Source organism: Streptomyces sp. NPDC059037, from assembly GCF_042740015.1.
GTDB lineage: Bacteria > Actinomycetota > Actinomycetes > Streptomycetales > Streptomycetaceae > Streptomyces.
Window position 1 is genome coordinate 1 of the sequence record NZ_JBHYIG010000040.1, and the last position, 42996, is coordinate 42996.

33 protein-coding genes and 1 pseudogene are annotated in these 42996 nt (G+C 71.2%); 9 read left to right on the forward strand and 25 right to left on the reverse strand.

Annotated elements, in window-relative coordinates; all coding sequences use genetic code 11:
- Window positions 1-157 precede the first annotated feature (157 nt).
- Window positions 158-1306: a DUF2690 domain-containing protein gene (locus tag ACFWY6_RS11570; protein WP_384687984.1), complete on the reverse strand. Its 1149-nt coding sequence runs from the start codon at window positions 1304-1306 to the stop codon at window positions 158-160.
- Between the two features lie 353 nt (window positions 1307-1659).
- On the opposite strand from ACFWY6_RS11570, the gene ACFWY6_RS11575 reads away from it, so the two are divergent.
- Window positions 1660-2205, forward strand: a complete 546-nt coding sequence (locus ACFWY6_RS11575) for a peptidoglycan-binding protein (protein ID WP_384687985.1) — start codon at window positions 1660-1662, stop codon at window positions 2203-2205.
- Window positions 2206-2255: 50 nt separating this feature from the next.
- Here the strand turns inward: ACFWY6_RS11575 and ACFWY6_RS11580 are convergent, their stop codons facing one another.
- From ACFWY6_RS11580 to ACFWY6_RS11590, 3 genes are all read right to left on the reverse strand, one after another.
- Window positions 2256-2696: a helix-turn-helix domain-containing protein gene (locus tag ACFWY6_RS11580; RefSeq protein WP_384687986.1), complete on the reverse strand. Its 441-nt coding sequence runs from the start codon at window positions 2694-2696 to the stop codon at window positions 2256-2258.
- A 272-nt stretch (window positions 2697-2968) separates the two neighbouring features.
- Window positions 2969-3859 carry a helix-turn-helix domain-containing protein gene (locus tag ACFWY6_RS11585; RefSeq protein WP_384687987.1) on the reverse strand — a complete coding sequence of 297 codons (891 nt, stop codon included), beginning with the start codon at window positions 3857-3859 and terminating at the stop codon, window positions 2969-2971.
- On the reverse strand, window positions 3856-4626 hold the full coding sequence (locus ACFWY6_RS11590; RefSeq protein ID WP_384687989.1) for a helix-turn-helix domain-containing protein: 771 nt from the start codon (window positions 4624-4626) through the stop codon (window positions 3856-3858). The genes ACFWY6_RS11585 and ACFWY6_RS11590 overlap by 4 nt, the downstream gene beginning before the upstream one ends.
- A gap of 282 nt (window positions 4627-4908) precedes the next feature.
- Between ACFWY6_RS11590 and ACFWY6_RS11595 the strand changes: the two genes are divergently transcribed.
- Window positions 4909-5319 (forward strand): peptidase inhibitor family I36 protein, encoded by a 411-nt coding sequence (locus ACFWY6_RS11595; protein ID WP_266870137.1) that lies wholly within the window; start codon window positions 4909-4911, stop codon window positions 5317-5319.
- A 98-nt stretch (window positions 5320-5417) separates the two neighbouring features.
- Window positions 5418-5555: pseudogene (locus tag ACFWY6_RS11600) on the forward strand (rhodanese-like domain-containing protein); the annotation flags it as partial.
- A gap of 3 nt (window positions 5556-5558) precedes the next feature.
- Here the strand turns inward: ACFWY6_RS11600 and ACFWY6_RS11605 are convergent.
- The 5 genes from ACFWY6_RS11605 to ACFWY6_RS11625 form a co-directional block, all read right to left on the reverse strand.
- Window positions 5559-8102 (reverse strand): FtsX-like permease family protein, encoded by a 2544-nt coding sequence (locus tag ACFWY6_RS11605; RefSeq protein WP_384687990.1) that lies wholly within the window; start codon window positions 8100-8102, stop codon window positions 5559-5561.
- Window positions 8099-8992: a helix-turn-helix domain-containing protein gene (locus tag ACFWY6_RS11610; protein ID WP_384687992.1), complete on the reverse strand. Its 894-nt coding sequence runs from the start codon at window positions 8990-8992 to the stop codon at window positions 8099-8101. The genes ACFWY6_RS11605 and ACFWY6_RS11610 overlap by 4 nt, the downstream gene beginning before the upstream one ends.
- A 188-nt stretch (window positions 8993-9180) precedes the next feature.
- Window positions 9181-9945, reverse strand: coding sequence for a recombination regulator RecX (gene recX, locus ACFWY6_RS11615; RefSeq protein ID WP_384687994.1), 765 nt, complete (start codon window positions 9943-9945; stop codon window positions 9181-9183).
- 3 nt (window positions 9946-9948) lie between these two features.
- On the reverse strand, window positions 9949-11073 hold the full coding sequence (gene recA, locus ACFWY6_RS11620) for a recombinase RecA (RefSeq protein WP_266871258.1): 1125 nt from the start codon (window positions 11071-11073) through the stop codon (window positions 9949-9951).
- Window positions 11074-11407: 334 nt separating this feature from the next.
- Window positions 11408-11683, reverse strand: coding sequence for a hypothetical protein (locus ACFWY6_RS11625; RefSeq protein WP_384687995.1), 276 nt, complete (start codon window positions 11681-11683; stop codon window positions 11408-11410).
- A gap of 175 nt (window positions 11684-11858) precedes the next feature.
- Here ACFWY6_RS11625 and ACFWY6_RS11630 point away from each other — a divergent pair, with 175 nt between their 5' ends.
- The gene (locus tag ACFWY6_RS11630) at window positions 11859-12662 is read left to right on the forward strand and encodes a hypothetical protein (protein WP_384688023.1); all 804 of its coding nucleotides are present in this window, start codon (window positions 11859-11861) and stop codon (window positions 12660-12662) included.
- Here ACFWY6_RS11630 and ACFWY6_RS11635 read toward each other — a convergent pair.
- A complete protein-coding gene (locus tag ACFWY6_RS11635) occupies window positions 12635-13969 on the reverse strand; it encodes an AI-2E family transporter (RefSeq protein ID WP_384687997.1) in 1335 nt (444 codons plus the stop codon). The two genes, ACFWY6_RS11630 and ACFWY6_RS11635, sit on opposite strands and share 28 nt — an antisense overlap.
- 103 nt (window positions 13970-14072) lie before the next feature.
- Window positions 14073-14267: a DUF3046 domain-containing protein gene (locus ACFWY6_RS11640; protein ID WP_361816589.1), complete on the reverse strand. Its 195-nt coding sequence runs from the start codon at window positions 14265-14267 to the stop codon at window positions 14073-14075.
- A gap of 79 nt (window positions 14268-14346) precedes the next feature.
- Between ACFWY6_RS11640 and ACFWY6_RS11645 the strand changes: the two genes are divergently transcribed.
- Window positions 14347-15297 carry a hypothetical protein gene (locus ACFWY6_RS11645; protein WP_384687999.1) on the forward strand — a complete coding sequence of 317 codons (951 nt, stop codon included), beginning with the start codon at window positions 14347-14349 and terminating at the stop codon, window positions 15295-15297.
- Here ACFWY6_RS11645 and ACFWY6_RS11650 read toward each other — a convergent pair.
- The 4 genes from ACFWY6_RS11650 to ACFWY6_RS11665 all read right to left on the reverse strand — a co-directional run bounded on the left by ACFWY6_RS11650 (window position 15268) and on the right by ACFWY6_RS11665 (window position 18542).
- Window positions 15268-16467, reverse strand: a complete 1200-nt coding sequence (locus tag ACFWY6_RS11650) for a PucR family transcriptional regulator (protein ID WP_384688001.1) — start codon at window positions 16465-16467, stop codon at window positions 15268-15270. The genes ACFWY6_RS11645 and ACFWY6_RS11650 overlap by 30 nt on opposite strands.
- A 109-nt stretch (window positions 16468-16576) precedes the next feature.
- Window positions 16577-16885 (reverse strand): AzlD domain-containing protein, encoded by a 309-nt coding sequence (locus tag ACFWY6_RS11655; protein WP_135334591.1) that lies wholly within the window; start codon window positions 16883-16885, stop codon window positions 16577-16579.
- On the reverse strand, window positions 16882-17679 hold the full coding sequence (locus tag ACFWY6_RS11660) for an AzlC family ABC transporter permease (protein WP_384688003.1): 798 nt from the start codon (window positions 17677-17679) through the stop codon (window positions 16882-16884). Before ACFWY6_RS11660 ends, ACFWY6_RS11655 begins: the two co-directional genes overlap by 4 nt.
- A complete protein-coding gene (locus tag ACFWY6_RS11665) occupies window positions 17664-18542 on the reverse strand; it encodes an AraC family transcriptional regulator (protein ID WP_384688005.1) in 879 nt (292 codons plus the stop codon). The genes ACFWY6_RS11660 and ACFWY6_RS11665 overlap by 16 nt, the downstream gene beginning before the upstream one ends.
- 92 nt (window positions 18543-18634) lie before the next feature.
- Here ACFWY6_RS11665 and ACFWY6_RS11670 point away from each other — a divergent pair, with 92 nt between their 5' ends.
- The 3 genes from ACFWY6_RS11670 (at window position 18635) to ACFWY6_RS11680 (ending at window position 25131) form a co-directional block, all read left to right on the forward strand.
- The gene (locus ACFWY6_RS11670) at window positions 18635-23323 is read left to right on the forward strand and encodes an ATP-dependent helicase (protein ID WP_384688007.1); all 4689 of its coding nucleotides are present in this window, start codon (window positions 18635-18637) and stop codon (window positions 23321-23323) included.
- A gap of 71 nt (window positions 23324-23394) precedes the next feature.
- The gene (locus ACFWY6_RS11675; protein WP_384688008.1) at window positions 23395-24195 is read left to right on the forward strand and encodes an Fpg/Nei family DNA glycosylase; all 801 of its coding nucleotides are present in this window, start codon (window positions 23395-23397) and stop codon (window positions 24193-24195) included.
- 81 nt (window positions 24196-24276) lie between these two features.
- The gene (locus ACFWY6_RS11680) at window positions 24277-25131 is read left to right on the forward strand and encodes an SDR family NAD(P)-dependent oxidoreductase (RefSeq protein ID WP_384688010.1); all 855 of its coding nucleotides are present in this window, start codon (window positions 24277-24279) and stop codon (window positions 25129-25131) included.
- Here ACFWY6_RS11680 and ACFWY6_RS11685 read toward each other — a convergent pair.
- The 10 genes from ACFWY6_RS11685 to ACFWY6_RS11730 form a co-directional block, all read right to left on the reverse strand.
- Window positions 25079-25438 carry a hypothetical protein gene (locus ACFWY6_RS11685; protein ID WP_384688024.1) on the reverse strand — a complete coding sequence of 120 codons (360 nt, stop codon included), beginning with the start codon at window positions 25436-25438 and terminating at the stop codon, window positions 25079-25081. The genes ACFWY6_RS11680 and ACFWY6_RS11685 overlap by 53 nt on opposite strands.
- 128 nt (window positions 25439-25566) lie before the next feature.
- The gene (locus ACFWY6_RS11690) at window positions 25567-26037 is read right to left on the reverse strand and encodes a Dps family protein (RefSeq protein WP_266871247.1); all 471 of its coding nucleotides are present in this window, start codon (window positions 26035-26037) and stop codon (window positions 25567-25569) included.
- A gap of 215 nt (window positions 26038-26252) precedes the next feature.
- Complete coding sequence (locus ACFWY6_RS11695) at window positions 26253-26627, reverse strand: helix-turn-helix domain-containing protein (protein ID WP_160507571.1); 375 nt, start codon at window positions 26625-26627, stop codon at window positions 26253-26255.
- A gap of 109 nt (window positions 26628-26736) precedes the next feature.
- Complete coding sequence (locus ACFWY6_RS11700; RefSeq protein WP_384688012.1) at window positions 26737-27297, reverse strand: CinA family protein; 561 nt, start codon at window positions 27295-27297, stop codon at window positions 26737-26739.
- On the reverse strand, window positions 27294-28007 hold the full coding sequence (gene pgsA / locus ACFWY6_RS11705; protein ID WP_384688013.1) for a CDP-diacylglycerol--glycerol-3-phosphate 3-phosphatidyltransferase: 714 nt from the start codon (window positions 28005-28007) through the stop codon (window positions 27294-27296). Before pgsA ends, ACFWY6_RS11700 begins: the two co-directional genes overlap by 4 nt.
- Window positions 28004-29464 carry a 30S ribosomal protein S12 methylthiotransferase RimO gene (rimO, locus tag ACFWY6_RS11710; RefSeq protein WP_384688014.1) on the reverse strand — a complete coding sequence of 487 codons (1461 nt, stop codon included), beginning with the start codon at window positions 29462-29464 and terminating at the stop codon, window positions 28004-28006. The genes pgsA and rimO overlap by 4 nt, the downstream gene beginning before the upstream one ends.
- A gap of 45 nt (window positions 29465-29509) precedes the next feature.
- Window positions 29510-30397 carry a helix-turn-helix domain-containing protein gene (locus ACFWY6_RS11715; protein WP_384688016.1) on the reverse strand — a complete coding sequence of 296 codons (888 nt, stop codon included), beginning with the start codon at window positions 30395-30397 and terminating at the stop codon, window positions 29510-29512.
- Window positions 30398-30585: 188 nt separating this feature from the next.
- Window positions 30586-33351 carry a DNA translocase FtsK gene (locus tag ACFWY6_RS11720; protein ID WP_384688018.1) on the reverse strand — a complete coding sequence of 922 codons (2766 nt, stop codon included), beginning with the start codon at window positions 33349-33351 and terminating at the stop codon, window positions 30586-30588.
- A 126-nt stretch (window positions 33352-33477) separates the two neighbouring features.
- Window positions 33478-34161 (reverse strand): two-component system response regulator, encoded by a 684-nt coding sequence (locus tag ACFWY6_RS11725; protein WP_266871241.1) that lies wholly within the window; start codon window positions 34159-34161, stop codon window positions 33478-33480.
- 244 nt (window positions 34162-34405) lie between these two features.
- On the reverse strand, window positions 34406-39916 hold the full coding sequence (locus ACFWY6_RS11730; RefSeq protein ID WP_384688020.1) for a HAMP domain-containing protein: 5511 nt from the start codon (window positions 39914-39916) through the stop codon (window positions 34406-34408).
- A gap of 274 nt (window positions 39917-40190) precedes the next feature.
- Between ACFWY6_RS11730 and ACFWY6_RS11735 the strand changes: the two genes are divergently transcribed.
- Window positions 40191-42854: a SpoIIE family protein phosphatase gene (locus ACFWY6_RS11735; protein WP_384688021.1), complete on the forward strand. Its 2664-nt coding sequence runs from the start codon at window positions 40191-40193 to the stop codon at window positions 42852-42854.
- Window positions 42855-42996: the final 142 nt, after the last annotated feature.

The following is a 42996-nucleotide window of genomic DNA, read 5'->3' on the forward strand; positions in this document are numbered from 1 at the left end:
TGGGGGGGGGGGGGTGGGGTCGCGCCGGGGGCGCGGGTGATCCGTTCGTTGGGTCTCCGCGCCGCCTCTGCTCGGCGCACTTTTCCCGCCCACCCAGCGGACTTTTCCCGCCCACCCACCCGATTACCCGGCAGCCCGTCCGCCTCGTCGTGTCCGCCTACTTCGTGCAGCCGGTGACGCCCGACTTCAACGTCGCGCACGCCTCCGCCGACGCCCCGTCCTTCACCGCCGTCATCGGCGTGTACGCGTCGAAGTCCGCGTTCACGGTCCCCGCCTGCTTGGCGCCCGAGCCGGCGGAGATCGTCACCTTGTCCCCCACCGCCGCCTGCGTGATCCGCGCCCAAGCCGCCCCGCAGGCCTTGCTGTAGCGGACCTCGATCAGCGCCTTGCCGACCGTCGCGCGCGTCGTCGTCCTGGCCAGTTCGCCGCCGCAGCCCATCGTCTCCGGGTCCTTGCCGGTGCAGCTCTTGCCGCTGCACTCGACGCCCGCGGGCAGATCCGTGTCACTCGTGGTCGGCGAGGCCGGCGGCTTCGCGCCCTCGTCGTCCTTGTCGCCCTTGCCGAAGTCCGTCAGGAAGAAGACCGCGGCTATGACCACGAGCGCGCCGACCGTCCCCGCGAGGAACATCGTCAGCTTCCTGCGCCGCCGCTGCCCGTCGGGCGAGCCACCGCCACGGCGCGGCTCCTGCGTACCGGGCGGCGCGACGACGGGCCCCCGGCCGCCGTCCCCGACGCCGTACGAGGAAGCAGCCCCGTACGCACCGGCTCCCACGCCCGCTCCCACGCCCGCGCCGGACGGCGAGGCCTGCGGAGGCGCCGTGGGCGCGACGCCCGCCGGGCCCGCGACCCCCGTCATGCTCCGGCCGCCGCGGCCACCGGCGTCGACATCGGTGCCTGTGCCGCCCGCCGAGCCGCCCCGCGCCGTGCCCGTACCGCCCTTGCCCTTGCCCTTGGGCGGGTTCGGCCCCAGCTCCCCGAGCGCGGCCCGCGCCTGGGAGATCCGGATGGCCTGCATGGTCATGTCGTGGCGCATCTCGGAGCGGCTCCAGGCGCGCTCCGCGAGCTCCCACATGGTGATGAGGTGCACGGGGTTGGTGCCCGTCACCTCGGCCAACGCGACGATCGCACCCTTCGGGGCGAGCAGCCGCCCGTTCAGATAGCGCTCCCACGACGTCTTGCTGTACCCGGTGCGGTCCGACACCGCGGCAATGCTCAGACCACTGCGGTCGACGAGCCTGCGCAGCTGATTGGCGAACTCCCTGACCTCCGGATCAAGCTCATCCGGTAGCGCCTTCCAACGAGGCATTACTCCCCCTATTCCCCCCGTACGTGCCTACTTGCCCCCGCGCGTGAAGCCCCCTGCCCTGCCAAGGAGCAGCCCCCGCCACCCCTGTCATGGACTACCCAGAGGGATGCCAGAAGTCAGGATGTCAGTTCCCAGACTGGGGGCGCACGGGAGCATTCGGGCCACTGGCGTGCACCGTCGCACTCCTCGCGGGCCGACGTCCAGTGTCCCACCGCTGTCCCGCATCACAATGCGGAACCCCAGCTAGCGGCCCGGGACGTCCCAAAGCATCCCGAATGCACCTGTTGAACCTTTTATGAACGGCGGGCCGGAGGCAGCATCGGAGGGGTCAACGCACCACCTAGGGGGATCAGATGCGCATCAGCAAGGGCAGGTCGAAGCGGCTGCTCGGCTCGGCCGTCGCCGTGACGGCGGGGGCCGCGCTCGCGCTCGGGGGCACGGCATCGCTCGCGCAGGCGAGCGGTCCGCACGTCATCGACGGCAAGGGTGCCGCGTACAACGACTGGGGCGACGAGGGCGACCTCTCCCGCCACAGCCACGCGAACAGCAACGCCACGCGGCTCTGGCAGACCGTCCTGTACGCGGACGGGGCGAAGTGGAAGGACAGCGACGGCAACCGGCACACGTTCAAGAAGTGGGACATCGACGGCAGCTTCGGCCGGAAGACCGAGTCGGCCACCAAGTGGTGGCAGCAGCGCGAGGACGTGGAGGACGTCGACGGGATCGCCGGCAAGGAGACGTTCGGCGTCGCGGACGACTATCTGGACGGCCCGGGCTACAACGGCCGCGTCACGTACAGCGGCTACAAGCATGACGTCACCTTCAAGCGCCTCGGCAGCACGTACTACGTGAAGATCGACGGCGAGTGGAAGAAGGCCGCGTACAACTGGCGTGGCTGACCCCCGGCTCTACCCGCACCCCCGACCAGGGCCGCCACCGCATGGCGGCCCTAGCTCATGAGATTCCTCAGGAGGCCTTCCAGCAGCACCATGAGGATGAGGAACGCGGTGAGACCGGCGATGGAACGCCAGGTCCACGCGGCGCGCCTGCGCGGCTTCGCGCGCTTGCCCTCCTTGCTCAGCACGACGCGCGGGGCTGGATCCGCGCCCCCCGCCGCACCCCGCGGCCACACGCGCACCGCCAACTCCCAGCGTGCGCAGACCCGTTCGCTGTCCTCCTTCGCCACCTCGCACAGCGCCGTGACCGCCCGGCGGGGCGGTGGCTGCTGTGCGTTGAGGTAGCGCTGCCAGGAGGATTTGCTGTACGCGGTCTCCTTGCCGAGCGCGACCAGGCTCAGGCCGGTGCGGTCCTTGAGCAGCCTCAGCTGTTCCACGAAGTGCCGCACTTCCGGGGGAAGTCCCTCCGGCAGCGGCCGCCAGGCAGCACTCATGCTTCACCCCCAGCATGTGCCCAGTTTGCCCACATGACGGTCGGACGGCCCGAAGTGGTTCCCTCCGCACCCGGTCGGCACCTGTTGCGGGCTTCGCACACCGTTGCGGAATGGTCACCTCCGTGCCACAGGGGCAAGGCATCCCTTGAACAGAATTGGCGCGGGCATGACGCTGGAACTCGTTGAAAGCGGCCCCCACAGACCGGCGGCGCCCGTCCTCCCACGGGGGAGAGGACGGGCGCCGTCTTGTTTCCCGGGCGTTTCCCGATGGGCTACTTCCCCGCATCCCCGGTCTTCCCGCCGGCTCCGAAGCACTGCCGCTCACCGTCCCGCACCAGGCAGCCCCGCACATCCGCCAGCTCGTCACGCCGCGCGGCGGCCATCGGCGTCGGCAGCGAACCCTCCTCGTCGAACCGGTCCCGCACCTCGGTCTGCTGGGTGCCGATGCCCGGCGCGACGATCTCGACCCGGTCGCCCACCCGCCCCCGGTCGATCCGGGCCCACACCGCCCCGCACTCCACGGAGCGCCGCACCTTGACGACCGTGCCGCCGCCGAAGCGGTGCTCGGCCAGCGTGCCGGGCGGGTTCGCCGCGCCGGAGCAGCGGGTGGCCTCCGCGTCCTTGCCGGTGCAGGAGTCGCCCGAACAGCCGGGTGCGGGGCCCGAGTTGACGCTGGTCGGCGCGCCCTCCGCGTCCGTGCCACTGCCGCCGAAGCCCCAGACGACCAGGAGCACCCCTGCCGCGACGGCGGCGAGACCGCCGAGCGTCCCGGCGAGGAATCCGGTGGAGCGCCAGCGCCCGCGCTCGGCGGGGCCCGGCTCACCGTCGGCCTCCGGCGTGGGCGCGTCGGCCACGTCACGCGGCTCCTCGCGCCGCGCTCCGGCGGGCCCCGCCGCGCCCACGCCGGCGCGGCCGCTCCACGCGGACTCCGCGAGGCCCCACAGGGCGAGCGGCCTGTCCTGCCGCTCGCCCGCGAGGACGCACAGCTCCTCGACGGCCTGCCGGGGCGGCAGCGTCTTGCCGTTGAGGTAGCGCTCCCACGACGACTTGCTGTACGGCGTCTTCGCCGCGAGTGCGGCCAGGCTCAGCCCCGCGGCCGCCCGCAGTTCGCGGAGCGCCTCGGCGAGACGTACACACTCCGACGGCCGTTCCTGGCTGGTCACTTGCGCAGCACCTTCCACGTGTCGGGGCCGATCTTGCCGTCGACCGCGATGTTCGCCTTGTCCTGGATCCGCTTCACCGCGCGCTCGGTGTTGTTGCCGAACGCGCCGTCGGCGACTCCGGGCGATGCCTCGCGGTGCTCCAGGAGGCACTGCGCCTCCACCACGGACCACCGGGTGGACAACCGCTCGATCAGTTCCGTGCGCGTGCGGCTGTAGCCCGCGTACAGCAGGCCGTTGTCGTCGCGCCGCACCTCGCACTCATAGGTCTTGCCCGGCTTGTACTCGAACTCGCCGAATTCCGGGTGGGCTTCACCCGTGAACGGCTTGTCGTCCCCCTTGGCGTCGCTCTCCTCCTCCCAGGGTGCGAGCAGCGCGAACACGGCGAGCATCACCAGCGCCGTGCACACGCTCGACAGCACGATCGCGAGCCAGGGCACCGGGCGGCGCACGGCAGCCGCGGCCGGGGTGCTCTCCCCCACCGGGGCGCCCGTCTCGACGTCCGACTCCCGGCCCTCCGCGGCCACTTCACGCAGCGCAAGGAGCGGCGCCGGTTCGGTGTCGCAGGCCCGCGCGAGCGCCTCGACCGCCTCCGCGGGAGGCAGTGACCTGCCGTTGAGATACCTGTCCCAGGACGAACGGCTGTACCCCGTCCGGGACGCCAACGCCGCCAGGCCAAGACCGCTGTGGTCCTTGAGCCTGCGCAGCCTTACGACGAACTGCCGCACCCGCGGGTCAAGCGAGTCGGGCAGCTCCTTCCATCGAGACATGTTCCACCCCATGTCCTTCAGTCCCTGAAGTAGAGGATGCCCGAACGCTCGGCGGCAGTTCCGGCGTCCTGCCGAATCCGGCCGGTCTCAGCCGTCCCGCGCAAGCCGTCCCACGCACCAGGGACCCGCAGGTCAGCGCCCGGGACGTCCCGCGCGTGCCTGATCGCACCGGCGGATCTGGCGGTCCGCACCCGCCGTCCCGCATCGTCATCAGTGCACAACGGGCGGCGCGGTCCACCCCGCGCCGCCCTCCACATCACCGTGAATTCTTCGGGGGAAGACATGAACATCACGGCAACGCGCAGGACCGTCGGCATCGGCATCGCCTCGCTCGCCCTCATGGGCGGCTCGGCGAGCGGCGTGGCGATGGCGAGCACAGGGGGCGGCGCGGCTCCGGCCGGCGTCGAGGCCAAGGGCGCGTCGGACTGCCCCAAGGGCTGGCTGTGCGTCTGGTCCGGCAAGAACTTCACCGGGCGGATGCAGAAGGTCCAGTACAACAACAAGGACCTGTCCAGGTTCGCCGTGTTCGCGGGCGGCTCCTGGTCCGGCTACAACAACGGCCGCAAGTGCGACGTGGCCCTCTACGCGGGCAAGAACTACACGAAGTACATCGGCACGCAGCCCCGCGGCGAGAAGGGCAACGCCAACCACAAGCTGAAGATCCTCTCCAACAAGTGGGTCAACTGCCGCTGACCACGGCAGCGCAGGCCCACACCACCACAGCGGCGCCCCGCCGCCTCGGGGGGGAGGTACGGGGCCGCGGCCCGCGGCCGGGGGGGCCCGGCGGGGGGCTCGTCGTGGTCTGCAACGAGGGCTACGCGTCGAGCCTGGCGGCCGTCTCCTTGCGGCAGTTGGGGCTGCGGCACGCCACCGATCTCATCGGCGGGTTCCAGGCGTGGAAGGCGGCCGGGCTTCCCGTCGAGCGGTGACGCTCATTCCTTGGCCGTGGCCACCGTCACGGGGCGCGGCCTCAGGGCGACGCGGCCGGGGAGCCCGGTCGCGGTGAGGGCGAGCAGTGCCGCGAGGGCCACCACGGAGACGTACACCAAGGGTGCGACCGAGGGCGCCGCGCTGCCCGTCATGCCGATGCTGAAGGCCGTCAGGACGGCGAGGGCGATGCCGCTGCCGAGGGCAGTGCCGATGAGCAGCACGGACAGTGCTTCGGTGCGCAGCATGCGCAGGACCTGGCGGCGGCTCGCGCCGGCGAGGCGCAGCATCGCGAACTCGCGGACGCGTTCGGAGACCGACATGGCCAGGGTGTTGACCACGGCGATCGCGGTGAAAGCCAGGATCAGGCCCATGGCGAGGTAGTTCACCTCGGCGTTCGCCTGCTGGCGTTCGGCCTGGAGGTTGTCGGCCTCGGTCGGTGCGAGGACCTGCACGCCCGGGAACTTCCGGACCCCTGCCGCGAGTTGTTCCTGTGTACGGTCGCTCTTGATCAGGACTGTGGCGGCGAGCGGGTTGTCGACGTGGCGGGCGACCAGGTCGTGCGCCATGGTCAGATCGCCGAACCCGAGCCCGCGCGCGTACACGGCACCGACCTTGAGCTCGGTCTTCGTGCCGTCGCCGAGCGTGAGCTTCAGGGTGCTTCCGGGCTTCAAGTCGAGCTGGTCCGCGGCCAGTTCACTGACGGCGACGCTGTCCTTGCCGAAACCCTTCAGGGTTCCGGCGGTGACGTCCGGGTCCCAGGTGCGGGTGAGACCGGCCGTACTGACGCCCTGCGCCGGGTACTTGTCGAGGCCTACGCGCACGGTGGTGCGGACTACTTCGGTGGCGGCCTCGACGCCTTCGGTCGTACGCAGCTTCTGCGCGGCCTGGGCCGGGACGCCGGGCCCCTGTGCCGCCAGGACCCAGTCGGCGCGGATGCCCTCGCGGGCCTGCGCGCGGGCCGCGTCGCCGAGGGTGGGCTGGACGAACAGGACGGTGCAGGTCATGCCGGTGAGGAGGGCGAGCGGGGTGACGGCGGCCGCCATCCTGGCGGCGTTGCCCCGGAGGTTGGCGTGCGCGAGGCGGCCGCCCGGACCGGAGAGCCGCAGCGGGCCGCGGATCAGGGCGGCCGCCGCCTTGACCAGGAGCGGGCCGAGGAGCGCGATGGCGCAGGAGAGGACCACAACGGCCAGGAACGTCACGGGAGTCGACGCGGGCTCGGTGCGCAGAACGCTGAGCAGGGCGACCAGTACGACGCCTCCGGCGAGGATCACGAGCCCCGCGACGACGCGGCTCCACGGCAGCCCGGAGCGCTCGACGCGTGCTTCGGCGAGTGCCTGCGCCGGGCGGATCCTGGCGATGCGGCGGGCCGAGACGCGGGCGGCTGCCCAGGCCCCGAAGAGCGTCGCGCCCATGGCTGCCATGGGCGGGAAGAAGCTCACGGAACGCTCCAGCGTGGCGGGGATCGCGCCCAGCTCCACGAACCGGCCGTGCAGCCTGCCGCCGAGCGGGATTCCGGCGAGCGAGCCGAGGATGCCTGCGGCCGCGCCGACGATCAGGGCCTCGCGGCCGAGGAGCCGCCGGATCTGCTTGGGGGTGGCGGCGATGGCGCGGAGCAGGGCGAGCTCGCGGTGGCGCTGCTGCACGGAGAGGGCGAAGGTGCCGACGACCACGAGGATGGCGACGAGGAGGGATGTGCCGCCCATCGCGCCGCCCATGCTGACCAGCTTGACGCGGGCGCTCGCCGCGTCGAGGAATTCGACGGGACCGCGGTCGTCTCCGGCGCTGACCTGCGCCTTCGTTCCGCTGAGCGCGTGGGTGACCGCCACCTTGAGGTCTCCCGTGTCGGTCCCCTTGGCGGGTACGACGCCGAAGGCGGTGACCTGTCCCGGGTGGGCGGCGAGCCGCTCGGCCTCGCCGGTGGAGAAGAAGAGCGACGTCTGGTGGGCGAGCGCGCCCTGGGCGGGGGCCGCGACTCCGGTGATCCGGTAGGTGCGCGGTGCCTGTGTCGACTGGACGGTGAGCCGGTCTCCCGGCTCGAGGCGGGCGCGGTCGGCGAGGTCGCGGTCGATGACGAGGTCGCCGGCGGCGCGTGGGGCCTTGCCCTCGACGAGACGGAAGGGAGTGAGTGCGGCCGATCGCCACGAGTGACCGTACACGGGCTTGTCGGAGTGGTCGCCGGACGTGCGCGTCAACGGCTCGGCGAGGAAGGTGAGTTCGGGAACGACCTCGTGGACACCGGGAGTGCCCCGGAGCTTGCGCTCGATGTCGTCCGGCAGCCAGGCCCGTTCGGCGATCGGCTTGGCCTTGTGCTTGACCTTGGTCTTGCCCTTCTTGTGCTTGACCGTGGTCTGGTGGACGTTCTGGTCGGCGGAGACGACCAAGGGGGCCGCGGCATAGCGCTCGGTCCGGACGGTGCCCCGCAGGCCCGTCTCCAGGAGGGTGCCGCAAGCCGTGATGAGCGCGGCGGCGCACATCAGCGCGAGGAAGGCACCGAGGAATCCGCCCTTGCGGGCTCGGACGGTCTGCAGTGCGTAGCGCAGCATCATGATGTGGCCTCGGGTTCGGTGGCGTCGGGTGTGGAGGGTGCATCAGGCGTGGAGGGTGCATCGGGTGTACCGGGTGCGTCGGGTGCGGAGGGTGCATCGGGTGCGGAGGGGTGGGCGGGCTCGTCCGGGAGTTCGGGTGCCGGGAAGGCCAGGAGCCGGGTGAGCACGGTGCGCGCGTCGGCCGGCGTTTCGGCGTCGGGGCGCTTGTAGCGGTTGAGCAGGGCGATGTACTCCTCGAAGAAGTCGCGGAGTTCGGGCAGAGTCAGCCGGATCGTGCCGCGCGAGTACGGGAACGCGTCGGCCCACTCGCCGAGTTCGGGGCCGCCGTCCCGCTGCAACTGCTCGAAGAGCTCCAGGTCGGCGGCGTACGAGAGGTGGTTCAACTCGTCCATGACGAGCCGCGTCTCGGCGTTCTGCCTGCTGCGCGGCGGAAAGCGCCGATCGCCGGGGACCGCACGCCACCAGCGCTCACGGCCGTGCCCCGCGCCCCCGGTCTCCTCGACGAAGCCGTAGCGGGCGAGTTCACGCAGGTGGTAACTGGTGGCCCCGGTGTTCAGGCCGAGGTCCCTGGCGAGGGTCGCGGAGGTGGCGGGACCGTGCACGGTGAGGTGCTGCAACATCTGCTGCCGCCGGGGCTGCGCGAGCGCCTTGAGCACACGGAGATCGCGAAGCTCTTCGGGGGCGTGGTGCGCTGCCGCGCGCTGGGGGGCTGCTTGGGGCTCGCCTTCGGGCGCTGCGTCGAGTTCGGGCTCGTCTCCGGGGACCGCGTCAGTCCCGCCCTCCGGGACGGCTTCGGTCCCGCCCTGCAGGGCCGCGCCGGTCGCGCCGTCCGATGCGGGCTCCGCCCCACCTTCCGGCGCGGAGCCGGTCGTGCCGGGTTGCTTTGCCATGCGTACACAGTTTCCTGTGCACAGGGAGCTGTGCAGTGCGGTGGACCGGCGTCTTCAGTGGGGGGTTAACCCCACCCCCCAGGAGCAGCAGGCGAGTTGAGGGCGAGTACGTGAAAGGGCCGGGCCGCGGTTCGCACCGCGCTGCCCGGCCCTGACCTGAGCCCCACCCCCGCGAGGGCCCTGGTCGCTCAACCCCCGTCGTACCCGAGGTCTTCCCCGTCCTCGCCCTCTTCCTCCAGGGCCTGCCGGACGATCCTCAGCGCGAGGCCTTCCGAGTAGCCCTTGCGGGCGAGCATGCCCGCGAGCCTGCGCAGCCGCTTGTCGCGGTCGAGGCCTCGCGTGGAGCGGAGCTTGCGGGCGACCAGCTCGCGTGCGGTCGCCTCCTCCTGCTCCGAGTCGAGCTGTCCGACGGCCTCCTCGATCAGCGTGGCGTCCACGCCCTTCGTCCGCAGCTCCTGCGCGAGCGCCCGCCGGGCCAGGCCCCGGCCGTGGTGCCGGGACTCCACCCACGCGCCCGCGAAGGCACCGTCGTTGATCAGCCCGACCTCTTCGAAACGGGTCAGCACTTCGTCCGCCACGTCCTCGGGAATCTCCCGCTTGCGCAGGGCGTCCGCGAGCTGCTTGCGCGTACGCGGGGTTCCGGTGAGCAGGCGCAGACAGATCGCCCGCGCCCGCTCAGCCGGATCCCCCGTCGGCGGCTCCCCCTTCTCGGCCCTCGACGAGGAAGGGGGGCCGCTGTCCTGTTGGCCGTCGCCCCGGCTGTCACCCCGGCCGTCACCGAAGCCGCCTCGCCGACGACGACGGCCGCCGCTCCTGCCGCCGTCGCGCGAGCCGGTACCCGCACCACCCTGGCCGGCGCCGCCCTGATCCGCACCGTCCGCGAAGCCCTGGCCCACGGGGGCGGTGTGGTGCTCGGGGACGGTGTGCTCCGCCCAGTCGGTTCGCCGTGTCACGGATCAGCTCTTGGCCGCTGCGGCCTTGGGCTTGGTGGCCTTCGCCGCCGGTGCGGGCACCGTCTTGGCGGCGTCCTCGGCCGCGCCCGCCGCGTCCTTGCCCGGCTCGGCGGCCGGCTCCTCCGGCTTCGGCTTCACGCCGACGCCCAGCTTCTCCTTGATCTTCTTCTCGATCTCGTTGGCGAGATCGGGGTTGTCCTTCAGGAAGTTACGGGCGTTCTCCTTGCCCTGGCCGAGCTGGTCGCCCTCGTACGTATACCAGGCGCCCGCCTTGCGGACGAAGCCGTGCTCCACGCCCATGTCGATCAGGCCGCCCTCGCGGCTGATGCCCTGGCCGTAGAGGATGTCGAACTCGGCCTGCTTGAAGGGCGGCGCGACCTTGTTCTTGACGACCTTGACGCGAGTGCGGTTGCCGACCGCGTCGGTGCCGTCCTTGAGAGTCTCGATGCGGCGGATGTCGAGCCGCACGGAGGCGTAGAACTTCAGCGCGCGGCCACCGGTCGTGGTCTCCGGGGAGCCGAACATCACGCCGATCTTCTCGCGGAGCTGGTTGATGAAGATCGCGGTGGTCTTGGACTGGTTGAGCGCGCTGGTGATCTTCCGGAGGGCCTGGCTCATCAGGCGGGCCTGCAGACCCACGTGCGAGTCGCCCATCTCGCCCTCGATCTCCGCGCGCGGCACCAGAGCCGCGACGGAGTCGATGACGATCAGGTCGAGGGCGCCGGAGCGCACCAGCATGTCGACGATCTCCAGAGCCTGCTCGCCGTTGTCCGGCTGGGACAGGATCAGGTTGTCGATGTCGACGCCGAGCTTCTTCGCGTACTCGGGGTCGAGGGCGTGCTCGGCGTCCACGAAGGCGACGGCGCCGCCCGCGCGCTGGGCGTTGGCCACGGCGTGCAGCGTCAGCGTCGTCTTACCGGAGGACTCCGGTCCGTACACCTCCACCACACGACCGCGCGGGATGCCGCCGACGCCGAGCGCGACGTCGAGCGCGGTCGACCCGGTGGGGATCACCTCGATGGGGTCGTTCGGCCGCTCGCCCATGCGCATGACCGCGCCCTTGCCGAACTGCCGTTCAATCTGTGCGAGCGCGGCGTCCAGCGCCTTCTCGCGGTCGGTTCCTGCCATGGGTTCCACCCGATTTGCTTGTGTCGATCGCTTCACGTCAATGACGCTAGCGCCTGCCACTGACAATCCGCCCCGACGGCCGTCCAGCCTGTGGATAACTCGGGGCGATCGCCCCGCCGAAACCGGCCGGAGCTCCGGGCATCCCCCCGCGAAATCCCCGGGAAAACGCCGCCAGACACCCTATAAGAATGGATGTTCGAATTTGGTGTCAAGCGCACCACGCGGCACCACCGAGAGTCTCCTGTGCCATCGAAGCGCCGCCGAAGTGCCGCCGAAGTGCCATCGAAGACTCAGCGGCGCACCATCGCATCTCGGGCGCACGCTCCCTGCCGCGCTACACGTGCCGGACGACCTCATAGATCGTCTGGGAGACGGGTGCCGGGTGCGGGGCGTTGTTCCAGCCGATCTCCTCGGCCCGTTTCTCGATCGCCTTTCGTGCGGCGTGGGCTGCGTCTTCGTCCTCGAAGAAGGCGACAGACAGCCCGTTGCCCGTGGCGGGGTCGACGAGGTGGTACGCGCCATGGACGCCGGGCACGGCGGCGGTGGCATCCAGCACCCAGTCCCGGTCGTCAGTCGGCATCGGCTCCCACACGGCCACCCTCGCGATCATCGCTGCCTCCTTCTCGTCGGTCTGAGCCTCCAGAATGAAACAGCTTTCGGTAATGAAGCAGCTTTCGGTGACAGTGCTCGGCCTTCGCAGGCCCCGCGGCTACTCCCCCGGGCGTACGGCCGCTGCCTTCGGCCGGACGACGACCGGCGGGCGGCTCCGCACCAGGCTTGACCTCATGGAAAGCCGTACGGGGACGTCTCCCCTGCCCGCCCTGTGGCGCTCGGCGCGCCCGGCCGAACGCGTCAGCCATCTGACCGGCGCCGCCCTGATCCTCTCGGGCCTCGCTCACCTGCTGGTCTTCGCCGTCGACGGCGGCCCCTGGGAGGGGCCCGTCTCCTGGCGCAAGCCCGTCACCTTCGGGCTCTCCTTCGGCCTGACCCTGATCGCCGTCGCCTGGGTGACGTCGTATCTGCGGATGGGGGCCCGCACCCGGACCGCGCTGCTCGTCCTCTTCGCCGCGGACTGCGTCCTGGAGGTCGGCGGGATCACGCTTCAGGCGTGGCGCAAGGTGCCGTCGCATCTCAACATGGAGACCGGATTCGACTCCGCGGTGTCCCTGTCCCTCGCGGTGGGCGGCGGCATCCTCGTCGTCCTGCTGTCGGCGTTCGCGATCGCTTCCTTCAGGCACCGCCCCACCGGGCCCACGGGCATGGATCTCGCGCTCCGGGCCGGCTTCGCCGTTCTGCTCGTCGCCCTCGCGTCGGGCGCCGCGATGATCGCGCGCGGGGTGTTCCTGACCCGGACCGGCCACCAGGAGTCGGCATATCACTCCACGGCGGCGCTCAAGCCGCTCCACGGAGTGAGTCTGCACGCCGTCCTGGTCCTGCCCGCCCTGGCCTGGCTGATGTCCCGCACCTCCTGGAGCGAGCGGACACGGAAGCGGGTGATGACGGCGGCCGTCGGCTGCTACGGGGCGGCCGTTCTCGCCTCCGGGATCTGGGCGGTCTTTGCCTACGGACGCTCGCCCTTCGCCTGCTGACGCTCGCCCTTCGCCTGCTGACGCTCGTCCGGACCCGCCTGCGGGCCCACTCCCGCCTCCTCTTCCGCCTCCGACGCCGCACCCGGCTCGTTCGGCCCGCGCAGGGCACGTCGCATGCGCGCCAGGAGAGGCGCTCCGCCCCTGCGCCGGTGTCCGTGGACGCGCGGGTCGTCCGTGACGTCGTACCGCTTCACGTACGCCCCCAGGAAGGCCTGCAGTGTCGCGACCGCCGGGATGGAGATCAGCGCGCCGACCGCGCCGAGGAGCGCGGTGCCCGCGATGACCGACCCGAAGGCGACCGCCGGGTGGATGTCCACGCTCTTGGCGGTGAGCTTGGGCTGCAGTACGTAGTTCTCGAACTGCTGGTAGACCACTACGAAGACCAGCACCCACAGCGCGTACCAGGGATCGACCGTGAAGGCGATCAGCATCGGCAGGGCGCCCGCCAGATACGTGCCGATGGTGGGGATGAACTGCGAGACAAGGCCCACCCACACCGCGAGCACGGGTGCGTACGGCACGCCCAGGGACTGCAGCAGGATGTAGTGCGCGACTCCGGAGATCAGCGCCATCAGGCCGCGCGAGTAGAGATAGCCGCCGGTCTTGTCGACCGCGATCTCCCAGGCGCGCAGCACCTCGGCCTGCTTGGCCGGCGGCAGCACCGAGCACAGCGCGCGCCGCAGCCGGGGCCCGTCGGCCGCGAAGTAGAACGAGAACAGCATGACCGTCAGGAGCTGGAAGAGGCCCCCAAGGACCTGCGCCGACACGTCCAGGACGCCGCTGGCGCTGTTCTGCACGTACTTCTGGAGCCAGTCGGAGTGGACCAGGCTGTCCTGGATCTCGACACGGGACAGGTCTGTGTGGAACGTCTGGTTGATCCAGCTGATGACCTTGTCGAGGTAGTCGGGGAAGTCCTCGACCATGTCCACGATCTGGCCCGCGAGCATCGAGCCCATCAGCGTGATGAAGCCCGCGCTCGCGACCAGGACGCCGAGGAAGACCAGGAAGGTGGCGAAGCCCCTGCGCAGCCCCCTCGCGGCCATCCAGCTCACCGCGGGCTCGACCGCGAGCGCCAGGAAGAACGCGATCAGGACGTTGATCAGCAGCCCGGTCAGCTGGTGGAAGGCCCAACTGCCCAGCTGGAAACAGGCGAAGAGCGCGAGGGCGAGCACCATGGCACGCGGCAGCCAGCGCGGCATGCTGGCACCTCGCCCGGCCCGGGCCCCGTTCGGGGGCTGTGCGGGCGGCGCCGTGCCGAGCGGAGCTACGTCCTGGGCGACCTGCGCGGTCTCGTCTGTCGATGCCACGGTGCAAGTCTCGCCCACGCCGCCGACAATCAGCCGCCGCCCCCATGTCTTCGCGCTTCCGTGCGCCTGTGACGGCTGCCGGAGGGCTGTGAAGTGTCCCGGGTCAGCGCTTTTCAGCCGGTACGTCCATCGCCCCGCACACCGCGCGCCAGACGTCCTTGGCCTCCCAGCCCGCGTCCAGCGCCTGATGGACGGTGCGCCCGCCGAGCTCCGCCATCACATGATCACGCGCGAAGGAGTCGGCGTACCCCGCCCCGAAGTGGTCGGCCATCCGCTCCCAGAACACCGTCAACCGCATGACCCCAGTATCGCGCCCTAGAGAGTGCAGCCGGACGCAGGGGGCTTCCCGAAGGCCCTTTCCGGCCTACGGTCTGTGCATGGCCGAAACCGGAGCTTCCCCGCATGCCGCGCCCTCACCGGTCGCCCGCGCCGAGCACTTCGTCTGGCTCACCGCGCGCGTACTGGAGCAGCGGCGGTTCGCCTACCACTTCCTGAGCGGCTCGGGCAGCGCCGAACCGTTCGCCGACGCGGTCGAGACCGCCCTGGCCGCCTACGGCAACGAGGACGGCGGGTACGGCCACGCGCTCGAGCCCGATCTGCGCGGCCCCGTCAGCCAGCCCCTGCACACCGGGCACGCGCTGCGCGTCCTCGACTCGATCCGGCGCTGCGGCGGACAGCGCGTGGAGCGCGTGTGCCGCTATCTGACCTCGGTGTCCACGCCGGACGGCGCCCTTCCGGCGGTCCATCCCAGCCAGCGCGGCTATCCGTGCGCCCCGTTCGTGCCGATCGTGGACGACCCGCCGAGCGAGCTCCTCGCCACCGGTCCGGTGGTGGGTCTGCTGCACCGCAACGAGGTGTGGCACGCCTGGCTGTTCCGGGCGACCGACTTCTGCTGGGCCGCCGTCGAGTCGCTCGAGAAGTCACATCCGTACGAGATCCAGGCGGCCGTCGCCTTCCTCGACGGGGCACCGGACCGCCCGCGCGCGGAGGCGGCCGCGGACCGTCTGGGCAGGCTCGCCCGGGAGCAGCTCCTCGTGGCGCTCGACCCCGGACGCCTCGACGCGTACCCGGTCGCTCCGGGCTACGCACCGGGCGAGCACCACTTCGCGTACGACTACGCGAAGGCGCCCGAGTCGCTCGCGCGCGCGTGGTTCACCGACGAGGAGATGGCGCTCTCCTTGGACCACCTGGAGCAGGAGCAACAGGACGACGGCGGCTGGCCCATCCGCTGGCGGCAGTGGGCGCCGGGCACCGGCCTGGAGGCCCGCCCCATGGTCACCATCGAGGCGCTGCGCACTCTACGGGCGTACGGACGGTCCATCGGCTGACGGGACGCTCTCGGCCTCCCGGAGCAGCAGCGCCGCGATGGCCAGGGCCGTGCCGCGCGGTGCCGACAGGTCGATGCCGGTCCGTTCGCCGATCTTCGCGAGCCGGTTGTCGACGGTGTTGGGGTGCAGGCCGAGGGCGGCGGCGGTGGCCCTGCGCTCCTGCTGATGGGCGAGGTGGACCCGCAGCGTCTCCAGGAGCTCGGGGCGGTCGGCGACCGGGTCGAGCAGTGCGGAGATCAGGTGGCTGCTCTCGTTGCGGCGGGAGAGGTGGTACTCGAGCAGGACGTCATCCATGCGGTGCAGGCCCGGGGGCATCCCGCACGCGCGCGTGATGCGCAGTATCTCCGTCGCGGTACGGGCCGCGACGGTCACGGCTTCGGGCCCCGCCGCGTCCACGGCAGCCACCCGCACCGGAAGCTCGCAGGCCCTGCTCAGGCGGCGCGGCAGATCTTCCGGGGGACGGCACTCCTTGGGGACGATGACCCGGCCGCCGTCGGCGTCGAGGAGCGCGAGCACCTCCGTCCCGAAGGCGTGGTCCAGGGCCGTCTGCACGCGCCGCAGCCGACGCCGTACCGCCACGGGACCCTCGGTGGGCGCTCCGTCGAGGCCGACCGCGAGGACCAGGACGGGCCCCGCGAGGCGCAGCTGGTCGAGGAGCACATGGCCGGGCGGGACCATCCCGTCGAGCAGGCCGCGGACCAGGGAGCTGCGCTGGGCGCGCTGCTCGGCCTCCAGGGCCGAGCGTTCGTCCAGGTAGGTCTCGGCCACGGTCCCGACGATGGCCGGGTGCGACTGCAGGAGTACGTCCACGAGTTCGACCAGGGCGGCCTCCTCACCGGGCCGCGCCACGTCGCGCAGCGCCTGCCACAGGACGTAGACGCCCAGGGCGTGCGTACGCAGCAGCAGGTGCAGCGGCATGCCCTCCTCGGCGCGCTGCGCGGCCCGCTCCCGGAAGACCCGGTGGCTGCCGGGCCGGTCATTGATGCGGCGCAGGAAAAGGCGCACTCCGTGGCGGGCGGTGGCGGCTATCTCCAGGTCCTTCACGTCGTCCGGGAGCTCGGCGTAGCCCGGCAGCTCCTCGAACGACTCGCGCGCCATCCGGCGGGCCAGTTCGTTGACCCGGGGCTCGCATCGCGCCGCGAGGGACCGGGCTTCGGAGGACAGCGCCACGGTGTCTCCTCCCCAGGGCCGCCGTTGTGACGCGTCACATTACCCACGGGATCTTTGAACCGTCCCGACGGCCTTGGAGTTCAGCGAACCGTCCCGACGGCCTTGGTGGTCAGCCGGTCAGCGCCCGCAGCCCCGCCGTGACGGCCACAGCCGCCGCGATGACGACGAGGAACGGCGCGCGCAGCAGCAGCGCCACGGCCGCCGCGGCGAGCCCTGCCGCCTTGGCGTCCAGGACCAGCACCCGGCCATCGGCGAAGGCCTGCTGGGCCGTGAGCGCCGCCAGCAGGGCCACGGGCAGCAGGGCGGCCATGCGCCTGACCAGCGGCCGCTCCAGGGCACCTGCGGGCACGAGCAGCCCCGCGAGCTTGACGAGGTAGCAGCCGACGAAGGTCACGCCGATGGCGATCCAGATGTTCAACGGTCCGCCCTCCGCTCGTCGTCACGAACCGGGCGGCTGTCACGGGCCTTGCGTCCCTCTACGTAGAGGACGGCCGGGACCGCGAGAGCGGCCACCAGAACGGGAACGCCCGCGGGCAGCACGGGCAGCAGTCCGAGCCCGAGGCCGACCGCCACAGCTGCGACGGCGCGCTCCGTCGTCGTGCGCAGCATCGGCGCGAGCAGCGCCAGGAAGACCGCGGGCCCCGCGGCGTCGAGGCCCCACGCGTCGGTGTCCCCGATGGCTTCGGCACCGAGGGCGCCGAGGAGCGTGGTGAGGTTCCAGAGCACGTAGAGGCTGAGCCCCGTCACGGTGAAGCCGATCCGGGCCGCGCGCCGCGTGGGCTGTGCCAGGGAGACGGCCGTGGTCTCGTCGATCACCCAGTGGGCGGCGAAGGGCCGCACCGCGCGCGGGAGGGCGAGCAGCTGCGAAAGGCGCAGTCCGTAGAAGGCGTTGCGTACACCCAGGAAGAAGGCCCCCGCGGCGGCCGTGAACGGGTTCCCGCCGCCCGCGAGCGCACCGACCAGCGCGAACTGCGAGGCCCCGGTGAAGACCAGCAGGCTGAGCGCGCAGGTCTGCAGCACGGTGAGGCCGCTGCCGGCCGAAGTGACGCCGAAGGCGAAGCCGGAGAGTCCGACGGCGACACCGACGCCGAGGGCGTCGCGCACGACGGCTGAATCGGGCTTCTCCGGTGCCGGTTCGCCCGCTCCCGCACCGGCTGGTTCATCTGCTGGTCCCTTGGCGCGGATGTCCGCGGGGGTTATCTGTTCTGCCACATCCCGGACGCTACGGGGAGGGTGGATTCCGGGTCTTGTACGTTCTTGCGCTCCCGCTGGTACGCCCCCGGCGGCACCCCGACGATCCGGGTGAAGTGCCGGTTGAGGTGCGGCTGGTCGGTGAATCCCACCGCGACGGCCGCTTCGGCGGGCGCCGTTCCCGAGTCCAGGAGAGTGCGGGCACGCCTGACGCGCGCGTCGGTGAGCCACGCATGCGGCGGCATGCCGTACGTGTCGCGGAAGGCCCGCAGCAGCGCGAAGGGGCTGGCCCCGAGGTCGGCCGCGAGCCGCTCCAGACTCGGCGGGTCGACCAGACACTCCTCCAGGACGGCACGCGCGCGTGCCGCCGTCCTGGCCCCCGCCGTCCGCACGGCGCGCTGCGGCAGCCGGCCGCCGTTCAGCCGCAGCAGCCGCGTCACAGCCACCCGCAGCAGGGTGTCGGCGGCGAGCGCGTTGCCCTCCTCCGCCGCGCGCAGCACGCGGTGCACGAGGGCGACGGCGTACGGATCGTCGAGCACCGGGCGGATGAAGCCGGGCGCACCCCGGATGGCCGTCGTCTCCCCGGCGATCTCGGCGACCAGCTCCGGCGAGGGATAGACCGCGCCGTACCGCCAGCCCTCGGGCACACCGGCCCGGCCCGTGTGCATGGTGTCCGGATTGATCAGGGCGAGCGTTCCCGGCCCCGCGTGCTGGTCGGCGCCGCCGTGGTGGAAGACGTCGACGCCCTCGGCGATCGCGGCGATCACGAAGTGCTCGTGGGTGTGCCGCACGAACGTCTTGCGGACATAGCGGGCCCGCAGCAGATCGACACCGGGCAGCTCCGCGTACCGCCAGTGCCGCGCCTGCTCCGCCAAAGCTGCCATGTCCCCCATTCTGCGACAGCCGCGCAAGCCCTTTTGCAGGCCCTTTTCCGCAGGTCGGCGCCGTTGTCAGTGGCGGGGTGCACGATGGGGTCATGGTCAGGTCCGCATCCGGTGCCCACAGCGCCCTCGATGAGTTCTCCCCCGCGACCCGCGGCTGGTTCACGGGGGCCTTCTCCGCGCCCACGTCCGCGCAGGCCGGGGCGTGGCGGGCCATCGGGGAGGGCTCGGACGTGCTGGTGGTCGCGCCGACCGGCTCCGGCAAGACGCTGGCCGCGTTCCTCGCCGCCCTCGACCAGCTGGCATCGACCCCGCCGCCCGCCGACCCGAAGAAGCGCTGCCGCGTGCTGTACGTGTCACCGCTGAAGGCCCTCGCGGTCGACGTGGAGCGCAATCTGCGCAGCCCGCTGACCGGCATCCGGCAGGAGTCGGTGCGCCTGGGCCTGCCCGAGCCCGAGGTGCGGGTCGGCATCCGCTCGGGCGACACCCCGCCCGCCGAGCGCCGCGCGCTGTCCACACGCCCGCCGGACATCCTGATCACCACACCCGAGTCACTCTTCCTGATGCTCACGTCCGCCGCGCGGGACGCGCTGACGGGCATCGAGACGGTGATCCTGGACGAGGTCCACGCGGTCGCGGGCACCAAGCGCGGCGCGCACCTCGCGCTCTCCCTGGAGCGGCTGGACGAGCTGCTGCCCAGGCCCGCCCGCCGTATCGGCCTGTCGGCGACGGTCCGCCCGGTGGACGAGGTGGCGCGCTATCTGTCCCCGCAGCGCAGGGTGGAGATCGTCCAGCCGCCGTCCGGCAAGGAGTTCGACCTCTCCGTGGTCGTGCCGGTCGAGGATCTCGGGGAGTTGGGCGGTTCCCCGGTCGCCGACTCGGACCAGGCGGCCGAGCGGCCCTCGATCTGGCCCCATGTCGAGGAGCGCATCACCGACCTCGTCCAGGCGCACCGCTCGACGATCGTCTTCGCCAACTCCCGCCGCCTCGCGGAGCGCCTGTGCAACCGGCTCAACGAAATCGCGTACGAACGCGCGACGGGCGAGCCGCTCCCCGAGGACCACTCCCCCGCCGAGGTGATGGCCGAGTCGGGCGCCGCCAAGGGCGCCCCGCCGGTCCTCGCCCGCGCCCACCACGGTTCGGTGTCCAAGGAGCAGCGCGCCCAGGTGGAGGAGGACCTGAAGGCGGGCCGGCTTCCGGCCGTCGTCGCCACCTCCAGCCTGGAGCTCGGCATCGACATGGGCGCGGTCGACCTGGTGGTCCAGGTCGAGTCGCCGCCCTCCGTCGCCTCCGGACTGCAGCGCGTCGGCCGTGCCGGACACCAGGTGGGCGCGGTCTCCACCGGCGTCGTCTTCCCCAAGTACCGGGGGGATCTGGTGCAGGCCGCCGTGGTCACGGAGCGGATGCGCACCGGCTCCATCGAGTCGCTGCGCATCCCGGCCAACCCCTTGGACGTCCTGGCGCAGCAGCTGGTCGCGACGGTCGCCCTGGACACCTGGCAGGTCGACGACCTGCTGGCCCTGGTCCGCCGCGCGGCCTCCTTCGCCTCGCTCCCGGAGTCGGCGTTCACGGCCGTCCTGGACATGCTCGCGGGCCGCTATCCGTCGGACGCCTTCGCGGAGCTGCGTCCGCGCGTGGTGTGGGACCGCGTCGCCGGCACGGTCACCGGACGGCCGGGCGCGCAGCGCCTCGCGGTCACCTCCGGGGGCACGATTCCCGACCGCGGCCTCTTCGGGGTCTTCCTCGCCGGCGCCGACCCGAAGAAGGGCGGCGGCCGCGTCGGCGAGCTGGACGAGGAGATGGTCTACGAATCGCGTATCGGCGACGTGTTCACGCTCGGCACGAGCTCCTGGCGCATCGAGGACATCACCCGTGACCGCGTCCTGGTCTCCCCCGCCCCGGGCGTCCCCGGCCGGCTCCCCTTCTGGAAGGGCGACCAGCTGGGCCGCCCGCTCGAACTGGGCCGTGCGGTGGGCGCGTTCCTCCGGGAGGTCGGCTCGCTGTCGCGCGAGGACGCGCGCGTACGCCTGCTGGCCGCGGGACTCGACGACTGGGCGGCCGACAACGTCCAGACGTACCTGGCCGAGCAGCGTGAGGCCTGCGGCCACATCCCGGACGACCGCACGATCGTCGTCGAGCGGTTCCGGGACGAGCTGGGCGACTGGCGGGTCGTCGTGCACTCCCCGTTCGGGGCGCAGGTGCACGCGCCCTGGGCACTCGCCCTCGGCTCCCGGCTCAGCGAGCGGTACGGCATGGACGCCCAGGTGATGCACGCGGACGACGGCATCGTCCTGCGCCTGCCGGACGCCGATCTGATGGGCCTCGACCTGCTCGACCAGGAGCCCTCCGGCGGGCATCTGGAGTACGACGCCGAGCAGGCACCCGTAGGAGCCGGTGACGTCGCCTTCGACAAGGGCGAGGTCAATCAGCTCGTCACCGACCAGGTGGGCGGTTCGGCTCTGTTCGCCTCCCGCTTCCGCGAGTGCGCCGCCCGCGCACTGCTGCTGCCCCGCCGCAGCCCCGGCAAGCGCACCCCCCTGTGGCAGCAGCGCCAGCGCGCCGCGCAACTGCTCCAGGTGGCCAGCGAGTTCGGGTCGTTCCCGATCGTCCTCGAAGCGGTCAGGGAGTGCCTCCAGGACGTCTTCGACGTACCGGGACTCACGGAACTGATGGGCGACATCGAGTCCCGCAAGGTCCGGCTCGTAGAAGTCACCACACCTGAGCCCTCGCCCTTCGCGCGCTCGCTCCTGTTCGGATATGTGGCGCAGTTCCTGTACGAGGGCGACTCACCGCTCGCCGAGCGGCGGGCGGCGGCCCTGTCCCTGGACTCGCGTCTCCTTGCCGAACTGCTCGGCCAGGCCGAGCTGCGGGAGCTGCTCGACGCGGAGGTGCTTGCCGAGCTCGAGCAGGAGCTCCAGTGGCGCACGGAGGACCGCCGCGTCAAGGACGCCGAAGGCGTCGCCGATCTGCTCCGCCTCCTGGGACCGCTCACCGCCGCCGAGTTGGCCGAGCGCGGGGCCGAGCCGGAGTGGGCCGATGAGCTGGCATCGGCCCGCCGCGCGATCCGCGTCCGGATCGCCGGAGCCGACCACTGGGCGGCGATCGAGGACGCGGGCCGGCTGCGCGACGCGCTCGGCACCGCGCTTCCGGTCGGCGTCCCCGAGGCGTTCACCGAGCCCGTCAAGGACCCCCTGGGCGACCTCACCGCCCGGTACGCACGCACGCACGGTCCCTTCACCTCGGCGACGGCCGCCGCCCGGTTCGGCCTCGGCGCGGCCGTCACGGAGGGAGCGCTGCAGCGGCTCGCCGCCAACGGACGGGTCGTACAAGGAGAGTTCCATCCGGCGGGCATCGGCCAGGAGTGGTGCGACGCGACCGTCCTGCGCCGGCTGCGCCGCCGCTCCCTGGCCGCTCTGCGGCATGAGCTGGAGCCGGTGCCGCCGTCCGCGCTCGCCCAGTTCCTGCCCCAGTGGCAGCACTTGAGCGGTCACGGATTGCGCGGCGTCGACGGCCTGGTGCGTGCCGTCGAGCAGTTGCAGGGGGCGACGGTGCCCGCATCCGCGCTCGAGAAGCTCGTCCTGCCCTCCCGGGTAGCGGGGTACGGACCGGCCATGCTCGACGAACTCACCGCCGCCGGAGAGGTGGTGTGGGCCGGGGCGGGCGCGCTGCCCGGCAAGGACGGCTGGGTCTCCCTGTATCTCGCCGACACCGCACCCCTGCTCCTGCCGCCGCCGCACCCCTTGGAGCTCACCGCGCTCCACGAGTCCATCCTGAACACCCTCTCCGGGGGCTACGGCCTGTTCTTCCGGCAGATCGCCGACCAGGTCCGCGCCACCACCCACCCCGACGTCCCCGATCCTCAACTGGCCGACACGATCTGGGACCTGGCCTGGTCCGGGCGGCTCACGAACGACACGCTCGCCCCGATGCGCGCGCTCCTCGGCTCGGGCCGCACGGCCGGTTCCACGGCCCACCGCGCCAAGCGCACGATCCCGCGCGGGCGCTACGGCACGCTGACGGCCGCCGCCCGCCCCGCGTCCCGCACGGGTCCGCCGACCGTGGCGGGCCGCTGGTCACTGCTCCCCACCCGCGAACCGGACCCCACCCTGCGCGCCCACGCCCTGGCCCGCACCCTCCTGGACCGGCACGGGGTGGTGACCCGCGGCGCGGTCGCGGCCGAAGGCGTCGAGGGCGGCTTCTCGGCGACGTACCGCGTTCTGTCGGCCTTCGAGGACAGCGGGCAGGCGCGGCGCGGCTATGTCGTCGAAGGGCTGGGCGCCGCGCAGTTCGCGATGGACGGCGCGGTGGACCGGCTGCGCGCCACGGCCAACGCCCGCGACCGCGCGGACAGTTCACCCTCCTCCATGGGGTACGCCCCGCGCGCCTCCGAATCCCAGGCCGTCGTCCTCGCCGCCGCCGACCCGGCGAACGCCTACGGGGCGGCGCTGCCCTGGCCCGAACCCCCCAGCGACGCGGGCCACAAGCCCGGCCGCAAGGCAGGCTCCCTCGTAGTCCTGATCGACGGCGAGCTGACCCTGTACATGGAGCGGGGCGGCAAGACCCTGCTGGCCTGGCCCTCTGCCCCGGACGACACGCCCCCCACCGAGGACCCCCGCCTGCACCCGGCAGCCGAGGCGCTCGCCGGCGCGGCCAAGGCGGGCTCACTGGGCACGGTCACGGTCGAGCGCATCAACGGGGCCGCCGCCCTGACCTCCCCCTTCGCCCCCCTCCTGGAAGGAGCCGGCTTCCACGCCACCCCACGCGGCCTCCGCCTGCGCGCCTAGCGGCCGTGCAGCAGCCCCGCTCAACCGCAGGGGCCCCGGCGCCACGGCACCCGCCATGCCACCCTTGACCCATGCCCGAAGGAGACTCCGTCCACCAGGCGGCCCGGCGACTGCACACCGCCCTCGCCGGACACACCGTCACGCGCTCCGACCTGCGCGTGCCGAAGCTCGCGACCGTCGACCTCACCGGGCGCACCGTCCTGGACGTGACCCCGCGCGGCAAGCACCTCCTGACCCGCTTCGAAGGCGGCCTGACCCTGCACTCGCACCTCCGCATGGACGGCTCCTGGCGGGTGTACGCACCCGGCGAACGCTGGAGCGGCGGCCCCGGCCACCAGATCCGGGCCATCATCGGCACCGCCGACCGCACAGCCGTCGGCTACCGCCTGCCCGTACTCGAACTGCTCCGCACCGCCGACGAGCACAAGGCGGTGGGCCACCTCGGCCCCGACCTCCTGGGCCCCGACTGGGACGCCGACCAGGCCCTGCGCAACCTCCTCTCCGCACCCGAGCGCGCCCTCGGCGAGGCCCTGCTCGACCAGCGCAATCTCGCGGGCATCGGCAACATCTACAAGAGCGAGCTCTGCTTCCTCATCGGCGCCACCCCCTGGCTGCCCATCGGCGAGCTCCCCGCCGACAAGGCGTCCCGCATCCCCGCCCTCGCCAAGAAACTCCTGGAAGCCAACCGCGAGCGCCCGGCCCGGACCACCACCGGCCGCACCCGCACGGACCAGCGCCTGTACGTCTACGGCCGCGCCCCGCGCCCCTGCCTCCGCTGCGGCACCCCCGTCCGCACGGCCGACCAGGGCGACGGCTCCCGCAGCCGCCCCACCTACTGGTGCCCCACCTGCCAGCCGGGCCCGACCCCCTGACGCCGAAGCACTTCCACTCCCGAAGAACCCACACCCACCATCTAGTTGACGCCCCGTCAGATCCAGTCGTACCGTCCCGTCATGCCCATCACGGCGTACGACCTCACCGGACGCACCGCATTCGTCACGGGCGCGGCCAGCGGCATCGGCCGGGCCTCGGCCGTCCTCCTCGCGGAGGCGGGCGCCACCGTCCACTGCGCCGACCGCGACGAGCAGGGGCTCCACGAGACGGCCACGCTCATCAAGACGGCGGGCGGCACGGCACACATCCACCCGCTGGACGTGGCCGACCGGGCCCAGGTCGACCAGGCCGTCGCGACCGCGGCCACGACCGCAGCCACCGGCCGCCTGGACGTGATGGCCGCCATCGCCGGGATCATGCACAGCAGCCCGGTCCTCGAGACCCGCGACGAGGACCTCGACCGGGTCCTGAACATCAACTTCAAGGGCGTCCTGTACGCGTGCCAGGCGGCAGCCCGCACCATGATCGCCACAAAGCCCAAGCCCCAACCCCCCCCCCCCCCCCCCCCCCCCCCCCCCCCCCCCCCCCCCCCCCCCCCCCCCCCCCCCCCCCCCCCCCCCCCCCGCACCATGGCCTCGGGCGCCGTGGACACCGGCGGCCCCGGACTCCTCTGCTACGGCGCGGCGAAAGCCGCCGTGGTGCAGCTCACCAAGACCCTCGCCACCGAAGTGGGCCCGCACGGCATCCGCGTCAACGCCGTCGCGCCGGGCTGGATCCGCACCCCCATGACGAATCGCCACGACACCGAGGCGCAAGCGCACACCGAGGGGATCATGGTCCGCATGTCCCCGCTGGGCCGCGTCGGCGAACCGGAGGACATCGCACACGCCGTCCTGCACCTGGCATCCGACGCGTCCGCCTTCACGACGGGCCAGATCCTCCGCCCGAACGGCGGCGTCGCCATGCCCTGGTAGCGCCGCCGCCGGCGGCTCGGGCGGCAACCTTGGCCATGCGCGCCGTACGCCCCCCGGGCCACCGCAGCGCACCATCCGGCCGCCGCCCCTGCCCCTGCCCCTGCCCCCTGGCCGCCCTGCCCCCTCCGGCCCTGGAGACGACACCCGCAGCCCGGGACTTCGGCACGCAATGCACCGGCAGCAGGCTCAACCCCCACCCACCGGCCGCGACCGCCCCCTCCAGGGTCCCCGCGTCAGGCGCGAACGCCAGCCGCAGCACGCCCCACCACCAGAGCGCCCCCAGGGCCAGGGCCGGCGCCCACCGCACGACCTTCCCTGCCACGGCCACCACCTCCGCCCGAGGCTCGAAGCCCGGTCGACGCTAGACCCCCTGCGTCACCCGCCGGGAGGGCGCACCACGGCGCACACGGGGCACGGTGCCCCCAAGTGCCCGACTCACCCGTTCTCCGCCTGGAACATCCAGTGATGCTTCTCAAGATCCGCCGTGATCCCGATGAAGATGTCCTGGCTCACCGGATCCGCATCCCCCGTCGCCTCGACCCGCTCCCGCATCCGCGTGATCACCGCACCGAGCGCGTCCACGAGCGTCCCCACCGCGTCCGCGTCCTTGACCCAGCCTTCGGCGACCGCACCGATCCCACTGCTCCGCGCCACCGTCGAGGCCCGCCCGTCGGGCGGGACACCCAGGGTGGAGGCCCGCTCGGCCACCGTGTCGGAGTGCAGCCGCGCCGTGTCCACGACCTCGTCGAGCTGCAGATGGACGGAGCGGAAGCGTGGCCCGACCACGTTCCAGTGGATCTGTTTGGCCACCAGGGAGAGGTCGACCAGGTCCACCAGCGCGCCCTGCAGGGCGTCCGAGACCGTCTTCAGGTCCGCATCGGACAGAGGGCTCTTCACGACGTACATCCGGCCTCCAGGGCTCACACCCCCCGAACTCGAAAATCCCCATCAACCATGGCACAAGTGCACCAATGGGGGCATCTCAGGAACCGGACAGCCCAGGAATCGCACCACCTCAGGACAGACGAAAGCCCGGAGGACAGACGAAAGCCCCGACCAGTAACCCGGCCGGGGCTTCGACACATCGGAGCGCTCAAGTGGCGTGCACAGTCGACGCCGCGTCACGCAGCGACGACGTCCACCGCCTCCGCAGGCGCCTTGATCGTCACCCGTTCCGGCGGCACACCGCTCACCGAGACGGAATTGAGCATGGGTCGAACCGGTGCGCGCACCGGTTCCGTAGCCGCTGCCGACGCAGCCAGTTCCGCGAGAGAGAGCTCATCGCTCACCTCGCGCATGAGCTCGGACATCCGTACGTCAAGCGCGTCGCAGATCGCGGAAAGCAGCTCGGAGGATGCCTCCTTCTGCCCCCGCTCCACCTCGGAGAGATAGCCGAGCGAGACTCGGGCGGACGAGGAGACTTCGCGCAGAGTACGGCCCTGGCGCTGGCGCTGCCGACGCAGCACGTCACCCAGCAGGCGACGGAGCAGAATCATCGGTGGCTCCCTCCTCGGACCGCGTAGCCGCATCCTTCACGCCCCACCGTACCGCCTTGCGCGGCGGCCGTGCGGGGAGCGATGTCGTGTTCACTCAGGGCTGCAAACATCAATTCCCCCCGTTCTGTTCCGTATCCTGTGCCCGCCCATTCCCGGCACGTTCGCCGGAAAGCCGCTCGACGAGCAGCGTGAGCACGCTCCGTACACTCTCCATACGGATGTCCGAACGCTCACCGTTCAACCGCAGCGCGGTCACTTTCCCCTCAGAGCGAAGCGCCCCGACCGGCCCCACGACCGCCACGAACACGGTCCCGACCGGCTTTCCGTCCTGCGGCTCAGGCCCCGCGACGCCCGTCGTGGCGATCCCCCAATCCGCCCCGAGCACCTCGCGCACACCGGCCGCCATCTGCAGCGCGACCTCGGCGTCCACGGCCCCGCGCTCGGAGAGCAGGCCGTCGTCGACCCCGAGCACTTTGTGCTTCAGTTCGGTCGCGTACGCCGTGACAGACCCCCGAAAAACCCGCGAGGCTCCCGGCACCGCCGTCACCTCGGCGGCCACCAGACCACCGGTCAGCGACTCGGCGACGGCGAGCGTCTCGCCCCGCGCGCGCAGCAGCCCCAGCGCCTCGGCGGCCAGCACCTCGGACGCCCGGACCCCGGCCGACGTCACGACGCCGACTCCCGAGCCTCCCCGGCGGCGGCCCCGTCGGCCCCTGCGGCCGCTTCCCGCGCCTCGGCCAGGCCCTGGCGCCGCAGCACGACGGCCTGCCGCACATAGTCGAGCCCGGTCACCACGGTCAGCACGACGGCGAGCGCCATCACCCAGAACCGCAGCGTCGCAAGGGGTCCGGTCAGCGCAAGGACGTACATCCCGACCGCCGTGCCCTGCGCCAGCGTCTTCATCTTGCCGCCGCGACTGGCCGGAATGACCCCGAAGCGGATCACCCAGAACCGCAGCAGCGTGATCCCGAGCTCGCGCCCGAGGATCACTCCGGTCACCCACCAGGGCAGATCGCCGAGGTAGGAGAGGCAGATCAGCGCGGCGCCCATGATCGCCTTGTCGGCGATCGGGTCGGCGATCTTCCCGAAGTCCGTGACCAGGTTGTACGTCCGCGCCAGATGGCCGTCGAACAGGTCCGTGATCATGGCAACGGCGAAGGCCGCCCAGGCCCACGCGCGCCAGGCCGGGTCGTACCCGCCGTCGGCGAGCAGCAGCATCACGAAACCCGGCACGAGCAGCAGCCGGATCACGGTCAGCAGGTTGGCGACGTTCCACACGCTGGCCTGGTTGACGGCCGCAGCGCCCAGCTTCCCGCCGCGCACCGGCTTGGCGCCCTGCGCGCCGGAGCCGCCCGCCGCGGATGCCGGGACTCCGGTCATCTGCCGGCCTCCTCGAGACACTCAGCCACCAAGTCCACGCCCTCCGTGCCGACCACCTTTGCCACGACCATACGGCCGACCTCGAGGGCATCCCCACCCATGGCGCCCGTGAAGCGGATCTGGCCGTCCGTCTCTGGCGCCTGGTGCGCGGCGCGGCCGATGGCGCCGTCCTCCTCGTCCACGGCCTCGACGAGCACCTCAAGGGTCTCTCCGAGGCGTTCGTCGGCGCGCTGCGAGGTCAGCTCCTCGGCGAGCCGCGAGATGTGCGCGAGCCGCTCGTCGACGACGTCCTGATCCAGCTTGTGCTCGTACGTCGCCGCTTCGGTGCCCTCCTCGTCGGAGTACCCGAAGACGCCGATGGCGTCGAGGCGCGCACCCGTGAGGAACCGCTCGAGCTCGGCCACGTCGGCGTCGCTCTCGCCGGGGAAGCCCACGATGAAGTTGGACCGGACGCCGGCCTGCGGCGCCTTCGTCCGAATGGTGTCCAGGAGCTCCAGGAAGCGGTCGGTGTCCCCGAAGCGCCGCATCGCGCGCAGCACACCGGGCGCCGAGTGCTGGAAGGACAGGTCGAAGTAGGGCGCGACCTTCTCCGTGGACGTCAGTACGTCGATGAGTCCGGGCCGCATCTCGGCCGGCTGCAGGTAGCTGACCCGCACGCGCTCGATGCCGTCGACGGCGGCCAGCTCCGGAAGCAGCGTCTCCAGGAGACGGATGTCACCCAGGTCCTTGCCGTACGAGGTGTTGTTCTCGGAGACGAGCATCACCTCCTTGACGCCCTGCTCGGCCAGCCAGCGGGTCTCGCCGAGCACGTCCGAGGGGCGCCGCGAGATGAAGGAGCCGCGGAAGGACGGAATGGCGCAGAAGGAGCACCGCCGGTCGCAGCCGGAGGCCAGCTTCACGGAGGCGACGGGATGGGTGCCCAGGCGGCGACGCAGCGGGGCACGCGGCCCCGAGGCGGGCGCCAGGCCGTCGGGCAGGTCCACGGGCGCGTGCCCGGGCAGCGCGACGTCCGAGCCGGCCTCCTGCCGCTCCGCGGGGCTGATCGGCAGCAGCTTGCGCCGGTCGCGCGGGGTGTGGGCCTCGACGCTGCCACCGTTCAGGATGGTCTGCAGCCGGGTGGAGATGTCGGTGTAGTCGTCGAAGCCGAGGACACCGTCGGCTTCGGGGAGGGCTTCGGCCAGCTCCTTGCCGTACCGCTCGGCCATGCAGCCGACGGCCACGACGGCCTGGGTCTTGCCGTGACCCTTGAGGTCATTGGCTTCCAGGAGGGCGTCGACGGAGTCCTTCTTGGCGGCTTCGACGAATCCACAGGTGTTGACTACGGCGACGTCCGCGTCTTCGGCGGCCTCGACGAGTTGCCAGCCGTCCGCCTCCAAGCGGCCTGCGAGCTCCTCCGAGTCCACCTCGTTACGGGCGCAGCCAAGAGTGACAAGGGCGACGGTGCGGCGTTCGGGCATGGTCTCAAGACTACTTCGTCCATGCCCGAGCCCCCGCCGCGAGGGTTAGCCGACCTCGGGATCGCCCTTGGTGTACGTGAGCCGCTCCACCTGACCGGGCTCGAACTCGTTCTCGATCGCCTTGCCGTTCACGTACAGCGCGATCGCGCCGGCGTCGCCGAGGACGAGATCGATCTTCGCCTGGTCCTGGAAGGTCTTCGAATCGCCCTGTTCGAGGACACCGTCGAAGAGCGTCCGGCCGTTGTGGTCCTTGGCCGAGATCCAGCTGCGGCCGTCGGGCGCGCTGACCTTGACCGTGACCTTGTCCTTGGGGGCGCCGGCGATGGCGCTGTCGGACGGGTCGGGCTTGGGGTCGGCGGGCTTGTCGGGCGCGGGCTTCGTGGCGGGCTTGCTGGTCGCGGGCGTGGAGCCCTCGGCGACCTGCGTCTTGGAGCCATCGCCGTCGTCACCGCCGCTGAACGCGGTGAACCCGACGAAGCCGATCACGGCGACGATGGCGGCGACCATGGCCGCCGTCCAGTTCGGCCTGCGCGGCTCCGACCGGATCCGTTCGGCCTCGAAGAGCGGCGCCGCCGGGGTGGGCGCGGGCGGCCGCCCGCCGTGCGCCTCGTCGTACTGGGCGAGCAGGAGGGCGGGATCGAGCCCCACGGCGCGCGCGAGGGTCCGGATGTGACCGCGGGCGTACACGTCGCCGCCGCACCGGGAGAAGTCGTCCTGTTCGATCGCGTGCACGATCGGGATGCGCACGCGCGTGGAGGAACTGATCTCGTCGACGGTCAGCCCCGCGTCGATGCGCGCCTGCTGCAGCGCACGCCCGATCGAGGGGCGGTCGTCCACCGGGCTCTCAGCTGCCGGGTGGTCGTCTGCGGGTCGGTCATCTGCGGGTCGGTCGTCTGAAGGGCGGTCGTCTTCAGGGGAGTTGCCGATGGACACGGGGGCGCCTTTCGAGCGTGTAGCCACCTGCCGGAGACTCAGTCTAGGGGGGGTCGGAAAGGGTGGGGCAACCGGGCGACGGACTTTGTACGCCATCGGAATGGCCGGACATCCTGATGCTGGGACATGGTGCTCCTGCTCTCCTCAACTTGACGTATGCGGAGGGGAAACGGTTGCCTGCCGTTCCCTTACGGGTGAGCCTCCCCCCGGATCACCGCGAGCACGCCGTCCAGCTCATCGGGTTTCACAAGAACGTCACGCGCTTTGGAGCCCTCGCTGGGGCCGACGATGCCGCGGGATTCCATGAGGTCCATGAGCCGTCCGGCCTTGGCGAAACCGACGCGCAGCTTGCGCTGGAGCATCGACGTGGACCCGAACTGGGTGGAAACCACCAGCTCAGCAGCCTGGCACAGCAGATCGAGGTCATCGCCGATGTCCTCGTCGATCTCCTTCTTCTGCTTGGTGCCGACGGTGACGTCGTCCCGGAAGACCGGCGCCATCTGGTCCTTGCAGTGCTGGACCACCGCGTGGATCTCGTCCTCGGTGACGAAGGCGCCCTGCATACGGGTGGGCTTGTTCGCGCCCATCGGCAGGAACAGACCGTCACCCTTTCCGATGAGCTTCTCCGCGCCGGGCTGGTCGAGGATGACCCGGCTGTCGGCGAGCGACGAGGTCGCGAAGGCGAGCCGCGAGGGCACGTTCGCCTTGATCAGACCGGTCACGACGTCCACGGAGGGCCGCTGCGTGGCGAGCACCAGGTGGATGCCGGCCGCGCGCGCGAGCTGCGTGATGCGCACGATCGAGTCCTCGACGTCGCGCGGCGCGACCATCATCAGGTCCGCGAGCTCGTCGACGATCACCAGCAGATACGGATAGGTCTTGAGCTCCCGCTCACTGCCCTCGGGCGTCTTGAGCTTGCCGTCGCGCACGGCCTGGTTGAAGTCGTCGATGTGCCGGTAGCCGAACGCCGCGAGGTCGTCGTAGCGCAGGTCCATCTCGCGTACGACCCACTGGAGCGCCTCGGCGGCCCGCTTGGGGTTGGTGATGATCGGCGTGATCAGGTGCGGAATGCCCTCGTACGCGGTGAGCTCGACGCGCTTGGGGTCGACGAGGACCATCCGTACGTCCTCGGGCGTCGCTCTTATCATGATCGAAGTGATCAGGCAGTTGATGCAGGACGACTTTCCGGAGCCGGTGGCTCCGGCGACCAGGATGTGCGGCATCTTCGCCATGTTGGCCATGACGTAGCCACCCTCGACGTCCTTGCCGAGCGCGACCAGCATGGGGTGGTCGTCCTCGGCCGCGTCCGCGAGGCGCAGCACGTCACCGACGTTGACCATCTCGCGGTCGGTGTTCGGGATCTCGATGCCGACCGCGGACTTGCCGGGGATCGGCGAGATGATCCGGACGTCCGGGGACGCGACGGCGTACGCGATGTTCTTGGCCAGTGCCGTGATCTTCTCGACCTTCACGGCGGGGCCCAGCTCGATCTCGTACCGCGTGACCGTCGGGCCGCGCGTGAAGCCGGTGACGGCGGCATCGACCTTGAACTCCGTGAAGACGTTCGACAGCGAGTCGACGACCGCGTCGTTGGCGGCGCTGCGGGACTTGCCGGGGCCGCCGCGCTCGAGCAGGTCGAGCGAGGGCAGCGCGTACGTGATGTCGCCTGCGAGCTGCAGCTGCTCGGCGCGCGGCGGCAGGTCCCGCGGCGCTTCCGGGGCGGCCTTGGTGAGGTCCGGAACGGCGGAGTCGGCGGGCCGCTCGGCCTTCTTGCGCAGCGCGCCGGGCGGCGGTCCTTCCGTCGCCCGCGCGGTCGGCACAGGCGCCGTGGACTCCCGCGCCTCGCGCTCCTCGCGATCGCCGGAGACTCCCTGCGTCAGGTCGGCGACCAGCGGCGACGGCGGCATGCCGTGCAGGACCGCGCCGTCCAGGGCGGCAGCAGCGGCGGCCGCCACGTCCACCGCGTCCATCGGCCGGTCGAGCGCCGGCTGCACCGACGCACGGCGCGGCCTGCGCCGCTTGGAGAGCGCCGCCTCCTCCGCCTGGTCGGGGTCGTAGGGCTCGTTGGTGCCGGCACGCCTGCGCGAGCGCGCGGGCAGCGCCTCGCGCCACTGGTCGTCGTACCTCTCGTCGTCGTCGGCGAACTCGCTGCCGTCCGCATCGGGCTCCGCCTGGACGATGCCGAGCTTGGTGCCGAGCAGCCTCAGCCGCTGCGGAATCGCGTTGACCGGCGTCGCCGTGACCACGAGCAGTCCGAAGACGGTCAGCAGGGCGAGCAGTGGTACGGCGAGGACCTCGCCCATCGTGAAGGTCAGCGGAGCGGACGCGCCCCAGCCGATGAGCCCGCCCGCGTCCCTTATGGCCTGCATGCCGTCGTCACGGGAGGGCGCCCCGCAGGCGATGTGCACCTGGCCGAGGACACCGATGACGAGCGCGGACAGGCCGATCACGATGCGGCCGTTGGCGTCGGGCTTCTCGGGGTGCCGGATGAGGCGTACGCCGATGACCGCGAGCAGTATCGGAAGCAGCAGATCGAGGCGGCCGAACGCGCCGGTCACCAGCATCTCGACGAGGTCGCCCACAGGTCCGCGCAGATTCGACCACGTCCCGGCGGCGACGATCAGCGCGATGCCGAGCAGCAGCAGCGCGAGGCCGTCCTTGCGGTGCGCCGGGTCGAGCCCCTTGGCGCCGCGCCCTATCCCGCGGAACATCGCGCCGACACTGTGCGCGAGGCCCAGCCAGAGAGCGCGTACGAGCCGGTAGACGCCGCCCGTGGGGCTGGGTGCCGGCTTGGGCGCCGGCTTCTTCGCGGCGGCTTTCTTGGCGGGCGCCTTCTTCGCCGGGGCCTTCTTGGCGGGCGGCTTCTTGGCAGCGGCCTTCTTCGCCGGAGCCTTGGTGGGCGCGGCCGCCTTCTTCGCGGGCGTCTTCTTGGCTGCGGACGGACGTGAGGCCATGGGTGTGAGGTTACCGGTGGAGACCACTGCGGACACGTGTGCCTACTGCTTCACCCGTTTGTGTCGCCCTTGTGAGGGCGCCGAACTGACGGATGCTCACCGCGTCCGGACGGGCTCGGCAGCGGCTCAGCTCTGCGAGGAGACCGAAGTCGCGCCGCTGCCCGTGCCGGGCTCCAGGGCGTCAAGAGCCCGCCGCAGGCCGGTGAGTTTGCGTTCGAGATGGGCCGCGGTGGCGACGGCGGCGGCATCCGCCGAGTCGTCGTCCAGCTGTTTGGAGAGCGCTTCCGCCTGTTCCTCGACGGCCGCGAGGCGCGCGGACAGCTCGGCGAGGAGCCCGGCCGGCTCCTTGGCTTCACCCGCCACGGACTTGCCGCCGCCTTCGAGCTGGAGGCGCAGCAGGGCCGCCTGCTCCCGCAGTTGGCAGTTCTTCATGTACAGCTCGACGAAGACCGAGACCTTCGCGCGCAGCACCCACGGGTCGAACGGCTTGGAGATGTAGTCCACCGCGCCCGCGGCATAGCCACGGAACGTGTGATGCGGCCCGTGGTTGATGGCGGTGAGGAAGATGATCGGGATGTCCCGGGTCCGTTCTCGCCGCTTGATGTGCGCGGCGGTTTCGAACCCGTCCATGCCCGGCATCTGGACGTCCAGCAGAATGACCGCGAAGTCGTCCGTGAGTAGTGCTTTGAGCGCTTCCTCCCCGGACGATGCCCGCACCAGTGTCTGATCGAGCGCAGAGAGGATGGCCTCCAGCGCCAGCAGATTCTCCGGCCGGTCATCGACCAGGAGGATCTTGGCCTTCTGCACCATGGCCCGCCCTCCTCGCCCCGGCGGTACACCGGGCGCCGCCCCAGGGGACGACTCCCTTACGCCGTCCGTCCTTGTGCCGGTCATGGTAGCCGCACCCCGCCTGTCGCCACACCCTGTCACCGCGATGTCACCGTGCACGTAGCAGAAACGCGGTGGGAGACCAGAAGGTTCCCCGAATACCGTGGTTCTACACGGCTTCGGCCACACTCTGTCAGCAACTCCGCGTAATGAAGACCCTTCTCGGTCACTCCCCGCGCATCCACTGCTCCATCACCGAGAGCAGATGATCCGGGTCGACCGGCTTCGTAACGTAATCGGAAGCGCCGGAGTCGATGGCCTTCTCCCGGTCGCCCTTCATCGCCTTGGCGGTGAGCGCGATGATCGGGAGTCCGGCGAACTGCGGCATCCTGCGGATCGCCGTCGTCGTCGCGTACCCGTCCATCTCCGGCATCATGATGTCCATCAGCACGACCGTCACATCGTCGTGCTGTTCGAGGACTTCGATGCCCTCACGACCGTTCTCCGCGTACAGCACCGCGAGCCCGTGCTGTTCCAGGACGCTGGTGAGCGCGAACACATTGCGGATGTCGTCGTCGACGATGAGTACCTTCTCGCCGCCGAAGTGGTGGCCGGGACGCGCATCGGGCGACTCCTGTCCGGCCGCCCACTGCTCCTGCGAGCGCTGCTCCGGTGAGTCCGCCCCCGTCTGGCCGGGCAGCGCGGGCGGCTGCTCGGTGGAGGCGGACGCGGAGCGCCTGCGGCGCCTGAAGAGCGTGCCGGGCGCGGGCGTCGCGTCGAGCCGCCGCGGGGCCGCCTCGCCCCCTTCCGGGGACTGCTCGGCCGTGGACGAGCCCTCCTCCAGGGCGGGCCGTCCCGCCGATCCCGGCAGCGGTGCCAGTTGTGCGTAGCCCTGGGGCGGCAGTTCGCTCGGGTGCAGCGGCAAATACAGCGTGAACGTGGAGCCGCGGCCCGGCTCGCTCGCCGCGTGGATCTCACCGCCGAGCAGCCGCGCGATCTCCCGGCTGATGGAGAGCCCGAGGCCCGTACCGCCGTACTTCCGGCTGGTCGTGCCGTCGGCCTGCTTGAACGCCTCGAAGATCACCCGCATCTTGCTCGCGGCGATGCCGATGCCGGTGTCGCTCACCGAGAAGGCGATCAGGTCCGCGTCCGCGTCGCGCAGCGAACCGGCCTCCAGGAGCTGTTCGCGGATGGCGTTGGGCACATCGGCGTTCGCGTGCCGGATCACCAGCTCGACCGCTCCGGAGTCGGTGAACTTCACCGCGTTGGACAGGAGATTGCGCAGCACCTGAAGGAGCCGCTGTTCGTCCGTGTGCAGCGTCGCCGGCAGCTCCGGAGACACCCGTACGGAGAAATCGAGGCCCTTCTCTGCGGTCAGCGGCCGGAACGTGGCCTCTACGTAGTCGACGAGTTGGACGAGCGCGATGCGCGTCGGGGAGACGTCCATCTTGCCCGCCTCGACCTTGGAGAGGTCGAGGATGTCGTTGATGAGCTGAAGGAGGTCCGAGCCCGCCCCGTGGATCGTCTCGGCGAACTCCACCTGCTTGGGGGTGAGGTTCGCGTCGGCGTTGTCGGCGAGCAACTTGGCCAGGATCAGCAGGGAGTTGAGCGGCGTACGCAGCTCGTGCGACATGTTCGCCAGGAACTCGGACTTGTAGCGCATCGAGACCGCGAGCTGCTCGGCGCGCTCCTCCAGGACCTGCCTGGCCTCTTCGATCTCGGTGTTCTTCACCTCGATGTCGCGGTTCTGCTGGGCGAGCAGCTCGGCCTTCTCCTCCAGTTCGGCGTTGGAGTCCTGAAGTGCCTTCTGCCGGTTCTCCAGTTCGGCCGAGCGCTCCCGCAGCTGCTCGGTCAGTTCCTGCGACTGCTTGAGCAGCACCTCGGTCTTCGTATTGACGCTGATGGTGTTGACGCTCGTCGCGATCATCTCGGCGATCTGGCTGAGGAAGTCCTTCTGGATCTGTGTGAAGGGCTGGAAGGCGGCCAGCTCGATCACGCCGAGCACGGTCCCTTCGAAGAGCACCGGAAGCACGATCACCTGGGCGGGCGGCGCCTCCCCGAGGCCGGACGCGATCCGCAGATAGCCGGACGGCGCGTTCTCCACCAGGATCGTGCGCCGCTCCTGCGCGGCCGTGCCGATCAGCGTCTCGCCGGGCCGGAAGGACGTGGGCATGGAGCCCATGGAGTAGCCGTAACTGCCCATCATGCGCAGTTCGTACGCGTCTCCCTGCTCGGCCCCTGGCTCCGCGCTGTCGTCCGTGGGCAGCGCAAGGAAGAAGGCACCGTGCTGCGCGGAGACGACCGGCGTCAGCTCGCTCATGATCAGCGAGGCGACGTCCTCCAGGTCGCGGCGGCCCTGCATCAGGCCGGAGATCCGGGCCAAGTTGCCCTTCAGCCAGTCCTGTTCCTTGTTGGCGAGGGTGGTGTCGCGCAGGTTGGCGATCATGGAGTTGATGTTGTCCTGCAGGACCTGGATCTCGCCCGCCGCGTCCACGTCGATCTTCAGGTTCAGATCGCCGCGGGTCACCGCGGTGGCGACCTCCGCGATGGCGCGCACCTGACGGGTCAGGTTCCCGGCCATCTCGTTCACCGATTCGGTGAGGTCACGCCATGTGCCGTCGACGTCCCGCACGCGGGCCTGACCGCCCAACTGCCCTTCCGTGCCCACCTCGCGGGCCACCCGCGTGACCTGCTCGGCGAAGGACGACAGCTGGTCGACCATCGTGTTGATGGTCGTCTTCAGCTCGAGGATCTCGCCGCGGGCGTCGATGTCGATCTTCTTGGTGAGATCGCCCTTGGCGATGGCCGTGGTGACCATCGCGATGTTGCGGACCTGGCCGGTGAGGTTGGAGGCCATGCCGTTCACGGACTCCGTCAGGTCCTTCCACGTACCCGACACTCCGGGCACCCGGGCCTGACCGCCGAGGATGCCGTCCGTGCCCACCTCGCGGGCCACGCGGGTCACCTCGTCCGCGAACGAACTCAGCGTCTTCACCATCGTGTTGACCGTGTCGGCGAGCTGCGCGACCTCGCCGCGCGCCTCGACCGTGACCTTCTTGGTGAGGTCTCCGTTGGCGACCGCCGCCGCGACCTGGGAGATGTTGCGCACCTGGCCGGTCAGGTTGTTGGCCATCAGGTTGACGTTGTCGCTCAGGTCCTTCCAGGTGCCGGTGACGCCCGGGACCCGCGCCTGACCTCCCAGGTTGCCCTCGGTGCCCACCTCGCGGGCCACGCGGTTCACCTGCTCGGCGAAGTTGGAGAGCTGGTCGACCATCGTGTTCACGGTCGTGACGAGTTCGAGGATCTCGCCCTTCGCGTCGACGGTGATCTTCTTGGAGAGGTCGCCCATGGCGACGGCCGTGGTGACCTCGGCGATGTTGCGGACCTGCAGGGTCAGGTTGTTCGCCATGCCATTCACGGACTGCGTGAGGTCCTTCCAGGTGCCGGAGACACCCTGCACCTCGGCCTGGCCGCCCAGGATGCCGTCCGTACCCACCTCGCGGGCCACCCGCGTCACCTGCTCGGCGAAGGCCGAGAGCTGGTCCACCATCGTGTTGAGGGTGTTCTTCAGCTCCAGGATCTCGCCGCGCGCGTCCACATCGATCTTCTGCGACAGATCACCGCGCGCCACCGCGGTGGCGACCTGGGCGATGTTGCGCACCTGGGCGGTGAGGTTCCCGGCCATGCCGTTCACGGAATCGGTCAGATCGCGCCAGACTCCGGCCACACCGGGCACCTGCGCCTGGCCGCCGAGACGGCCCTCCGTGCCCACCTCGCGGGCCACCCGGGTCACCTGGTCGGCGAAGGCGGAGAGCTGGTCGACCATCGTGTTGATGGTGTTCTTCAGCTCCAGGATCTCGCCGCGCGCGTCCACATCGATCTTCTGCGACAGGTCACCACGGGCCACCGCAGTCGTGACCTGGGCGATCTGGCGTACCTGCGAAGTCAGGTTCCCCGCCATGAAGTTGACGGAGTCGGTCAGTTCCTTCCAGGTGCCGCTCACGCCGTCCACGCGGGCCTGACCGCCGAGGCGGCCCTCCGTGCCCACGTCGCGTGCCATGCGCGTGACCTGGTCGGCGAAGGACGACAGCTGGTCCACCATCGTGTTGACGGTGTTCTTCAACTGAAGCATCTCGCCGGAGACGTCGACGGTGACCTTCTGCGACAGATCACCATTGGCGACCGCCGTCGTCACCTGCGCGATGTTGCGGACCTGGCCCGTGAGGTTGCGGAAGGCCGTGTTGACCGAGTCCGTCAGGTCCTTCCACGTGCCGGCCGCACCCTGCACCTGCGCCTGGCCGCCGAGCTCACCCTCGACGCCGATCTCCCGCGCCACCCGCGTCACTTCGGAACCGAAGGCGGACAGCTGGTCCACCATCGTGTTCACGGTGTTCTTCAGCTCGAGCATCTCGCCCGCGACGTCGACGGTGACCTTCTGCGACAGATCGCCATTGGCGACCGCCGTCGTCACCTGCGCGATGTCCCGCACCTGCGTGGTGAGGTTCCGGAAGACCGTGTTCACCGAGTCGGTGAGGTCCTTCCACGTCCCCGCCGCGCCCGGCACGTTCGCCTGACCGCCCAGCTGCCCCTCGGCACCGACCTCGTTGGCCACGCGCGTGACCTCGTCCGCGAACGTCCGCAGCGTCTCGGTCATCTGGTTGATCGTCTCGGCGAGCTGGGCGACCTCGCCGCGCGCGCTCACCGTCACCTTTTGGGACAGATCGCCGCTCGCGACGGCCGTCGTGACCTGGGCGATCCCGCGCACCTGTGCGGTGAGATTGCCGGCCATGAGATTCACCGAGTCGGTGAGGTCCTTCCACACTCCCGCCACACCGGGCACCTGCGCCTGGCCGCCGAGCTCGCCCTCCGTGCCCACCTCGCGCGCGACGCGGGTCACCTCGGAGGAGAACGACGAGAGCTGGTCCACCATCGTGTTGACGGTGTTTTTCAGCTCAAGCATCTCGCCGGCGACATGAACGGTGACCTTTCGGGACAAGTCACCCTTTGCCACGGCCGTCGTCACGAGAGCAATGTCACGCACCTGCGCGGTCAGCCGGTACGCCATGGTGTTCACCGAATCCGTGAGGTCCTTCCACGAACCGGACATTCCACGCACTCGGGCCTGACCGCCCAGCTTGCCCTCGGTGCCCACCTCGCTGGCCACCCGCGTGACCTCGTCGGTGAACGTCGACAGCTGGTCGACCAGGTTGTTGACCGTGCGGCCGACCTTCAGGAACTCCCCGCGCAGCGGATGGCCGTTCCCCTCGTCCGCCGGCGCCCGCAGCTCCATGCGCTGCTCCAGGTCGCCGTCCGCGACTGCGGAGAGCACACGCCCGACCTCGGACACGGGGCGTACGAGATCGTCGACCAGCGCGTTCGACGCGTCGATCGCCGAGGCCCAGGAACCCTCGCTCGCCCCGCTCTCCAGGCGTTCCGTGAGCTTTCCCTCACGTCCGACCATGCGCCGCACACGGGAGATCTCACCGGTCAGATGCAGATTGCGGTCGGCCACTTCATTGAAGACGGCGGCGATCTCGGACATGACGTCATCGCCGGAGACCGTGAGCCGCTTCCGGAAATTTCCGTCCCGCATCGCCACGAGCGCCGCGAGCAGTCTGTTCAAAGCTGCTGCGTCCACTGACGTAGTTGCCCCATTGCGCGGTTTGCGCTGTTTACTCAGGGACTGTCCGTCTTTCGCGCGCGTCTTACTGCCCCGCGTCGCTGCGCCAGACTCCACTGTGTCCCTCCCGCAAGGGTCGACCGTCGTGCTCGGGTTACCTGGGCTGTCTCCAAGAAGCCTGCCCAGTGTTTCACCATGGCTGAACCAGGCCATAACAGTTCGGCAGCTTCGCACACCGTCCGCACACCCTCCGGGCGGAAACACTGACGACCGGCATCAGCATGGACGGCGAAGGTAAGTAACCTGGCATTCGGCTGTCCAACCACTCCGGTCCTGCCCGGCCTGGGTGGTGGCACACGTAACAAGCGGGCATCGGAGGGGCGGCCGCACCATGGTGGGAGATCTGGGCGTCGATACTCGTACGAGGAGTTCTGTGATCACGGCGCGCGCGGCTGCGACTTTCGACCCCGTCGGGCGGTCCGTCGCGACGGCCCGCTCCTTTGTCCGCGACACCCTCCAGGGCTGGGGGTTCACGGACATCGTCGACGACGCGGTCGTCCTCACCAGCGAGCTGGTCACCAACGCCGTGGTGCACGCGGGCACCGCCGCGGACGTCCTGTGCCTGCGCACCGAGGACGCCGTACGCATCGAGGTCTCCGACCACTATCCGGAACGGGAGATCCCGCTCCAGCAGTCCGCCGTGAACATGGGCAACCCCGACCGTGAGGGCGGCCGCGGCCTCCAGCTGTGCGCGGCGCTCGCCACCCGCTGGGGCGTCGACTACACCCCCACGCAGAAGCAGGTCTGGTTCCAACTCGACCTCCCCGACCGCTCGGTGGGCACCCGCGCGGCGGGCCCCGCCCTCCCTGCCGAGATGCTCCCGCTCACCGACGGCAGAGTCCGCGTCGCCGTCGTCCAGATCGACCGCGTGGGCGCGATCTCAGCCTGGAACGAAGACGCCGAAGAGCTCTTCGGGTACGTCGCCGAACAGGTCACCGGCAAGCCGCTCACCGACTTCGCCGCCTGGCCGCACACCCCGGGCACCAGCACCGGCATCGTGGAGGCCCTCCAACTCTCGCGCTGGGAAGGCAGTTACGGCATCCGCGGCTCCGACGGCCGCGTCACCCCCGTCTACGCCTCGCACCTGCGCGTCCGCGACACCGACGGCGAACCCTCCACGGTCTGCCTGCTCGTCCGCGACGACGAGCGCGCGGTCCTGCAGACCCCGCTGCGCGGCCCCGCCCCCGAGCCGGGCACGCTCACCGAGCCGCACGCCGCGGACCCCTTCGAGGTCTTCATCGGCTCCCCCGCGCCGGACGACCTCGACGGCCTCCTCCAGCGCACCGTCGAGCGCGCCCGCGACATGCTCGACGGCGACGCCGCCTTCCTGCTCCTCGCCACGGACGACGAGACGGAACTGGAGGTGCGCGCCTCCACAGGCCTGCCATCCGCCCGCCAGCGCTTCGCCCGCGTCCCCGTGGAGGCGGGCCCCGGCCGCTACGGCTCCGCCCGCATGCCGGCCGTACACGAAGACCTGACGGTCGTCCCCGGCGCCGTCCCGCTCCTCAGCGGCACGGGCATGCGCTCCGTCGTCACGGTCCCGCTGAAGGTCGAGGGCCGCCTCACCGGCTCCCTCGGGGTCGCCGCCGAGTCCCCCGACCGCTACTCGAACGAAGAGGCCCTGCGTCTCCAGTTCGCCGCCGACCGCATCGCCCTGGCCGTCGAGTCCGCACGCCTCGGCGAGCTCGAACGCCTGCGCCGCGGCTCGCTCTCCTTCCTCGTCGAGGCCTCCGACCTCCTCGCAGGCACCCTGGACCGCGACCAGACCCTGGCGCTCATGGCCCAGATGACGGTCCCGACCCTCGCGACCTGGTGCGCCGTCTACACGATCGCCGACCAGTCGTCCGAGCCCTATCTCTCGTACGTCCTCCATGAGGACGAGGAGCGCATCGACGGCCTGAAGGCACTCCTCTCCAAGATCGCCCCGCCCGACCCGGTGCCGACCCCGGGCGCCCGCGTCTGGGCCGCCCCCTCGGAAGCGGCCCACCAGGCGGCCCTGCGCACCTCCATGCGCAGCCTGGGCCTTGGCGAACCCATGTCCCTGGGATCGGGCATCGGCACGACGCTCTCCACGGCCTCGGCGGTGGGCGGCGAGACCGTGGTCCTCCCCCTGGTCGCCCGCAACCGCGTCATCGGCATGCTCACGCTCGGTAAGCCCTCCGACGAACACTTCCGCCAAGAGATCCTGGAATTGGCCGAAGATCTCTCCCGCCGAGCAGCCCTGGCCCTGGACAACGCCCGCCTGTACTCGGAGCGCATGGCCATCAGCCAGTCCCTCCAGCGCAGCCTGCTGCCGCCGGGACTCCCCCAGGTACCGGGCGTCGAGGTCGAGGTCATCTACCGCGCCGCGGGCGAGGGCAACGAAGTCGGCGGCGACTTCTACGACCTCTTCCCGATCCGCGACGGCGCGTACGGCTTCGCGATCGGCGACGTCTGCGGCACGGGCCCGGAGGCCGCAGCCGTCACGGGCCTGGCCCGCCACGCCCTGCGCCTGCTCGCCCGCGAAGGCTTCGGCGGCCCCGCGGTCCTGGAACGCCTGAACGCCGCGATCCTCGACGAGGGCGCCCGCAGCCGCTTCCTCACCCTCCTCTACGGCGAGTTGTGGCCGCAGGAGGACGGCTCGGCCGTCCTGAAGATCGTCTGCGCCGGCCACCCGCTCCCGCTCCGCCTGCGCCAGGACGGCACGGTCGAGCCGTACGCGGAGCCGCAGCCGCTGCTCGGCGTCATGGACGACCTGGAGCTCTACGAACAGACGATGACGCTCGACCCGGGCGATGTCCTGCTCTGCGTGACGGACGGCGTCACCGAACGCCGCGAGGGCACCCGCATGCTGGGCGACGACGGCCTGGCGGACGTCCTCACGACGTGCACGGGCCTGACAGCGGGCGCTGTGGCGGCCCGCATCATGCGCGCGGTCGAACGCTTCGCGACGGACGCCCCGTCGGACGACATGGCGATCCTCGCGATGCGGGTACCGGGCCTCCACAAGGACTGATCCACAAGTCCGGAAGCGGGCCCCGCTCCCCCGACAACGAGAAAGGTCCCCCCCCCACAGGGGGGGGGGCGGGGCGTCTATTTTTAAGTTCCCCCCAACGGGGGGGGGTTATAAAAAAATCCCGGCCCACCCGACCAGCTCA

Coding starts and splice junctions, on each gene's coding strand:
- ACFWY6_RS11570 (WP_384687984.1), bottom strand. CDS start 1,306: ATGCCTCGTTGGAAGGCGCTACCGGATGAGCTTGATCCGGAGGTCAGG.
- ACFWY6_RS11575 (WP_384687985.1), top strand. CDS start 1,660: ATGCGCATCAGCAAGGGCAGGTCGAAGCGGCTGCTCGGCTCGGCCGTC.
- ACFWY6_RS11580 (WP_384687986.1), bottom strand. CDS start 2,696: ATGAGTGCTGCCTGGCGGCCGCTGCCGGAGGGACTTCCCCCGGAAGTG.
- ACFWY6_RS11590 (WP_384687989.1), bottom strand. CDS start 4,626: ATGTCTCGATGGAAGGAGCTGCCCGACTCGCTTGACCCGCGGGTGCGG.
- ACFWY6_RS11595 (WP_266870137.1), top strand. CDS start 4,909: ATGAACATCACGGCAACGCGCAGGACCGTCGGCATCGGCATCGCCTCG.
- ACFWY6_RS11605 (WP_384687990.1), bottom strand. CDS start 8,102: ATGATGCTGCGCTACGCACTGCAGACCGTCCGAGCCCGCAAGGGCGGA.
- ACFWY6_RS11610 (WP_384687992.1), bottom strand. CDS start 8,992: ATGGCAAAGCAACCCGGCACGACCGGCTCCGCGCCGGAAGGTGGGGCG.
- recA (WP_266871258.1), bottom strand. CDS start 11,073: ATGGCAGGAACCGACCGCGAGAAGGCGCTGGACGCCGCGCTCGCACAG.
- ACFWY6_RS11625 (WP_384687995.1), bottom strand. CDS start 11,683: ATGATCGCGAGGGTGGCCGTGTGGGAGCCGATGCCGACTGACGACCGG.
- ACFWY6_RS11630 (WP_384688023.1), top strand. CDS start 11,859: ATGGAAAGCCGTACGGGGACGTCTCCCCTGCCCGCCCTGTGGCGCTCG.
- ACFWY6_RS11640 (WP_361816589.1), bottom strand. CDS start 14,267: ATGCGGTTGACGGTGTTCTGGGAGCGGATGGCCGACCACTTCGGGGCG.
- ACFWY6_RS11645 (WP_384687999.1), top strand. CDS start 14,347: ATGGCCGAAACCGGAGCTTCCCCGCATGCCGCGCCCTCACCGGTCGCC.
- ACFWY6_RS11665 (WP_384688005.1), bottom strand. CDS start 18,542: ATGGCAGCTTTGGCGGAGCAGGCGCGGCACTGGCGGTACGCGGAGCTG.
- ACFWY6_RS11670 (WP_384688007.1), top strand. CDS start 18,635: ATGGTCAGGTCCGCATCCGGTGCCCACAGCGCCCTCGATGAGTTCTCC.
- ACFWY6_RS11675 (WP_384688008.1), top strand. CDS start 23,395: ATGCCCGAAGGAGACTCCGTCCACCAGGCGGCCCGGCGACTGCACACC.
- ACFWY6_RS11680 (WP_384688010.1), top strand. CDS start 24,277: ATGCCCATCACGGCGTACGACCTCACCGGACGCACCGCATTCGTCACG.
- ACFWY6_RS11690 (WP_266871247.1), bottom strand. CDS start 26,037: ATGTACGTCGTGAAGAGCCCTCTGTCCGATGCGGACCTGAAGACGGTC.
- ACFWY6_RS11695 (WP_160507571.1), bottom strand. CDS start 26,627: ATGATTCTGCTCCGTCGCCTGCTGGGTGACGTGCTGCGTCGGCAGCGC.
- pgsA (WP_384688013.1), bottom strand. CDS start 28,007: ATGACCGGAGTCCCGGCATCCGCGGCGGGCGGCTCCGGCGCGCAGGGC.
- rimO (WP_384688014.1), bottom strand. CDS start 29,464: ATGCCCGAACGCCGCACCGTCGCCCTTGTCACTCTTGGCTGCGCCCGT.
- ACFWY6_RS11720 (WP_384688018.1), bottom strand. CDS start 33,351: ATGGCCTCACGTCCGTCCGCAGCCAAGAAGACGCCCGCGAAGAAGGCG.
- ACFWY6_RS11725 (WP_266871241.1), bottom strand. CDS start 34,161: ATGGTGCAGAAGGCCAAGATCCTCCTGGTCGATGACCGGCCGGAGAAT.
- ACFWY6_RS11735 (WP_384688021.1), top strand. CDS start 40,191: ATGGTGGGAGATCTGGGCGTCGATACTCGTACGAGGAGTTCTGTGATC.